44 protein-coding genes (2 of these 44 running past the window's edge) are annotated in these 57,671 nt (G+C 43.2%); 28 read left to right on the forward strand and 16 right to left on the reverse strand.

Annotated features, from left to right (window positions below):
• Together QV280_RS16150 and QV280_RS16155 are read right to left on the reverse strand one after the other, a co-directional pair.
• Positions 1–959: the 5' portion of a CobW family GTP-binding protein gene (locus QV280_RS16150; RefSeq protein ID WP_152820058.1), read on the reverse strand. Its footprint begins 34 nt before the window's first position; only the first 959 of its 993 coding nucleotides appear in the window; the start codon lies at positions 957–959; the stop codon falls past the left edge of the window.
• A gap of 183 nt (positions 960–1,142) precedes the next feature.
• Positions 1,143–1,265 carry a hypothetical protein gene (locus QV280_RS16155; RefSeq protein WP_255209301.1) on the reverse strand — a complete coding sequence of 41 codons (123 nt, stop codon included), beginning with the start codon at positions 1,263–1,265 and terminating at the stop codon, positions 1,143–1,145.
• 613 nt (positions 1,266–1,878) lie between these two features.
• Here QV280_RS16155 and clcA point away from each other — a divergent pair.
• Positions 1,879–3,270 carry a H(+)/Cl(-) exchange transporter ClcA gene (clcA, locus tag QV280_RS16160; RefSeq protein ID WP_023403004.1) on the forward strand — a complete coding sequence of 464 codons (1,392 nt, stop codon included), beginning with the start codon at positions 1,879–1,881 and terminating at the stop codon, positions 3,268–3,270.
• A gap of 111 nt (positions 3,271–3,381) precedes the next feature.
• Positions 3,382–4,356: a TDT family transporter gene (locus QV280_RS16165; RefSeq protein ID WP_023403003.1), complete on the forward strand. Its 975-nt coding sequence runs from the start codon at positions 3,382–3,384 to the stop codon at positions 4,354–4,356.
• Positions 4,357–4,369: 13 nt separating this feature from the next.
• Here the strand turns inward: QV280_RS16165 and folE are convergent, their stop codons facing one another.
• Entirely contained in the window at positions 4,370–5,023 is a 654-nt protein-coding gene (gene folE / locus QV280_RS16170; RefSeq protein WP_023403002.1) for a GTP cyclohydrolase I FolE, read from the reverse strand.
• Positions 5,024–5,192: 169 nt separating this feature from the next.
• Here folE and moeA point away from each other — a divergent pair, with 169 nt between their 5' ends.
• Entirely contained in the window at positions 5,193–6,431 is a 1,239-nt protein-coding gene (moeA, locus tag QV280_RS16175; RefSeq protein WP_023403001.1) for a molybdopterin molybdotransferase MoeA, read from the forward strand.
• A 10-nt stretch (positions 6,432–6,441) separates the two neighbouring features.
• Positions 6,442–7,197 carry a molybdopterin-synthase adenylyltransferase MoeB gene (gene moeB / locus QV280_RS16180; RefSeq protein WP_023403000.1) on the forward strand — a complete coding sequence of 252 codons (756 nt, stop codon included), beginning with the start codon at positions 6,442–6,444 and terminating at the stop codon, positions 7,195–7,197.
• Positions 7,198–7,280: 83 nt separating this feature from the next.
• On the opposite strand, the gene QV280_RS16185 is transcribed toward moeB, so the two are convergent.
• Entirely contained in the window at positions 7,281–7,643 is a 363-nt protein-coding gene (locus tag QV280_RS16185) for a DUF4019 domain-containing protein (RefSeq protein WP_152820059.1), read from the reverse strand.
• Between the two features lie 289 nt (positions 7,644–7,932).
• Between QV280_RS16185 and QV280_RS16190 the strand changes: the two genes are divergently transcribed.
• Complete coding sequence (locus QV280_RS16190; protein ID WP_023402998.1) at positions 7,933–8,139, forward strand: dodecin; 207 nt, start codon at positions 7,933–7,935, stop codon at positions 8,137–8,139.
• A gap of 114 nt (positions 8,140–8,253) precedes the next feature.
• Here QV280_RS16190 and QV280_RS16195 read toward each other — a convergent pair whose 3' ends face one another.
• Positions 8,254–8,859 (reverse strand): response regulator, encoded by a 606-nt coding sequence (locus tag QV280_RS16195; protein ID WP_152820834.1) that lies wholly within the window; start codon positions 8,857–8,859, stop codon positions 8,254–8,256.
• A 13-nt stretch (positions 8,860–8,872) separates the two neighbouring features.
• Positions 8,873–10,627, reverse strand: a complete 1,755-nt coding sequence (gene narQ / locus QV280_RS16200) for a nitrate/nitrite two-component system sensor histidine kinase NarQ (protein ID WP_253912530.1) — start codon at positions 10,625–10,627, stop codon at positions 8,873–8,875.
• Between the two features lie 142 nt (positions 10,628–10,769).
• Between narQ and napF the strand changes: the two genes are divergently transcribed.
• From napF to QV280_RS16230, 6 genes are all read left to right on the forward strand, one after another.
• A complete protein-coding gene (gene napF, locus QV280_RS16205) occupies positions 10,770–11,288 on the forward strand; it encodes a ferredoxin-type protein NapF (RefSeq protein ID WP_152820060.1) in 519 nt (172 codons plus the stop codon).
• On the forward strand, positions 11,275–11,604 hold the full coding sequence (locus tag QV280_RS16210; RefSeq protein ID WP_023402994.1) for a chaperone NapD: 330 nt from the start codon (positions 11,275–11,277) through the stop codon (positions 11,602–11,604). The genes napF and QV280_RS16210 overlap by 14 nt, the downstream gene beginning before the upstream one ends.
• Positions 11,601–14,090, forward strand: coding sequence for a periplasmic nitrate reductase subunit alpha (napA, locus tag QV280_RS16215; RefSeq protein ID WP_023402993.1), 2,490 nt, complete (start codon positions 11,601–11,603; stop codon positions 14,088–14,090). Before QV280_RS16210 ends, napA begins: the two co-directional genes overlap by 4 nt.
• A gap of 177 nt (positions 14,091–14,267) precedes the next feature.
• Positions 14,268–14,714: a nitrate reductase cytochrome c-type subunit gene (locus QV280_RS16220; RefSeq protein ID WP_253912557.1), complete on the forward strand. Its 447-nt coding sequence runs from the start codon at positions 14,268–14,270 to the stop codon at positions 14,712–14,714.
• A 32-nt stretch (positions 14,715–14,746) separates the two neighbouring features.
• Positions 14,747–15,319: a NapC/NirT family cytochrome c gene (locus QV280_RS16225; RefSeq protein WP_023402991.1), complete on the forward strand. Its 573-nt coding sequence runs from the start codon at positions 14,747–14,749 to the stop codon at positions 15,317–15,319.
• 9 nt (positions 15,320–15,328) lie between these two features.
• On the forward strand, positions 15,329–15,469 hold the full coding sequence (locus tag QV280_RS16230; protein ID WP_023402990.1) for a TIGR02808 family protein: 141 nt from the start codon (positions 15,329–15,331) through the stop codon (positions 15,467–15,469).
• A gap of 119 nt (positions 15,470–15,588) precedes the next feature.
• Here the strand turns inward: QV280_RS16230 and QV280_RS16235 are convergent, their stop codons facing one another.
• Positions 15,589–16,881 carry a DEAD/DEAH box helicase gene (locus QV280_RS16235; protein ID WP_023402989.1) on the reverse strand — a complete coding sequence of 431 codons (1,293 nt, stop codon included), beginning with the start codon at positions 16,879–16,881 and terminating at the stop codon, positions 15,589–15,591.
• A gap of 770 nt (positions 16,882–17,651) precedes the next feature.
• Here QV280_RS16235 and QV280_RS16240 point away from each other — a divergent pair.
• A complete protein-coding gene (locus tag QV280_RS16240; protein ID WP_152820062.1) occupies positions 17,652–18,197 on the forward strand; it encodes a DUF4136 domain-containing protein in 546 nt (181 codons plus the stop codon).
• A gap of 63 nt (positions 18,198–18,260) precedes the next feature.
• Here QV280_RS16240 and QV280_RS16245 read toward each other — a convergent pair whose 3' ends face one another.
• The 5 genes from QV280_RS16245 to hutW form a co-directional block, all read right to left on the reverse strand.
• Entirely contained in the window at positions 18,261–19,988 is a 1,728-nt protein-coding gene (locus QV280_RS16245; RefSeq protein WP_152820839.1) for an ABC transporter ATP-binding protein, read from the reverse strand.
• Positions 19,989–20,461: 473 nt separating this feature from the next.
• The gene (locus QV280_RS16250) at positions 20,462–22,624 is read right to left on the reverse strand and encodes a TonB-dependent hemoglobin/transferrin/lactoferrin family receptor (protein ID WP_023402986.1); all 2,163 of its coding nucleotides are present in this window, start codon (positions 22,622–22,624) and stop codon (positions 20,462–20,464) included.
• A gap of 114 nt (positions 22,625–22,738) precedes the next feature.
• On the reverse strand, positions 22,739–23,326 hold the full coding sequence (gene hutZ / locus QV280_RS16255; protein WP_023402985.1) for a heme utilization protein HutZ: 588 nt from the start codon (positions 23,324–23,326) through the stop codon (positions 22,739–22,741).
• Positions 23,323–23,844: a heme utilization cystosolic carrier protein HutX gene (gene hutX, locus QV280_RS16260; protein ID WP_023402984.1), complete on the reverse strand. Its 522-nt coding sequence runs from the start codon at positions 23,842–23,844 to the stop codon at positions 23,323–23,325. The genes hutZ and hutX overlap by 4 nt, the downstream gene beginning before the upstream one ends.
• 19 nt (positions 23,845–23,863) lie before the next feature.
• Complete coding sequence (gene hutW, locus QV280_RS16265; RefSeq protein ID WP_152820063.1) at positions 23,864–25,219, reverse strand: heme anaerobic degradation radical SAM methyltransferase ChuW/HutW; 1,356 nt, start codon at positions 25,217–25,219, stop codon at positions 23,864–23,866.
• Positions 25,220–25,400: 181 nt separating this feature from the next.
• Between hutW and QV280_RS16270 the strand changes: the two genes are divergently transcribed.
• The 6 genes from QV280_RS16270 to QV280_RS16295 are packed head-to-tail and all read left to right on the forward strand — an operon-like array spanning position 25,401 to position 30,064.
• Positions 25,401–26,264, forward strand: a complete 864-nt coding sequence (locus tag QV280_RS16270) for an energy transducer TonB (protein ID WP_152820064.1) — start codon at positions 25,401–25,403, stop codon at positions 26,262–26,264.
• A gap of 18 nt (positions 26,265–26,282) precedes the next feature.
• Positions 26,283–26,954: a MotA/TolQ/ExbB proton channel family protein gene (locus QV280_RS16275; RefSeq protein WP_023402981.1), complete on the forward strand. Its 672-nt coding sequence runs from the start codon at positions 26,283–26,285 to the stop codon at positions 26,952–26,954.
• On the forward strand, positions 26,951–27,373 hold the full coding sequence (locus tag QV280_RS16280) for an ExbD/TolR family protein (RefSeq protein WP_152820065.1): 423 nt from the start codon (positions 26,951–26,953) through the stop codon (positions 27,371–27,373). The genes QV280_RS16275 and QV280_RS16280 overlap by 4 nt, the downstream gene beginning before the upstream one ends.
• Positions 27,370–28,218 (forward strand): heme/hemin ABC transporter substrate-binding protein, encoded by an 849-nt coding sequence (locus QV280_RS16285; RefSeq protein WP_152820066.1) that lies wholly within the window; start codon positions 27,370–27,372, stop codon positions 28,216–28,218. The genes QV280_RS16280 and QV280_RS16285 overlap by 4 nt, the downstream gene beginning before the upstream one ends.
• Before the next feature lie 2 nt (positions 28,219–28,220).
• Entirely contained in the window at positions 28,221–29,285 is a 1,065-nt protein-coding gene (locus tag QV280_RS16290) for a FecCD family ABC transporter permease (protein ID WP_152820067.1), read from the forward strand.
• On the forward strand, positions 29,285–30,064 hold the full coding sequence (locus QV280_RS16295; RefSeq protein WP_152820068.1) for a heme ABC transporter ATP-binding protein: 780 nt from the start codon (positions 29,285–29,287) through the stop codon (positions 30,062–30,064). Before QV280_RS16290 ends, QV280_RS16295 begins: the two co-directional genes overlap by 1 nt.
• 163 nt (positions 30,065–30,227) lie before the next feature.
• Here the strand turns inward: QV280_RS16295 and ppsR are convergent, their stop codons facing one another.
• Entirely contained in the window at positions 30,228–31,061 is an 834-nt protein-coding gene (gene ppsR / locus QV280_RS16300) for a posphoenolpyruvate synthetase regulatory kinase/phosphorylase PpsR (RefSeq protein WP_023402976.1), read from the reverse strand.
• A 178-nt stretch (positions 31,062–31,239) separates the two neighbouring features.
• On the opposite strand from ppsR, the gene ppsA reads away from it, so the two are divergent.
• Positions 31,240–33,612 (forward strand): phosphoenolpyruvate synthase, encoded by a 2,373-nt coding sequence (ppsA, locus tag QV280_RS16305; RefSeq protein ID WP_152820069.1) that lies wholly within the window; start codon positions 31,240–31,242, stop codon positions 33,610–33,612.
• A gap of 120 nt (positions 33,613–33,732) precedes the next feature.
• Here the strand turns inward: ppsA and QV280_RS16310 are convergent, their stop codons facing one another.
• Entirely contained in the window at positions 33,733–34,674 is a 942-nt protein-coding gene (locus tag QV280_RS16310; protein WP_152820070.1) for a DUF1254 domain-containing protein, read from the reverse strand.
• Positions 34,675–35,026: 352 nt separating this feature from the next.
• Between QV280_RS16310 and cysD the strand changes: the two genes are divergently transcribed.
• The 6 genes from cysD (at position 35,027) to QV280_RS16340 (ending at position 41,971) form a co-directional block, all read left to right on the forward strand.
• Entirely contained in the window at positions 35,027–35,935 is a 909-nt protein-coding gene (gene cysD / locus QV280_RS16315; RefSeq protein ID WP_021713596.1) for a sulfate adenylyltransferase subunit CysD, read from the forward strand.
• A gap of 90 nt (positions 35,936–36,025) precedes the next feature.
• Positions 36,026–37,441, forward strand: coding sequence for a sulfate adenylyltransferase subunit CysN (gene cysN, locus QV280_RS16320; RefSeq protein ID WP_152820071.1), 1,416 nt, complete (start codon positions 36,026–36,028; stop codon positions 37,439–37,441).
• Positions 37,442–37,444: 3 nt separating this feature from the next.
• Complete coding sequence (locus tag QV280_RS16325; RefSeq protein ID WP_023402972.1) at positions 37,445–39,178, forward strand: SLC13 family permease; 1,734 nt, start codon at positions 37,445–37,447, stop codon at positions 39,176–39,178.
• 63 nt (positions 39,179–39,241) lie between these two features.
• Entirely contained in the window at positions 39,242–39,838 is a 597-nt protein-coding gene (gene cysC, locus QV280_RS16330) for an adenylyl-sulfate kinase (protein WP_023402971.1), read from the forward strand.
• Entirely contained in the window at positions 39,831–40,811 is a 981-nt protein-coding gene (locus QV280_RS16335; protein WP_152820072.1) for a DHHA1 domain-containing protein, read from the forward strand. The genes cysC and QV280_RS16335 overlap by 8 nt, the downstream gene beginning before the upstream one ends.
• A 275-nt stretch (positions 40,812–41,086) precedes the next feature.
• On the forward strand, positions 41,087–41,971 hold the full coding sequence (locus QV280_RS16340) for a VirK/YbjX family protein (protein WP_253912531.1): 885 nt from the start codon (positions 41,087–41,089) through the stop codon (positions 41,969–41,971).
• Positions 41,972–42,073: 102 nt separating this feature from the next.
• Here QV280_RS16340 and QV280_RS16345 read toward each other — a convergent pair whose 3' ends face one another.
• A complete protein-coding gene (locus QV280_RS16345) occupies positions 42,074–42,667 on the reverse strand; it encodes a nucleoside triphosphate pyrophosphohydrolase family protein (RefSeq protein WP_367869549.1) in 594 nt (197 codons plus the stop codon).
• 379 nt (positions 42,668–43,046) lie between these two features.
• On the opposite strand from QV280_RS16345, the gene QV280_RS16350 reads away from it, so the two are divergent.
• From QV280_RS16350 to QV280_RS16360, 3 genes are read left to right on the forward strand one after another with little or no spacing between them, the layout of a single operon-like run.
• Entirely contained in the window at positions 43,047–44,666 is a 1,620-nt protein-coding gene (locus tag QV280_RS16350) for an ABC transporter transmembrane domain-containing protein (RefSeq protein ID WP_152820075.1), read from the forward strand.
• Positions 44,663–46,732: an ABC transporter transmembrane domain-containing protein gene (locus tag QV280_RS16355; protein WP_152820076.1), complete on the forward strand. Its 2,070-nt coding sequence runs from the start codon at positions 44,663–44,665 to the stop codon at positions 46,730–46,732. The genes QV280_RS16350 and QV280_RS16355 overlap by 4 nt, the downstream gene beginning before the upstream one ends.
• A gap of 2 nt (positions 46,733–46,734) precedes the next feature.
• Positions 46,735–48,027, forward strand: coding sequence for an HlyD family type I secretion periplasmic adaptor subunit (locus QV280_RS16360; RefSeq protein ID WP_023402965.1), 1,293 nt, complete (start codon positions 46,735–46,737; stop codon positions 48,025–48,027).
• A gap of 353 nt (positions 48,028–48,380) precedes the next feature.
• Here the strand turns inward: QV280_RS16360 and QV280_RS16365 are convergent, their stop codons facing one another.
• Positions 48,381–57,671, reverse strand: the 3' portion of a protein-coding gene (locus QV280_RS16365) for a VCBS domain-containing protein (RefSeq protein ID WP_152820077.1). The gene runs 6,654 nt beyond the window's last position; 9,291 of the gene's 15,945 nt are visible here — the last part of the coding sequence; its start codon lies off the right edge, out of view; it ends in the stop codon at positions 48,381–48,383.

The raw sequence follows: 57,671 nt of genomic DNA on the forward strand, positions 1-57,671 counted from the left end.
GAGAGTAGAATACCTTCCAACTGATCCCATGGAATAAGCTGACTGTCGATCACTTCAAGACGTGATTCAAAACCATCTAAAGACATTTCATTCACCGACACAACGCCATTGGCCACATTAAATGCAAAGCAGCCCTTATCGGTATTGATCACCGCTTTCACGCGCTCGGCAGTAATATCTGAAAATAGCGAGAATACATCATCAAAAGGAAACTCAACTTCTGGGCCAAATAGCCAACCACAGCTGAAATAACCCTGCCCTTTGTTCTCTTTTCTTACAAAAGCTTTATTGGGCGGAATAGCAAACTGTGGCTCCATAGCCGCATGATGATGGTGATGTTGTTCAATATCTACCGCAACACTTGGCTTAAGCACTTCATCTAGCAACGCAATATCAAACTCACCATTTGAAGTGGCTTCGACACGATAGGTGAACCCTTGTTCTGCCAGCCATACTTGCATCGTTTCATTTTGAACTTTATTGGCTAGCTCAGTCTTATTTGCCACGATCACATCGGCCACAGCAAGTTGCTGTTTAAAGTTTTCGTTTGAAGTGTACTTCTCGTCTTCAAAATAACGCGCATCTGTCATTGTGATAGTGGTATGTAGCGCGATATAAGGTTGATATTGTTCAGAGGTTAACGTCGCCATTACCTGTTTAGGGTGGCCTAAACCTGTAGGTTCAATGAGTAGTCGATCCGGTTTTTGACGAAGTAATAAATTGATCCCAACACTCATAGGTACGCCAGCCGCACAGCACATGCATCCGCCCGGAACTTCTTTGATCAAAGCACCTTGTTCAGACATTAATGCGCCATCAATACCAATCTCCCCAAACTCATTAACAAGCACAGCCCAGTTTTCATTTTCTGGTTTGTTCTTTAATAAATTTAAAATCGCAGTGGTTTTTCCGGTGCCTAAGAAGCCAGTGATAATATTAGTGGGAGTTTTAATCGACATAATGCAAAGCCTGAACGAACGAATAGTACAGGAAGTTTACAAGATTCATTTACACCTAGAAAGGTAAAATAGAGGCGCAGAACATAGAGGTGAGAACAATCAACGCAACAAAGGTTGTCCTTAACCTAATTGAGTCGCTCATTTGTGAAGTGATACATTTGCTAAGTGATACATTGAAGACCTCTATTTTATCGCTAGCACTGTTCCCCAAATGTCACCTGCATGAGCGGTAAAAGTACCAAACAAAGCGCATAAAATGCCAATTAACAAGCCCGACATCAAAACATACTCGACTACTTTCATCACAAACCTCACCCACAACCAAAACATACCACTAAAAAGGCGATCAAATTACTCAACAGAACGCCTTAATTTGACTGAGAATTATACATTTATCGCATGAAAAACAAACGATTTACAGATGTGATTTATCGAAAAGCAAGTTTACGTTTTTGGAATAAATAATCGGAAAATTAATGAGGCAGACGGTGATATTATGACTACACTAAATAACACAAAGGCGCACTTTGCATGCGCCTTATGGTCTCGTTACTCAATCGTGAGTTCGCGAATCTCGCGGATAATAAACCGGAGAACATTTAACGAGCTTTAAAGTATTTTAAGCTCTTCAGCTTTGTTGCGATTACACTATGTATTATCTATACGTTATTACTAATGTGTTAATCAAAGTGAGGCAATCCTGTTCTCCCTGTAAGATTTAATCCTTACCTCACCCTTTAACTATGGCTAAGTTTATAAAAACTGCAAGTTTACAATGACAAAATAGATAGATTTTTTGTCATATAAACCATGTACACTAAATGAAAATATACGCTCTATTCTTCAAACGTTATTCATTTATAGACGTACTATTTTACTAGATATTTCACTTAACAATTGGCGCGAAAGGCTCACAACAATGACAAAAAGAGAAAAAATTACACGGTCCCTATTAGCTAAAGTGCCAAAGGATACCATTAGTCAATTTCTCTCTCGCGACAATACTTCCATCTCGATACTATTTATGTCTGTTATCGTTGGCGTTCTCGCAGGCTTAGTTTCGACCTCATTTGAATTCGCAGTCCATTTTGTGTCGGATACCCGTACCGAGTGGCTCAAAGATTCTATCGGCGGATTACCGCTATGGTTAGCTGCGTTTCTTATCAGTGCGGCGTTAGCCTTTGTCGGTTATTACCTAGTGCATAGATTTGCTCCAGAAGCGTCCGGCTCTGGTATTCCTGAAATCGAAGGGGCAATGGACGGAGTGCGACCTGTTCGCTGGTGGCGCGTATTACCGGTTAAATTCTTCGGCGGTACAGGTACGCTTGGTTCAGGTATGGTACTTGGTCAAGAAGGGCCAACCGTGCAAATGGGTGGTGCAATTGGCCGCATGATCAGCGATATCTTCCGTGTTAAAGATGATGATACTCGTCACTCTTTACTGGCATCAGGTTCAGCGGCAGGTTTAGCCGCCGCATTTAACGCTCCGCTAGCTGCTATTATGTTTGTTGTTGAGGAGATGCGCCCTCAATTTCGTTACTCCCTAATTTCTATTAGAGCCGTTATTATTGCGTCTATTTCAGCCACGATCGTTTTCCGCGCTCTGAATGGACAATATGCCGTTATTCAAACGCCACAATACGCTTCTCCAGAGCTATCAACATTATGGCTATTTTTATTACTTGGGGTCATGTTTGGTATATTCGGCGTCGTATTCAACCGTCTAGTGACATTTTCTCAAGACTCATTTGTTAAGCTTCACCAAAATAAACGTGGCCGTTACCTGTTAACCGGTAGTTTAATTGGCGGTACCTTCGGATTAATACTTTTATATCTTCCTGAAGTCACCGGCGGCGGTATTGAATTAATACCAACAATCACTACCGGTGGTTTTAGTGTGAATCTACTGCTGTTTTTATTTGCAGCAAGAATTATCACCACCATGCTTTGTTTTGGTTCTGGTGCACCAGGGGGTATTTTTGCGCCAATGCTCGCGCTAGGTACTCTATTTGGTTACGCTTTTGGTCTTATTGCACAAGCGGCATTCCCAGACTTACCTATTACTCCAGGCATGTTTGCTATTGCCGGAATGGGTGCACTTTTTGCCGCAACCGTTCGTGCCCCGATCACCGGTATCTTATTGGTTATCGAAATGACCAATAACTATTACTTGATTCTTCCGTTAATCATCACCAGCTTAGGTGCGGTTATTTTTGCTCAGTTACTCGGTGGTCAACCTATCTATAGCCAACTGCTCAACAGAACTCTAAAGAAAACCAAGTTGCGCCAAGACGATCTTCCGACCGAATAGCAAACATATTTGCAATACAAGCTGTGATCTTGCTATGATCTTTCACTTTTTCCTGTATAAATGCAGGAAAAAGTGAAGTAGCGAAGTATCATCTTTAAATAGGAAAGCTTGTTGGACTGGAAACGTTTTACACAATATCAAAATGTACCACCTTCTCAGGCCGCTCTGGCACTGGGCGTTATTGGCTTAGGACAAGCATGGGCTTTATATATCCCATCAATTGGCGAAGCTATTCGACCTTTTCTTGCATGCTTTGGCGCCCTACTATTAACTCCCGTATTAATGAAATACTTGACCAGTATTTCAACCTTCAAAGCTGATATCAAACACCCGCTTAGAGGTAGCCTAATGGCGCCTATGAGCATGGCGCTGTTGATCCTCTGTGACTATCTTGCAGTCATATCACCCTATATTGCCTACCCTTTGTGGGTCATGTCAGTACTACTGCATGTCACTATGATGGTTTTATTTTTTGGCTATCAAATTGCCAATTTCAAGATGTCTAATATAGTACCAAGTTGGTTTTTATACCCAGTGGGAGTGATCAGTAGCTCGCTCGCCGCGACTCAATTTGGGCACACGGTTTTTTCAGAAACTATCGTGATGACCTGTGTGGGGATTTACTTCTTTATGTTGCCACTGGTGCTGTATCGCTTGGTATTCTTTGGTAAATTACCGCGAAATGCTCGTCCGACACTGGCAATTATGGCCGCCCCCATCAACTTAACGCTGGCGGCTTATTTGGTGAACTTTCCAGACCCAGATCCTATCTTAACAGGCGCACTGGCTGGCATTGCCATTACCATGACCTTGCTCATCTATCTTTGCTACATTAATTTGCTCAGGCTTAAATTTCAGCCCTCAATCGCGGCGGTGACTTTTCCATCGGTGATCAGTGCGATTGCCATGTCAAAGCTCACTACATGGTTTGAATATCATCATGACAACTGGTATTGGCTGCATACGTTTGGTTTCTTTGAGCTAACGATTGCGACGCTATTGGTGGTGTGGGTATCGGCAGGATATGTAGTGATGTATTGGCCAGAGCGGTTTAAGCCTCAAAATAAGAAGATTAAACCGCAATAAGCCATTGTTGCAATTAGCTTAGGCCGTGCAGAAATTCGTGGCGTGTGGCTGGGTTTGATTTGAAAATGCCACCCAATGCTGTAGTAGTGGTTTCACTAGTCGCATCCATAACACCGCGAGATTTAACGCAGTAATGAGTCGCATCAATTTTTACCGCTACGTCGTCACTTTCTAGTAGCGTTTGTAGCGCGACTAAAATTTGCTGAGTCATGCGCTCTTGCACCTGCGGACGCTGGGCAAAGAAGCGTACAATGCGGTTTATTTTCGATAAACCAATGATTTTAGTACGTGGAATGTACGCCACTGCTACTCGACCATCGATTGTCACTAGATGATGCTCACAAGTGCTGGTCAAAGTAATGTCTTTAACGCGCACCATTTCACTGACGTCCATTTTATTCTCAATGACCGTAATCTTAGGAAAGCGAGCATAATCTAGACCAGAGAACACCTCATCAACATACATCTTGGCAATACGCTTAGGGGTATCTTGCAAAGAATCATCGGTTAAATCCAACTGCAATATTTCCAACACTTCACGCATATGATGTTCAATCTTGCGCTTTTTATCTTCTGCGGTAAGCTCGTTTGCCACCATAGGGGTTTCTAAACCTCTATCGGCAAGTGCTTGTTTGACTAGCAGTGCTGATTCGCTTAATGCTGACATATGTCTCTCCATTTCTACATCTTCTCATCGCACGATCAAAATTTATGCGATGGCGAAAGAGAATACTTGGATTTGCTCAAAATTACACTATCTAATTTAATCACTTAAGTGTCTCTATGCAGGCATCGTGTTACAGTGCTTTTTTTCAGTGCACAAACAAGGAACTACGATGGATTGTTGCGACGCCCCAGGTCTAATGCCAATCGAACAAGCAATGGCCAAAATTCTCGAAAGTACATTCACAGTCAACGAAACTGAAACTTTACCTTTGGATAAAGCCATTGGTCGTGTTCTTTGTAGTGATATCACCTCCCCTATTCATGTGCCGCCTTTTGACAATTCGGCAATGGACGGATATGCCGTGCGTATTGCCGATTTTGAGCAGCAATCTACGCTGCCATTAGCAGGGCAATCTTTTGCCGGCGCACCACTGCAAGATGAATGGCCACCGCTCACTTGTATCCGCATTATGACGGGCGCCAAAATCCCAACCGGTTGTGATGCTGTGATCATGCAAGAAGTGGCTACGGTGACTGATGCTGGAATTAAGTTTGATAGCGCAACACCTAAGCACAATCAAAACATTCGCCCTGTTGGCGACGACATTCAAGTTGGGCAACTGGTGCTCAGCAAAGGCAAGCGACTGACGGCGCGCGATCTCCCTATGTTGGCTTCACTTGGGGTGGCGCAAGTCTCTGTATATCGCAAACCGATTGTTGCCACCTTCTCGACTGGTGACGAGCTAAAACCAGTTGGCGCGGCCTTAGGTGAAGGCGAAATTTATGACAGTAACCGCTATGGCACCATTCCTCTGTTTAAAAAATTTGGTTGTGAGGTTATCGACCTTGGCGTGATCCCTGACGACGTTGAATTGCTCGCCAAAGCCTTTGATGAAGCAAAACAACAAGCCGATGTTGTTGTCACCTCCGGCGGCGTAAGTGTTGGTGAAGCCGATTACACCAAAGACATCTTAGAGCAAAAAGGACAAATCGGATTTTGGAAACTGGCCATCAAACCGGGTAAACCTTTTGCTTTTGGCAACATAGGGGATGCACTGTTCTGTGGTCTGCCGGGTAACCCAGTATCTGCCTTTATGACCACTTATATATTGGTTCAGCCTCTGCTGGCAAAACTCAGCGGTGAAAGTGAATGGAAGTGTCCACCGACACTGCCTGCAACCACTCATTCTGCTTTTAAGAAAACACCCGGACGTGCCGATTATCAGCGTGGCATCTATACCATCAACGAACAAGGTCAATTTGAAGTGCAAAGCACTGGCAACCAAAGCTCGGGAGCATTTCGTTCAATGAGCCTTGCCAACTGCTTTGTGATTCTAGAGCGAGAGCGTGGCCGTGTTGAAGTGGGTGAAACGGTCAATATCCAATTGTTTAATTCAACATTGTACTAGAGGTTGTGTGATGGAGATTTTGAGTGACCAAGAGATGCTTCGCTACAATCGACAGATCATCCTACGTTCGTTCGATTTTGAAGGCCAAGAGGCGCTAAAACAAGCCTCAATACTGGTGATTGGCGCAGGTGGTCTAGGCTGCGCGGCAACGCCGTATTTGGTGTCAGCGGGCGTTGGCGCACTGACTATTGTTGATGATGATGTGGTGGAACTGTCAAATTTGCAGCGTCAGATCTTACACACGGAATCCGACATAAACGCTTTTAAGGTGGACTCAGCAAAAGCAAGTTTGGCTCAGTTAAACTCCCATTGTCAGCTCACCTCCATTGCTCGTCGTTTGGACGAGCAAGAGCTTACTGAGGCAATACGCACCCACTCATTAGTCATTGATGCCAGCGACAACCTCACCACCCGCAATCAGCTCAACCGCCTTTGTCATCAATATAAAACCCCACTCGTCTCAGGCGCCGCAATCCGCCTTGAGGGGCAAGTCATCAGCTTTACCTACCAAGATGATGAGCCATGCTACCAGTGCCTAAGCACCTTGTTTGGTGCTAATGAGCTAAGCTGCGTTGAAGCTGGAATACTAGCACCTGTGGTCGGCGTGATCGGCAGTATGCAGGCGTTAGAAGCCGTGCGCTTATTGTCGAATTTAGGTGAGCATAAACTGGGTAAATTAATGATGTTTGATGCGCTAAGCATGAAATGGCAAGAGTTTACTTTGCCTAAGCAGGCGCAGTGTATGGTTTGTGGAGATAATAAGTAGTCTACTTTGGTGGTGCCTAATGTTTAGCATCACCTTACTCTAATTGCGTGCTCTATTTTTAATACATAAGCGTTTTGCCACTTCTACTTCACAAAGTAACCCACCACTTTCCAATCACCATTCTCTTTGAGCAAAGTGACTATTTCTATAAATTCACCTTGGCTAAAAGTAGATTTATATTGGCACTGGCTGTATTCGCCTTCTGGAGCATCAGATAAAGGTGTTACTGGTTTTGACATAGTAATGTCACGTGATACTAGCTCACCTATTGAAGATCGCACCGCCGACACCGCATCCACCCAGTCGCTTTGAGAGATTTGTGATTGAAAATAATCGCTCGCCTTTTCCCAACTCTGCTGATAGTGCTGTAAATCAACAATCTTTAACCATTGCAGTGATTCATTCTGTTGCACATCAAGTCGAGTAGCAGTTTGTTCATTTAGCATTTTAAAATCTCTTGATTGTGGAAAGTGTGTGGTTTTAATAGCACTTTTTAGCGGTACATGTTTTTGGGATATGCAAAAACATTACTATCCTCAATGTAACAAAAACACTAAGAATAAAACACTCTCAGACATTAATTTCTTGTTAAATTTCAATAACAAAGACAAGTAACTCCGTGCCGTTAGATAACCACTATCCCTGTCGAGAAAACAATCGCTAACGCCTTGCTATAGCCGAGTACGCAGTCTAGTTTTTAAACAGTAATGACGGTGTAATCCAAGGAGCTAGCAAATGCCAAATCATACTTACAAGAAAATGGAAATTGTCGGTACATCTTCTATTGGAATTGATGATGCGATTAATAATGCGGTGGCGCGAGCCAGTGAAAGTGTGCATAACATGCGTTGGTTTGAAATGCAGGAAGTCAGAGGTCATATTGACGATGGTAAAGTGGCTCACTGGCAGGTGACGGTGAAGATTGGTTTTACTTTAGATTAGCTGAGCATTTACCTTAGAATAAGTTCAAGCGTCGATATGAAGTATCTGGGATGATGAAGTACCTAAAGATCGCACTTCATATCGCAACTTGAATAAATACCGTTAAATACGGCGTTAGCTATAGTGCTCTAAGTACAAAATAGTGGCTGCTGTTCGGGATTTTACCTGCAGTTTTCTCAATAAACTTTTCATGTGCACTTTCACGGTGGATTCTGAGATAAATAACACATCGGCAATCTGTTTGTTGCGGTGCCCTAGTGCCACTTTCGACAAAATCTCTAGCTCTCTTTCCGTTAAACTGTCTAATAAGCTTGGGTTTTCTGCGCGGTCGCGTATTTGTTGAGCGACAACTTCACTATAAACTTTGTCGCCGTTGAGCGCTTGACGCAAATGGTCAATCAGCTCGTCAGGCTCACTGTCTTTTAAGAGATAACCATCGGCGCCAGCTTTTACAATAGCATCAATATCTGCCGGAGAATCCGATACGGTAAGTATGACCACTTTGGTTAAAATATCTTCATCACGCAATGCTTGTAAGGTATTAAGCCCCGATAGCCCTTTCATATTAAGGTCGAGCAAAATCAAATCTAAATCATGTTGATGGGCGAGCGCGAGCGCCTCTGTGCCACTGGTTGCCTCACAAACAATGTCGAAGTCATCTTCGAATGAAAGCAATTGTGTGATGCCTCGTCTAATTAATGGATGGTCATCCACAATCATAATGCGATGGGTATTACTCACTGTCCGATTCATCCTTACAGTTAAAGGTAATTCTTATTGTGCTCCCCTGATTGGGCTCACTATCTATCGTTAATTTTCCATTAAGGTACTGACTTCGCTCATTTAAAATAGATAAGCCGTAGTGACCTGTTTTCTCAATATCAGTATCGAATCCGCATCCATTATCTGTAATAGAAACAGTTATCTGTTCTTTATTCTGCAGGCACTGTACACGAATTAATGTGGAATTCGCATGTTTAATCGCATTATTAGTGGCTTCACGAATAATTTGCAATAAATGCACTTGCTGATGCGCTTCTAGTAAAATCGAAGATAGCTTGTTTTCAACTTCAATCTCTGCGTCTGTGGTGGTCTGAAGCTTCTCTAACAATACATTTAACGCATCACTAAAGTTTGCTTCATCAATGCTAAACCTAAAGGTACTAAGCAGGATTCTAAGTTGAGTATAGGCCTCACGTAAACCATCATCGATCTCTTGCACAATAATCGAAGATTTTGGCATGTTATCCGCAGGCCCTTCTTGCTTCATAGAGCGTTTAAGCAAGCTAGTTTGAATTTTTAAAAATGATAGCGATTGCGCCAGTGAGTCATGCAACTCACGCGCAATTGCACTGCGCTCTCCGTAAATCAATAACTGCTCAAATTTCTTTTGTGCCTGATTATAGTAAATCCCACGCGCTAAAATATAAGACATATTATCGATCAGTTCTTGTTCTGAAAATTGTGAGGTAATTTGTAAACGAAGGCTCCCTAGCCTTACCTCATCCAAGATTAGCGCTTTATCTACCCAAGCTCCCTTGGATATCTCGCCAGATACTAACTCTGTCGGTTGCCCTGCACTGTCATCAATAATCAGCTTCACCGCCTCAATATTGTCAATCGAAGACATGTTGTCGATGATCTGCTGGAAATGCGCCGGACTCAATCGTGATGCAGACAATTGCTGGGTACTTTTATACAGCACAGTCAAAGAACTGTTGGCGTGTCGGAGCTCTTCCGTTTTGTGTTCAACCATAGCTTCTAGACGCTCATAATGATCTTTTAGCTTTCGAGTCATACCATTAAATGTCGATGCTACTGCACCTAATTCATTATCAACGGAATCGTTGAGCACCACGTCAAAGTTTTGTGATTCTACTTTGCGACTGGCACGTACTAAGGCTTGCAATGGATGCAGTACTTTCAATCGAACAAAACGCATTATTACTAATGAAATCAGTATTATACAAGTTAAACCAAAACCACAAAAAACCACCATATCTAATAGTTTTTTCTCAGTATTTAGCTGTAGTTTCAGAACAAACTTATCAATTCGAGAAACAAAAATTGGTACGTGTTGTTGATACTCGACATATTGCTTTGTCAGCAACAAATTCTTCATGATCTGCCAGCGCTCAATGATAGCTTGGTAATCTTGTTGAATATCAGATGGTACATTCCATTGCATTAAATTTTGCATAGAAGAGGAGTACAAAGAAACTTCAAATCGTTGAATATGTTTGTTTATATTGCTGGCATGAGTTTCTGTATCGTAAGCGAGTCTGTAACTTTGCATCCTCATCGAACCGGACACATTTACCGCTTCAGCATCATCATAAGTTGAATAGACGGTGGCTACTGCAACCATAATGGTTAACGCAGATAGGATCACCATCAAAAACACCGCCCCGCCTATGGTAAAGGATACGGATTGCGCCGATTTATTTTTCACTTCTCTTCCCATTAATGAATCTGTGAACTTGGTCATAATAACTAATTGATCTAAAACAAGTTAAGCACAAGTTTAACCCTTTCGAGTTATATCGAATACATTTTATTCACCTAGACTTAGTGCGTGTATAGATGTGTATGCATCATATGGCTCAGCATTTTTTGACTCAAGGACGAAATTGGTAGACTTATCAAAGCGCAGGTTATTCACCAGACGCACTCCCGAAACACGCTTGGTTTATGAAACAGGGCAACGCCTACCTTGGGCCAAAACTGATGCAACCTTTATTGATGGTTGTACCCAATGTGGTCAATGTATGCAAGCTTGTGAAACAAACATCATCATTAATGGTAGTGGCGGATTTCCAACAATAGACTTTAATAAAGGGGAATGTACCTTTTGTCAAAAGTGTGTTGAAGCATGCCCAGAAGATATTTTTCGCTCGACTAAAGAGGTGGCTTGGGAGATTACGGCTAGAATTAATGATACGTGTCTTGCCACGCAAAATGTTGAGTGTCGTACTTGCTCAGATGAATGCGAGCTGACAGCAATACAATTTACATTTTCGGTGGGGCATGTTGCCCAGCCAAAATTAGACTCTCAGTTGTGTAACGGATGTGGAGCTTGTTTGAGTGTTTGCCCCGTCACAGCTATATCGATGACTGACTGCAACGAGGATCGCAATGCCAGCCAGTGAAGTTCATATTTCAAGTTTTATTATCTACTGTTCTCCAAATGCTATGGATAGTGTTCGAGACAAGATAAACAGCTTTTCTACTACAGAAATCTATGCCGAGTCAGACGGCAAGTTTGTTGTGGTTATGGAAACGCAAGACCAAGGTTTTATCACCTCTACCATTGACGAGATAAACGAACACCCCGAAGTCATTAATACGGCTTTAGTTTATCACCAAATCGAAACTGATATTGACACCCTTGACACCGACATACATGCAACGGCTACGACCGATGCCAGCATCGGTACACCGACCCCGCAAGAGGACACATTATGAAAATGACACGACGCGAGTTTGTGAAAGCAAATGCGGCTGCTTCAGCTGCTGCTGTAGCCGGAATTTCACTTCCCGCTTCTGCGACCAATCTCATCGCAAGTTCAGACCAAACAAAAATCAAATGGGATAAAGCCCCTTGTCGTTTTTGTGGTACTGGTTGTTCTGTGCTGGTCGGTACGCAAAACGGCAAAGTAGTCGCTACACAAGGTGACCCTGAAGCGCCAGTAAATAAAGGCCTTAACTGTATTAAGGGTTATTTCCTATCCAAGATCATGTACGGTCAAGACCGTCTTACGCAGCCATTACTCAGAATGACCAATGGTAAGTACGACAAAAATGGTGATTTTGCACCAGTTTCTTGGGATGTTGCATTTGATACCATGGCCGAAAAATTTAAAGCGGCTTTGAAAAAAAGTGGTCCTACTAGCGTAGGCATGTTCGGTTCAGGCCAATGGACCGTAATGGAAGGTTACGCCGCTTCTAAGTTAATGAAAGCCGGTTTCCGTTCTAATAACATCGATCCTAACGCTCGTCACTGTATGGCATCTGCGGTAGGTGGTTTTATGCGTAGCTTCGGCATTGACGAGCCTATGGGCTGTTATGACGATTTCGAAAATGCCGATGTATTTGTCCTTTGGGGATCAAATATGGCAGAGATGCACCCGGTATTATGGACACGTATCGCTGACCGCCGATTAAGCCACCCACACGTTAAAGTGAATGTTCTGTCGACCTATTATCACCGTTCTTTTGAATTGGCAGACCATGGCTATATCTTCCATCCGCAAAGTGATTTAGCGATTGCCAACTTTATTGCTAACTACATCATTCAAAATGACAAAGTAAACACTGAGTTTGTGAATAAGCACACTCACTTTAAACAAGCTGAAACTGATATCGGTTACGGTCTGCGTGACGATGATCCGATACAAAAAGCCGCAGCTCATCCAAACTCAGGCAAAATGTCTGGCATTAGCTTTGAAGAATATGCGAAATCTGTTGCGCCTTATACTGCCGCTAAAGCCAGTGAAATCTCTGGTGTTTCTGAAGAACATTTGATTCAGTTAGCTGAACAATATGTTGATCCAAACACCAAAGTGATGTCCCTATGGACTATGGGTGTTAACCAGCATACTCGTGGTGTATGGATGAACAGCCTGATTTACAACATTCACTTGTTGTTAGGTAAAATCTCGACTCCAGGTAACTCGCCGTTCTCGCTTACAGGTCAACCATCGGCCTGTGGTACGGCGCGTGAAGTGGGTACATTCTCACACCGCCTTCCTGCTGACATGGTCGTAGCGAACCCTAAACACCGTGCTAAAGCTGAAAAAATCTGGAAACTTCCAGAAGGCACTATTCCTGCAAAACCGGGCTACCACGCGGTTGTTCAAGACCGTATGCTTCACGACGGCAAGCTTAATGCTTATTGGGTAATGTGTAACAACAACCTGCAAGCCGGTCCAAATATTAATACTGAACGTCTACCGGGATACCGTAACCCTGAAAACTTCATTGTCTGTTCAGACCCGTACCCTACCGCAACAGCTCAAGCATCCGACCTTATTCTCCCTACCGCGATGTGGGTAGAAAAAGAAGGTGCTTACGGTAACGCTGAACGTCGAACTCAAGCTTGGTATCAACAAGTTGAAGCTATCGGTGACGCTAAATCGGATCTTTGGCAAATCATGGAATTTTCTAAACGCTTTAAGATTGAAGATGTATGGTCTGAAGATTTGCTTGCCAAAGCACCTGAGTTTCGTGGCAAAACCATGTACGACATCCTATTTAAGAACGGACACGTCGATAAATACCCTATCACTGAAGCGCAAGAGCTTAACGACGATGCGCATGCACAAGGCTTCTATGTGCAAAAAGGTCTCTTTGAAGAGTACGCCTCGTTCGGTCGTGGACACGGGCACGATTTAGCCCCTTACGATACTTATCATACTGTTCGCGGCTTACGCTGGCCGGTTGTCGATGGCAAAGAAACCCTATGGCGCTTTAAAGAAGGCTCAGATCCTTACGCGAAAAAAGGCACTGACTGGGACTTTTACGGTAAACCTGATGGTAAAGCGTGGATTATATCCGCTCCGTATGAAGCGCCACCAGAGGTGCCAGATCAAGAGTTTGATATGTGGCTTTGTACGGGTCGCGTACTCGAACATTGGCACACAGGTACTATGACTCGTCGTGTACCTGAGCTTTATAAAGCGGTGCCAGATGCCGTGTGTTACATGCACCCTGCTGATGCTAAAGCGAAAGATCTACGTCGCGGTGAAGAAGTGCTGGTTTCTAACAAACGTGGCGAAATTCGTGTCCGCGTAGAAACTCGCGGTCGTAACCGTCCACCTAAAGGCTTGGTGTTTATCCCGTTCTTTGATGCGAAGATACTCATCAATAAACTGATTTTGGACGCAACAGATCCACTGTCGAAGCAGACCGACTTTAAGAAGTGTCCAGTTAAAATCACTAAAGTGGCCTAAGGCCTTTGACCGTTATTTGGGGCTAGCTCCATAGCCCCTACTAATTAGCCAATAGGCGGAGAAATAATAATGAAAAAGCTATTGATTGCTCTGTTATCAATTAGTGCCATAGGTGTAGCAATTGCACAAACTGAGGTTGAAGGTGTCAGCCATCAATCTCACGAAATTGACGATGGCATGCTTGAACAAACAGATTTAGAAAAAGCTGAAAACGCAGGTGTAGCGCAAGCTGAACAGCATAACCCTGGTGGCATTGGGGGCGTTCACTCTTTACGTGGCGTAAGTGAGCTTGAAGCAACACGCGCTGCTGATGATTTTAAGAAATACCCAAGAGAACAAGCACTAAGCAGTGATTATGTTTATCAACCACCGCTTATTCCTCACAACATCCGTGGTTATGAAGTGTCACTCAATGCCAACAAATGTCTGGCGTGTCATAGCTGGAAAAATGCTAAAGAGATGGGCGCAACAAAAGTCAGTGTGACTCACTATGTGAGTCGTGAAGATGCGGTGCTTGCGGATGTATCGCCAAGACGTTATTTCTGTTTGCAGTGTCACGTCCCTCAAGCCAATGCTAAACCACTGGTAGAGAACGAATTCAAACGTGTTGATTCACTTCAATAAGCTTTGCTAGTTGTTACCATAAGAGGCTATTTATGAAATTTTTAAAAGCGTTTTGGAAAAGACTCTCAACACCTAGTAAGGCGGCCGCAGGGATCGTTCTTTTTATGGGGTTTGCTGGGGGTCTTCTCTTCTGGGGCGCATTCAATACAGGAATGGAGTACACCAACAGCGAAGAGTTTTGTGCTGGATGTCATGAGCCAATTGTCAGAGAGATCCGCGAAACAATACACTACTCTAACCGCTCTGGTGTAAGAGCCATCTGTTCTGATTGCCACGTTCCACATAAATGGACAGATAAAATTGTCCGCAAGGTTCAGGCATCTAAAGAGGTATTTGGACATATCATAGGTACCATTGATACTGATGAAAAGTTCCAAGCTCGTCGTGGTCATCTTGCTGAACGTGAGTGGGCGCGCTTAAAAGCTAATGATTCTCTTGAGTGCCGTAACTGTCACGAGTTCGATTATATGGACTTTTCTGAGCAAGGCGAACGCAGTGTCAAACAACACTCGACAGCACTGGCTTCAGGTGATAAAACCTGCGTAGATTGCCACAAAGGTATTGCACACAAATTACCCGACATGCATGGCGTAGAAGGTTGGTAAGGGAGAATTATGAGTCAATTAGAATCCATCATTTGGCACGTTCTGGGCTACAGTGCGATGCCAGTGATTATCTTAGGGGGTTTTGCTGCCGTGGCGGTAATTTGTATCTGGCTATTGTCTATCACAGCTGATAAAGAAGAAACCAACTAAACGAATAATCAAAAGTAACATCTGGAACAGAACCGGAACTAAAACAAACCCAACGTAATGCGTTGGGTTTGTTATTTTTATGTTTATTGTTTTATTTAGGTCATACCAACCTAGTGTCGTTATTTTTTGGTTCTGCGCTTTAATGCGCGCATTAGACGAACTCGACCTTCGGCGCTACTTTGGCTTTCAGCGCTACTTTCATTGGCGTTGTTAGTGCGACCTTGACGGTTTTTGTAAGCAGGCTTGCTGTGCATCTTCACTAGCAGCGCATCACGACTCTCTGGCTCATAACCTTCTAATACCACGCGGCGTATGCGATGCTGAATCAGTTTTTCAACTTGCACCAGTGTCAGCTCTTCTTTGCGACTGACAAACGAAACCGCATGGCCTTGTTGCCCTGCACGCCCTGTACGACCAATTCGGTGTACATAGTCTTCAGCTAAGAATGGCATATCGTAGTTAACAACGTGTGGCAGGCCTTGAATATCTAAGCCTCGCGCTGCAACGTCTGTTGCCACTAACACTCTCGCTTTACCGGTTTTAAATTCATCAAGGGCGCGACGACGAGCACTTTGCGCCTTATCACCGTGACACAACACCGCTTTAATACCGTCTAATTTAAGCTCTTTAACCACTTCATTCGCAGTTTCTTTATAGTTCACAAAGACCAGCACTTGTTTCCAGTTCTTTTTACCGATCAGTTCAGAAAGCAATTCACGCTTGCGCTCTTCTTCAATTGGGTAAACAACGTGTGCAACCGTAGAAGCGGTCGAGTTTTCTGCATTGACGATAACACGCTTAGGTTTACGCAAATATTCTTGAGTCAGCGTATTCATTTGTGCTGATGATGTTGCCGAGAACAACATAGTTTGCGGGTGCGACGATAGAGCGTTCATAATAGTGCGTATAGCGCCGATAAAGCCCATATCTAGCATACGGTCAGCTTCATCAAAGACTAGCACTTCTAAATTCGCTAGGCTTACATTACCTAACTCTAGATGTTCAATTAGGCGCCCTGGTGTTGCTACTAAAATGTCCACACCACCTTGCAATTTACGCTCTTGAGATGACATCTTTGCCCCACCATAAACAGCGGCAACAGACACCTCGGTATACTTAGCAAAGCTCTGGATGTTATTAGCAATTTGGTCAGCCAGTTCACGGGCAGGCGCTAAAATTAATGCGCGTATGTTCGCTCGGCTATGTGGCTTAGGATTGTCTACAAACTTCTGAATGATCGGTAAAGAAAACGCAGCGGTTTTACCTGTACCTGTTTGTGCATGCGCAAGGATATCATCACCACGACGAATGTGCGGAATAGCTTGTTGTTGGATCGGAGTGAGTTTTTCGTAACTACACTCAGTGAGTGCGCGCACAATATCAGATGAAAAACCTTGTGACGAAAATGACATTCTTTGTTCCTAATAGCAGTTGGCTATTGTGCACACTTTCCCAAATGAAAGAACACAAACAGCGGCTGACCAAAAATATGGTGGATGATTATAGATGAATATTAGTCGCTATGGTGACAAATTTACGTTCAATTAGGTATTTAGCCGCTCTAAGTTAACCGTTTAAGCCACAACTACAGTATTTGCCAGTAATGTCATCCACCTCACATTCAATTTTTGTACACCGAAATAGCCATAAAATAACAGCAAAAATATGAAACTTAACCCATAATGTATTATCGCGCATGTTTTTACATTGTGTGGTTGGCATCATAAAACCATACATCGCCGTAGACCTAGCTCATACTTTTACTCTACTGCTCTTTTTATGATCAAAATAGAGAGTAAATTGTACACATATTCATTAACTCCTGAGGTGTTATTATGATCTATAGCCAACATGCAGAAGAGATCAACAAAGCTGCCACCCATAACATTTGGCGATTTGTAGGAATCATCATAGCCGTAAAATTAGGCTTGGTTGCATTACCGAGCATCATATCTTCACTACATGGTTTGGGACATTTCTTTTAATTCCATTTTTTCTCAAACCTAAACAAGCAATGGTTCATGCTACTGGCATGAGCCATTTTTTTATGCGCAAACCACGCTCTTTTAACTGCACAAAATATCATCTTATCTGGACTTTTTGTTACTGGCTCGTTTATGCTGTTTCCATGCAGTGCACCCTTGTGCATATAGAATGTTTTTTAAAACGCTTAGAGGTGTTCATGAAGTGGTTTTTTGCAATTGTTTTTGTCCTGTTTTTATCTGCCTGTACCACTACCCCACAGCATAATAATAACTTTGCCATTGGCATGGTGAGCAGTGGTGACTTTCAATTTATTCAGTCTGGTGCAAAAACCTATGCATGGCATCCTAAATCTGGACAAGCGTATGTGGACGAGGATGCGGATAAAACCTCAGTGCAAACTATGTTTAACGAGGCTATAGGTAAAAGCCTTGCCGAGAAAGGCTATATTCGAGTACCAATGTCGCAACAACCAAACTTCCTGGTAGGATACGGCGTTGCCATTGAGTCCGAGCTGAGTGACGATGAGATTTTTAATAAAACTCACCTTGCAACGGGCATTCCTGCGCAAGATTTCGGTAATAGTGAGCAAAAAGGAACAATTGTCATCGCTATGTACAGTTACCCATTAATGGAACTGCGTTGGCGCTCTCTTGCTCAAGCAGGCGCTGGCCAAGAAAGAGGTACTCAGCAAATAAAAGGCTACGTAGATTCAATGCTTAAAGAGATGCCACAAGCTCAATAATTTGCAGACAAGCAAGGCTAATTTCTTTTAGCCTTGCGTTTTCACTGTGACTTAATTAACTCTTTATCCCGCTTGTAAACTGCCATATAAAGTTTGATATAAACCATCCGTTTCAATCAAATCTAAATGCGTACCTGACTGAATGACTTTGCCATCTTCTAGTACATAGATAAGATCGGCCTGTTTCACAGCTGACAAACGATGTGCCACAATCAAGGTAGTGCGGTTTTTTAAAAAACGATTTAATGCCGTATGCAATTGCGCTTCTGTTGACGTATCCAGCGCCGAAGTGGCTTCATCTAAAATAACCAGTTCAGGATTACTCAATACCATCCTTGCAATGGCCAGCCTTTGTCGCTGACCGCCGGATAAACGCACCCCTTGTCGACCAATATGCGAATCTAAACCATTAGGTAACGTATGTCGTAAATCGTTAAGTTGTGCCACCTCTAGTGCGCTCCATAGCTCATCTTCATGGTAGTCCCTACCTAAGGTTAAATTTTGGCGTAAAGTATCATTGAAAATCATCGGTTGCTGCAGCACTACCGCTAACTCTTGGCGCAATGCTTCATAACTGACCGCTTCAATGCTATGTCCATTGACTAATATTTGGCCACTGTCTTTCTGGTAAATCCCTAATAAAAGTTGAATTAAGGTCGATTTCCCTCCGCCAGAAGCACCGACTAATGCGACACGCTTCCCTTTTGGAATAGTCAGTGAAAAATCATTGAGGATATTTCGCTCTGAGTCATACGCAAAGCTAACGTTTTTAAATTCAATCTCTATCGGTTCGCCTTTAGTAAACGGATTGACGCTGGCTTGTGGTCGATGTTCTTCGGGCATTTCCAGTATGCCATTTAAGCGTTTCATTGCCGCTGATGCGCTATACCAAGAATATTGAATACTGAGCAGTTCTTGCACTGGCGATAACATAAACCATAAATAACCAAACACCGCAAAAATTTGTCCTATGCTCAAATCGCTAAACAACACCATTAACATGGCCGCCGCTCGGAAAATCTCAAAACCAATCAGAAACATTAAAAACGACAAACGATTGGCCGCATCGGATTGCCATGCGTATTTATCCGCATCCACTCGAATCGATTCTGCGTCTTGTTTTAATCGCCCTAAATATTCTTGCTCTCGATTCGCCGCTCGCAACTGATAGATGCCATCTAAAGTTTCCACTAGTCGCTGCTGGAAGCGTTCAAATGCTTGGTTTTCTTTCTTTTTAAGGTGTTTAACTCGTTGTCCAAGGTGGCGAGACAAATAAATAACCACCGGGTTCATCAAAATAATGAACAAGCCTAACTGCCAATTGAGCCACAATAAAATCCCACCAGTCCCGATAACCGTTAATACACTGATGACAAATCGGCTCAGTGTTGAACCAATGAATTTGTCTATAGTTTCAATGTCGGTGACTAAGTGAGATGTGAGCCCGCCACTGCCTTTTTCTTCATATTGCTGCATCGATACGCGACCCAACTTGTCCAAAATCCATTGTCGAAGCTGACAAGTGAGACGCTTTGAAACCAAAGTAAATTGACGAGTTTGCAAGATATTCAGTGCTTGGCTAACGATTCTCATCGCAATGATCATCAGCAGTACAGTGACTATATATCCTGAGGCGGTTTGTACGCTTTGCGGCAAGAAACTATTAAGAAACGCTAACCCTTGTGCGGGTTTATTCAGTAACACTTCATCCACCATAAGCGGTAGCAGTAACGGTATAGGTACACTGATTAACGTAGCTAGAAAAGCCACCACATTGGCGTAGATAAGCATTTTTTTATGTTTTAATGCTTGTTGATATAGCCACTGCTTATTGAGTGTTGGCGCAGTGCCAACGTCTTGTTTTATCACACAAGATCCTTCTTATTTTGGAGAGTGAATTGATGACAAATTGCATTAATTGTATCCGTTGTTGTACGCATTGCTGCATGTATTGAAATGAAGTTTAGTCATAGAAAGGATAGTTCAATCTAGATGGGGGCATTAAGATTAGTATGAGAGGCGCAGATAAAGATCATCAATATAAACAGCAAACACTCTACTATTACCAATCGTACTAAATTACGGGTCATTCTAGCTTGTTAAAATGCTCGATAACGGCGTTACAATTTTTGATTGTAGAATAACTACTTATCGAAAATTTCTGCCTTGTTCTCGAGCATTTTTCCTGCGCTAGTTCTGATCACTTACTTAATGTGATTGGTATAGGCTAAACGCCCAGTAGAGTGTTAATAGGTTAAGTCAAGTTAGAAGAAATATTCTAAGCTCACACCCCAGTTGCGACCGGCTTGTGTTTCAAAGTCCGTTTTCTCAGTGTTGCCTCGCAAATCTTCATACAACCAGTACTTTTCGTCCATTACGTTAAATAGACCAGCACGCAGTGTCAGATCGTTAATTGGACGGTAGTAAGCGGTGATATCAAGTAGGTTATAAGCTGGCGCTTCAACGTTATCTTCTTCTGTCCACTCATCTTTACTTGCCACCATAGTGAAGTTAATTAAACCACCGAACATGTTGTTTTCGCTGTCATAACCTAAACCAATCACACCCGTTAGCGGTGCAACAGAATCCAGTTCACGACCAGTATTCACATCTTCACCATAGGCGTAAGCCACACTTAACTTAGTGTAAGTCCCCATTGGTCCAAGCACTGTACCGGAGGCTTCTGCACCATAGATTCGCGCTTCATCAATGTTAACCGAAGTGAAAATATCACGTCCGGTTGCAGGATCGGTACCCACTTTTTCGGTAGTGATGAAATCGTCGTATTCATTGTAGAAACCACTGACTTCATACTGATAAATATTGCCTTTACCACGGAAACCTAGCTCATAAGAAAGACTCTTTTCCGCTTTCAGATCTGGGTTACCATAGAAGATAGCGCCTTGGTTGTAGAAGTAATAAAGATCGTAAACCGTTGGCGCTTTAAAGCCTTGGCTCACTTGAACATAAGGACTGAATGCATCCGCAACGTGGTACACCGCACCTACACGCCCAGTAAAGGCATCATCGGAGTTACTTGCATGAGTATCCGCGTAACCATCGTTTGCTTCTGGATCGGTTTTAAACGAGTCGTAACGAACGCCTGCTGTTAACACCAATTTTTCATCCATCAAGAAGGCTTGATCTTGGAAGAATACCCCCCATTGCTGAACCGTTGCATCCGGCAAACCTGTGCTACCCGGAGCTGAGCTTGGCGGAGCACCTGTACCACTTTGAATAAAGTGATCGGTATTCTCTAAACTAAAGTCGTTGTGTAAGAAACTCGCACCATAGGTCAACTCATGATAATGCGTATCTGCAACAATCACTTTATTAAACTGCATATCAAACTGGATAGAATCATCGCTTGCCACTCTTTGACGGTTGCGAATGCGATCTTGGTAAATTGGAAAACCATTCGCCGTGTAATTTGTTGTATCGTAGTTGTCTGAGTTCGATTCAGAGAGTTGGTATGACACTGTCCATTTCAGATCATCAGCGATCACGCTATTCAGTGCCCATTCATGATCTAAACCAATACGAGTTCGAGTAGTGTTATCTTTAGCACTGACGTCCGAATACTGGAAGCCAGGGAAAATTTCCCAACCCTCTTGAGAAAGCACGGTCTCATCGTAAGTTCGGTCAAAATACTCAAACGTCAAACCTACTCGATGCGCATCGTTCACTTGATAAAATGCTTTTACCAAACCGTTGTATAGCTCGGTATCAGCCGGATCCGCTGCCCCGCGATCTTCGCCATTAATATCAGCACCATCACCGTGCGTTTGATGCTCATTACCATCGGCATAAGTAAACATGGTTAATGTTTCCCACTTACCTTGACGCATTGCCCAGGTGGCGGTGTTTTTAAACTCATTATTAACCGATGAATAGCCAGATTTAATACCGAAACGATTTTCATCACCATCAGTGATTAATACATCATCCGGATTTTTGGTACGCATCAATACCACACCACCAATGGCATCTGAACCATACAGGCTAGACGACGAACCTTTACTTACTTCAATACCTGCTAAAGTGTCGGTTTCAATGGTGTTTGGGTATTTACGTTGTTGAGTCGAACCTGGATTGTATGAGAAAGGTTGCTGTACCGAATCCACCATCACTTTTACGCGGCTATTATCCATACCACGAATGTTGAAGTCTGAAACACCAAAGCGACCACTGCCTTGGGCTTGAACGCCTGGGGTATATTTCAGAGTATCTTTTAAATTATTGTTCATCTGCGAATCTAAGTCGTCGCGACTTACGGTTGCGACAGATGAAGAGACATCACTTTTATTTTGCTCTGTTTTTGTGGCTGAAACGACCACTTCATCAAAGGTAAAGGTTTCCTCAGCAAATACAGCTGAAGAGGCAACAATTGCACTGATGGCAACGGCTAAAGTTGTTTTTTTATACATGATTAGACCAAAAATCCATTTATAAAGTTGTAAAAGCCCTGCCGACTAAGAAGGCTCAAAGTCAGCATCAAGATTGGTTATAATTTTTTGCTCTCTATATGTGAGAGCTAGAGATTAGTTTTGTTCAGGTGTTAGCTCAGCCATGCTTTCTTTCTCATGCTGCACATGCCCTTCAGATAAGTGCAGAAAATCTACTAAATCATTACCTGATACATTGAATGCCTGCCCAAATCCTTTCACATAACGCCCATTACTTGGGGTGAGTTTATAGAGGTTAAAGTCGCCTAATTTGGCTAAATTTTGCGCCATTTCACCAAAACGTTGTTGCAATGCTTGCACCCCTTCAATCCCTTGTTGAGAACTTTTATCTAGATGCTCAGCAGTAGTATCAAATGTAAGGCGCTTTCTGGCGTGCACATTGTTGGCACAGGCTTCATCTTCTACCATCATGATCGACACATTCTTGTTCGATTTTAGATTCTTACCATGGGTGGCAAGATCGCTGACCAAAATGTAATAACCGGCATTGTTAAACGCAAAAGGCGCGTAGCTTACGTGCGGTAAGCCATCTTTGGTGATAGTGGCTAGCTGTAAACTCTTGCAAGTATCACGAAATTCTTGAACTTCAGGTCCTAAACGACCCTGTAGGCGCTCCTGCTTTATTTCTGCGCGACTCTTTTCACCTTGATCATGGGCACTCATTGTGCAAATTCCTTTTTAAGTTGAGCTAGTTTTTCTAATTGTTCAGGGAATAACTGACGTTTTTGGTCACGGCCCAAATAGACCTTGAACACGCACTCGCCAATCTTGTCAAAAAAGCCAATGTAGTGGCTTTCCATCTTATGAAATGGTTTTGAAACGACCGCAATATGTTTAACCAATTCCAGTTTCAAATGCCCATGTAATTCACCTTCACGACCCATTAGGTTGTAATAGCCGTGCGCCACCTTGCCTTTAGGGAAAGGCGCTTTGTATTCAAATATCGAACCACATGAATGCACGATAGTCGTTACTTTGCCCCATGCAGGCAAAGCTTCTAAAATAGCTTGTGCATGCTCACCGGAAATAGCGGTCATCATGCTAGAAGGCAGTACAAAAGAGATCTCACCTTCGGTTAAATCTAGCTGCGCCGACATTTCAGAGACAGGCACAGAGTCATCCTTCTCCATCAAAGTGGCAACAGCTTCTAAAACTTGTTGTTTGCTTAATTTGCTATACATTTCTATCCCCTAAAATCAATTATGCTGCTTGTGTTATTTTCTTGTTATGTGGTTGTGCTTGGTTGCTTGAGACAACCTGAATTAGATTTTGCGCTAGCGTGACAGACCAAAACTGCCCCGCTAAGGTCAACGATAAATAGCCACTACTAAGTTCAACTAAACCGTTCTTTTTCCACGCTTGGAAAAGGGGTTGTAGACGTTCGAACATTCCTTTTGGCAAGGCATTTGCGCTCAAGACACCACGATCAAATGCCGCTTTGATGATGCTTTCAATATGCGCGTTCGGTGAACGATGAAACGCCATTGCCGCGGCAAATTCATTCGCTTCGCCAGCGGCTATATATTTATCCATATCACGATATTGCATTGAGCTAATACCATTTACTGTGCCACCAGCGCCTGCGCCTAATGGCATCACTTGTGCAGACGTTTTTGCTAGGCTGTTATAAATTGAACGCTCGCGGTTGCCTGAACTCCAGTGATTGACACTCAAGCGTGTTTGATGGTGCTTCGCCATAAACTCAACACCCATTTGGAACATGCTCGCTTTGGTTTGTGTATTGGCGGGTTCTGGCAGTTTCCCTTGTGCGACTAAACGCCCCATCGGCAAGTTCTGCATCTCGATCAACTGATAAAGATCGACCCCATTAGCACCACTTTCTAGGTAAAGTTCTAGATCATTGGCCCATGTATCTAAGGTTTGATGTGGTAATCCATACAGCAGGTCAATCACAATCGGGGCACTGTTGTAACTCACAAAATGCTGTAAACGTTCTAACACCTCATCGCCGTCATTAAGGCGTTTAGCACTACGACGCACCTTAGTATCAAAACTTTGCACGCCAAAAGAGAAACGATTGATGCCACCTGCTAATGCCGATTCAAATTTCTGGTCGTCAAAACGATTAATGCGTCCTTCTAGGGTGAACTCGCAATCTGGAGTCAACGGGAAGTGACGACGAACCAACTGAGCCAACTCTTTAATTTGCTCTGCACTTAGATCAGTAGGCGTGCCACCGCCAATGTAAACCGCTTGGAATGGGTAATCTTGACTCCAAGGCATACTCGCCTTCCACAACAACTCTTTTTTAAGTGCGGCAAAATAGCGATCGATTAATTGGCTGCTAGAAGCGTATTGGAAAAAGTTGCAGTAGGTGCAGCGCACCCGACAAAAAGGAATATGGATATACAGACAGCGTGGCGTCTTTTCTCCTGAACCTGAGAAAGCGCTAGTTAATGTAGACTGCACCAAGTCTGGGGATACCGGCTTAGCCACTCCTCCTGCGTGCGCACCTTTTTTCTTCTCAAAGGCAAATCGCAACGGATCAGGTGTATGCCTGCCTATGATATCTAAATTGTCCAATTCAAGATTCATATCTACTTCTTACTTTCCATATTCTAAATAACGATTTGGCGGATTATTGTCATACTTCTTAATGATAATAAATCTCATTCAAACTGAATCGTGACCAAGATCACGATCTTAAATCGAAATATAAATGATTATTGTTCTTATTACGGCCTTATGTATACTCGCATTAATTCAGGATTAATTTATGACAATTTTGACGACAGTGAAGAAGTATAGATATTTAATAGCAGGTGCTATTTCCCTTTTAATTCATGGTGTTGCACTTTCTTTTTCTTCACCAAAACCAGAGATCACCCTTGCCAATGATCTGCAAGGTCAAGCACTTAACATTCAATTTATCTCTGTAGCACAAGTTAAAAAAGAAGCCACTCGTCAAGAGACTGAAAACAAACCTGCGCCTATGGAAGAGGCTCCACAGGCAATAGAAAAACCACTGCTGCAAGAAGTAAACAAAGAAGTTCAACCGCCAAAACCTAAACCAGTAACTAAACCTAAGCCCGTAGAAAAGCCACAGAAAGTTGTACAGAAGAAACCTGAACAGAAAAAGATAACCCCAAAACCAGTTGTGCCTAAACCTGTTCAAAAGCCAGTTACTACAGCTAAAAAACCCATTGAGCCAGTTAAGCCTGAGCCAAAAGAAGTGGCCAAAGTTGCCCCAGCAAAAACAACACAAGTGGTGAAAGAAAACTTAGATGAAAAAGTAAAAATAGATGACGTCACTGTTACTGAAGCGACTGAAACTACAACGGCCAGTGAAAGCGCTAAACCAAAAATGATCCGCAAGCCAACTTTCTCTGCCAAACCAACAGCAGTGAATTATCCCAAACTGGCCCAGCGACGTGGCTGGCAAGGTAACACCTTGGTAGAGATTTGGATAAATGAAGAGGGCCAGCAAATGAAACAGCTGATTGTGCACTCTTCAGGTCATGAAATTTTAGATATTGCGGCGGTTAAAGCCGTCACCAAATGGAAATTCCAACGTCGAAATGAACAAGGACAACGCATGGCGTATCGCGTGCAAGTGCCAATTAATTTTAAACTTAACTAGATTTAACACGAGCTCACTATGAACACCTTGATTACGCTTCACAGCCAATTAGGAATGATGACCATACCACTGACCGTTTTGTCAGCTCTCACGCTTATGCTCATCATCGAACGCACTTTTTATATGCTGCTTAATGGCAGAACTCACACCACACAAATATTATCCAAAGTGCACCGCATTGATTTTTCAAATTCTGAGCAAGTTGAAAAGTTCATTGAACGCGATCTGCAAGGTAAAACTATTATGTTTCAAGCCATGCGCATGTTGCTTGGTCATCGCTCTTTTACTAAAGATCTCCGAGAAGAAGCCGTTAGCATCTGGTTGTTTAAAAAACGTCAGCAATATAAATCAGGCATACGTACCCTTTCTATCATAGGAGTCATCAGCCCTTTGATTGGTTTGCTTGGCACGGTATTGGGCCTAATTGAAATGTTTAAAGGCTTAGCACTGACCTCAGGATCGATTTCTCCATCAGTTTTGGCTGATGGCTTAGGCTTGGCAATGTCTACCACTGCGGTCGGGCTATTAATTGCTTTGCCTGCCATTACTGGCGCGCAACTGCTTAGCATGTGGATTGAAAAAACCTTAGCGACTATCGAATACACCTTAAATCACAGTAACTTACACATTGAAGGTATCTCTATTGAGTGTCCTGATAATGCAAAGTCATGTGAAGAGGTCGTTGCATGATCAAATCTCAGTCTTCTCTGTTTGATGAAGAATTTAAACCCGATTTGACTCCCCTACTCGATATTATTTTTATCGTGATGGTGTTTCTTCTATTAACGGCCAATATCACCATTAAAACAATGGAGGTGGCCATTCCTCAAACAGAAGATGCGCAGGTGCTCAGTGATCAGGATAAAACGGTGATTACCGTGAATATTTTAACCTCTGATCCTAAGTGGGCCATTGATGGGGAGAGCTTTGCCAATTGGAATGCTTTTACCCGTACCTTATTAGAAAAAGTGACAATGTCACCAGAAAGAGATTTGATTATCTCGCCCGATAAATCTGCCGATGTGGAGTCGATGCTAAAACTGCTCGCTTGGCTACAAACCAACAATATTGATGCGACAAACATTGTCATGGAAGAGAGTACCCAATGAAACAAACACTTTTATTCATCACCCTAGCGTTTTTCTCCTCGTTTACTTTGGCTAACACGCAAAGCGAACCTAACAGAATCATCAGCGTCGGTTCTAGCGTTACCGAACTTCTATACGCGTTAGATGCTAAAGATCAATTGGTCGCGATTGATATCACCAGTAAACATTTTGATCCTGCCGGCGAGTTGCCGCAGGTGGGTTATCATCGCCAACTGTCAGCGGAAGGATTAATGGCGCAAAATCCTACTCATATTATCGGCTCTAACGAGATGGGCCCTGACACTGCTCTTGCCTTACTAAAATCTGCGGGCATAAAGGTAATTACTGTCCCTGCGGGCAACAGTGAAGCTGATTTAGATGCACGTATTGATACGGTAGCCAATGTCACAGGCAAAGAAGTGCAAGCCATTGAGCTAAAAGATAAACTTCACCAACAAATGGAAAACCTAGCCAAGCTTGATCCTAAGCATCACCCTAAAGCTATTTTTGCTATGTTAAGTGAAGGTCGCCCTGCCACTATTGCTGGCTCTGAAACGACTGTAGACAAAGTCATTCAACTTGCCGGTGGTAAAAACCCGGCAAATCAAGACTTTAACTCTTATAAATCCATGTCTTTTGAAGCTATTATCAATATCCAACCCGACTACATTTTAGTGCCACAACGCACTTGGGATGCGATGGGCGGACAGCAAGGTATTCTGCAAAAATTCCCTCTGCTAGCAGCCACTTCAGCCGCTTCCAACAACCAAATTATTCCAGTACCGGGTAGCGCTCTTATTGGCGGATTTGGTATTGAAAGCATTGAGTTGAGCCGAACTCTTTATCAAACCTTCCAGCGCGACTAATTATGAACTTTGCACCCTCAATTAAACTATCAACGCCAACCTTACTCAGTATTGCGCTGATTTGTGTTTGCTTCACTAGCGTGCTTTCCATCAGTGTTGGACCTATGGAGATCAGCTTTAGTCAAAGCATGAGAGCCTTAGCCTCCAATGTTGAGTTTTTGGATCTGCATGATGGGGCACTGCCTGCACATATTCATATGATAGTGCAGCAAGTGCGCTTGCCTCGAACCCTACTGGCCATCGCCATAGGTGGCATATTGGCGATTTGTGGCGCGGTAATGCAAGGGCTATTTAGAAACCCTCTTGCCGATCCTGGCATTATTGGCGTTTCTGCAGGCGCTGCACTTGGGGCGGCGCTGGCAATTGTGGTATTTGGCTCATTGGCGCAAAGCTATCCGCAACTGTTGATGTTTGGCACTGTGCCTATGTTCTCGTTTTTAGGTGGCGCGATCACCACTTTATTGGTCTATCAACTTGGCACCTCACCCACAGGAACCTCAGTCACTATGATGCTACTTGCCGGGGTAGCAATTGGCGCACTTTCAGGGGCTATGTTGGGGCTGTTAAACTACTTTGCCGATGACCAAGCCCTTAGAGACTTGTCTCTTTGGACCATGGGCTCGCTCGCCGGTGCCAATTTCTCGGGCGTAATATTTGCCTTTAGCGTGCTCGTTATTCTTGGCCTTTTATTTTACCGAGACGCAGAGAATTTAAATGCCTTATTGTTAGGCGAAGCTGAGGCGAATCATCTGGGCATTAACGTGCAAAAACTAAAAGGTCGATTGATTCTACTTACCGCCGCCGGCGTTGGGGTAACCGTTTCTCTAGCGGGAATGATAGGTTTTATCGGCCTAATAGTTCCGCACATTGGGCGCATGATTTCAGGCCCAAATCATAAAACTTTGTTGCCTCTGGCTATGGTATTGGGCGCTCTGCTGCTACTTATCTCAGATATGTTATCGCGCATTTTAATTGCTCCCTTAGAAATCCCAGTAGGGATCATTACCGCGGTATTAGGCGCCCCTTTCTTTATTTGGTTACTTATCTCGCAAAAGGGACGAATTTAATGCGTATTCCAGTGGTAAAATGCAGCGATATTTCAGTCAATATCGGCAAAAAGTCCATTTTAGATAAGGTCAATATCGAGTTTCACTCTCATGAATTCACCGTATTGCTAGGCCCGAATGGCACAGGCAAAAGCACTTTATTAAAAACACTCAGCAATGAAATGCCCTACTCAGGCGAGCACCTGATCATGGGTAAACCTTTGCGAGATTGGGACAAAAAAGTGCTGGCTAAGCGGTTCGGAATTCTGCCTCAATCAAGCTCACTAACCTTTAATTTTACCGCGCAAGAAGTGGTTGAATTAGGCGGGTTAACTTTATCGGGAGGGCAGAAGAACATTACTCGCGTAGCAAAAAGGAAAATGGAAGAAACAGGGGTATTACACCTAGCCGAGCGCCTGTATCCTAGCTTATCTGGCGGTGAAAAACAGCGCGTGCATTTGGCGCGTGTGCTGACCCAACTAGACTCCATAGAACACAGCAAAATACTGTTTTTGGATGAACCAACCTCGGCGCTGGATTTAAGCCACCAGCACAACACTTTGCAACTTACTCAGCAACAGGCTAAACAAGGCGCTTGTGTGGTCGCCGTACTGCACGACCTAAACCTTGCCGCGCAATACGCCGATAGAATTGTCGTCCTCAACCAAGGCAACATAGTTGCCGACGGCACGCCGTGGGAAGTGCTGACCTCTGAAACCATTAAAGAGGTGTATAGTTGGCAAACACAAGTTATGCCGCACCCTACTCAGCAGCATCCAGTCATATTATCGGCTCACTAGACATTCATTTCTCTACATCTAGAGAGCGTTCAGTCCATAAAACCAGTGATCCATTTCGTTAACCGTTCCTTAAGCAATAGGTAGAAATAAAGGACAAGATCACCTTGTTGCTCCTTATAGCAGGAGCAACAAAACAAAAGCATAGCTTTTATCAACCCGCCACTTAAAGCAAGCGGCGTCGTAAACCCGTTCGCTCCAAGATGCGTGTCGAAATTTCTTCAACCGATAGTGAAGAGGTATTGATATAAGGTATCGCTTCTCGGCGGAACATCGCCTCTACCGTTTGTAATTCATACAAACATTGTGAGTCACTGGCGTATTCACTGCCTGCTAAGCGGTTCTCTCGAATCTCCATCAACCTTTCGGCTTCAATCGTTAACCCAAACAGTTTGTGTCGGTAGATTTCAAATTCTGGCAACAGCTTTAAGCGCGCTAGGTCATCATGGATAAATGGGTAGTTTGCTACGCGTAAACCAAATTGCATCGCCATATACAAACTAGTTGGTGTTTTGCCACTTCGAGAAACACCCAATAAGATGATGTCGGCTTCTTCCAACCCTTTTAGCGTGATGCCATCATCGTGTGCGAGCGTATACTCTATCGCAGCAATACGATCGAAATACTTAACTGAATCCTTATTTACACTGTGTGAGCGCTGCAATTTAGGAACAGGAGCCATCTGAATGTCATCTTGTACTTTCTGCACTATGCTCTCTAACACGTCATAACAGTGCGCGGGCGCTCCGAGCAGCTTGGCCTTGATATCCGGTATCACAATCGAAAAGAACACCAGCGGTTTTAACCCGGTATCACGATACGAAACTTCAATCTCTTTTAATAAATCAGAAAGTTTGTCTTCACTTTCCACAAACGGAAAGGTTTTTGCATTGGCTTTGAATGGAAATTGACCTAGAACAACACGCCCTAAAGTCTCACATGTTATAGCCGTTCCATCAGAAACATAGAATACGTCACGATTTTGAATATCAATTTGCATTTTTTATTTAATGTTTAAAATTATTTTGAGTAGGATGGTCTCCATAATATAGATAATAAAACCCTGCTGACTATTACCTCCCCCACAGCTTTAAAAAATAATTTACATTTTTTTAAACTGATACGTAATCGTTTGCTTTTAAATCCCTACAATGCTTGCTATGTTTCTGGAGAAATAAATGCAAAATAATACTCTATGGTTCAATGGACTATCCATGGAAGATGTCGACAAAGTCGGCGGTAAGAACGCTTCACTGGGCGAGATGGTTTCTAACCTGTCCAATGCTGGTGTTTCTGTTCCTAATGGTTTTGCTACCACTTCGTATGCGTTTAACGACTTTCTTGACTACAAAGGTCTCGATGAGCGCATTCATCAACTACTTGATGAACTTGATGTTGAAGACGTCGACGCACTGCGTAAGACAGGTGCAACGATTCGACAATGGGTTCTAGACGCACCTTTCCCAGAATCACTAGAGCAAGATATCCGTGATAACTACCGCGAACTAATTGAAGACAACGAAGAATTGTCTGTAGCGGTGCGCTCATCGGCAACCGCAGAAGATCTTCCAGATGCTTCATTCGCAGGTCAGCAAGAGACCTTCCTTAACGTGAAAGGTATCGATGCGGTACTCGAAGCAACCAAGCACGTTTACGCATCACTGTTTAACGACCGCGCTATCTCTTACCGCGTACACCAAGGCTTTGACCACCGTGGCATTTCACTGTCTGCGGGTATTCAACGCATGGTTCGTTCAGACAAAGCCTCTTCAGGCGTGATGTTTACGCTGGATACTGAGTCTGGCTTCGACCAAGTGGTATTCATCACCTCTTCTTGGGGTCTCGGCGAAATGGTTGTACAGGGCGCGGTGAACCCAGATGAATTTTACGTTCATAAACCAATGTTAGAAGCGGGTCACTACCCAATCGTTAAGAAGACGTTTGGTTCTAAGCTGATCAAGATGATCTACTCAACCAACCAAGAGATTGGCAAGCAAGTTGATATCATCGATACCGACACGCAAGAGCGTAACGAGTTTTCACTGAACGATGAAGAGATCAAAGAACTGGCAAAACAAGCGATGATCATCGAGAAGCACTACCAACGTCCGATGGACATTGAGTGGGCTAAAGACGGCATCGACGGTAAGTTATACATTGTTCAAGCACGTCCTGAAACTGTATGTTCTCAAAGCGATCAAAACGTTATTGAGCGTTACGAGCTAAACAACAAGGCCGATGTCTTAGTTGAAGGCCGTGCTATCGGTCAACGTATCGGCTCAGGCCCTGTTCGTTTGGTTGACTCTCTAGAGCAAATGTCACTGGTCCAAGAAGGTGACGTACTGGTCACAGACATGACAGACCCAGACTGGGAACCTGTGATGAAGAAAGCGTCTGCGATTGTCACTAACCGTGGCGGCCGTACTTGTCACGCTGCAATCATTGCTCGTGAGCTTGGTATCCCTGCGATTGTTGGTTGTGGTACCGCAACAAGCAGCCTAAACATTGGCGATACCGTAACAGTGTCATGCTCAGAAGGTGAAACAGGCTACGTTTACAACGGTGAACTCAACTTTGAAATCAAACGTTCTGAGGTTGATGAGCTACCAATGCTACCCGCTAAGGTAATGATGAACGTAGGTAACCCAGATCGTGCTTTCGATTTCGCACAAATCCCCAACGAAGGTGTTGGCCTAGCTCGCCTTGAATTCATCATCAACAAGATGATCGGTATTCACCCGAAAGCCCTATTGAACTTCGATGCACAAACTGACGAGCTAAAAGCAGAAATCAGCGAACGTATTCGCGGCTACAAAGATCCAATCGATTTCTACGTAAGCAAACTGACAGAAGGCATCGCGACTATCGCATCTGCGTTCTGGCCTAAGCGTGTAATCGTACGTATGTCTGACTTTAAGTCAAACGAGTACAGCAACCTAGTCGGCGGTAAAACGTTTGAACCGCATGAAGAGAACCCAATGCTGGGCTTTCGTGGCGCATCTCGTTACATCTCACCGGTATTCGAAGACTGCTTCGAGCTAGAAACTCAAGCGATCAAACGCGTTCGCAACGAAATGGGTCTTAAGAACGTTGAAATCATGATTCCATTCGTTCGTACTCCAAGCGAAGCGGCATCGGTTATTGACATTCTGGCTAAGTTTGATCTTCGCCGTGGCGAGCAAGGTCTAAAAGTTATCATGATGTGTGAGCTACCATCGAATGCAATCTTGGCTGACGAGTTCTTGAAGTACTTCGATGGCTTCTCTATCGGTTCAAACGACATGACACAACTGACTCTTGGCCTAGACCGAGATTCAGGTGATGTGGCACACCTATTCGATGAGCGTGACCCTGCTGTAAAAGCGATGCTGAAAATGGCTATCGATGCAGCAACCAAAGCAGGTAAATACGTGGGCATTTGTGGCCAAGGCCCATCTGATCATGACGACCTAGCAGAGTGGTTAATGGAACAAGGCATCAGCTCTGTTTCACTAAACCCGGATACGGTTATCGATACATGGTTGAAGCTTGGTAACGTCATAAATAAGTAGATAAATAAGAACGCTTCATGCAATACCTAACAAAGCCCTGCTTCAACAAGAAGCAGGGCTTTGCATTCACAAACACTCCGATTTATAGACTAATTATGCAAAACTGATGCTGTTTTCTATTTAGTTAACCGCCTTCACTAAAGGCAGCACTCGGAAACCATCGCGCATCTTTTGGCTTGGCATATAATGACGGAACGCTAGGTTAAATACGCCAGAGTCGTTCTTAGTCGCAATATTGTTTGGCGCATCATCACCACAACCAAAGCTCACGGTATAAGTACCATCGGCATTTTTAGTCGCCGTATTCGAGCTGACATTTGCCACATCGTTAAACATAAAGCCCTGTTTGTTATATACAGTTACTGACCAAAAAGCCTGATTTTCTGGGTCTTCAAAAGTCGCTTGGTGACAAGTATCTGCAGGGAAGTTACCTGATACCTCATAAATATTGTCTTGCAGTTGCGCCCCGCCCCAACCGATTGCCGCACCTACCGCATACTTCTCTTCTGTAAATAGCTCTTTGGATTCATCTTGCGGATCAGTAAACATACCTGCGGTTGCCTGAGCACCATCTCGTTTCAATATGATTGGCATCTCCGCTTTCAGCTCTTTTTCTACCTTTTCAAAAGGGCCTTTTTGTACTTGTGGCGCTTTAAATTCTGCGCTCGCTTTTGCGTCAATGGTCATTTTATCTTGAATCGCATGCACTTCATCTTCGGTAAATGTCGCATCGGTACGAACAATCACATACACATGGTCGCCAGCATGAGTAGAAAGATCAAAAGTACCCGAACCGTATTGCATTGCCTGAATGCGGTGATCTTCTGTAATCACTTCCATAGACATGTATTTGCCTTCTGGAATTTCTGGAAGCGTAATCGTTGCCCCCTGTGAAACGTTAACAACAGCCATCGAATAGAATGTATCTCGGTTCATGCGTACGGGCTGTTGATCGGTCGGAGTGAGAACGCGCTTATGTTCAAAGTTATTCACGCCCACCTTTTCTTGAACTTTCAGATACTGTCGCGCCGTTTCGTAGATTGCATACAATCCAAACCTCATAGTGACGCTTTTAATTGGCAGATTAAACACAAAATAACCGAGCACCTACGAGCTCGGTTATTTTTTACAACCAAGACTCTGCAGAGCGAATGTTATCAAAACTTCCATATATTCACTTTAGTTATAAGTATGTTCTTTTTATGCTTTAAGAGGGTGGGTATTTAATAGATTATTCCTACGACGATAAATTAACTCTAAGGTATTGATAAATATAAATATTACCAACAAAATCACATCAGTGAATTTTCCCTTAGTCCTTCTCTGCCTATCTTAGATAGCTTAGTTATGAGCCAAAGCTATCGATTGTTGTTAGCTTGCTATCACATCTTAATAACAGGGATAGACATCTATTATGGATACCGCTCGACTTACCCACTTAAAAGCCCTTGAAGCTGAATCAATTCAGATCATCCGCGAGGTGACTGCTGAGTTTGAAAACCCAGTAATGCTTTACTCTATTGGTAAAGATTCTTCTGTATTACTTCATCTTGCACGAAAAGCCTTTTATCCAGCTCGAGTGCCATTCCCGCTTTTACATGTCGATACCAACTGGAAATTCAAGCAGATGATTGAATTTCGTGATGAGCTCGCAGAAAAGTATGAGCTTGATCTGATTGTGCATAAAAACCAACGTGGTTTGGATATGGACATTAGCCCTTTCACTCATGGCAGTGCTAAGCACACTGACATCATGAAAACAGAAGGTTTAAAGCAAGCACTTAATGAGCATGGCTTTGACGCCGCTTTTGGTGGTGCCCGTCGTGATGAAGAGAAATCTCGCGCTAAAGAGCGCGTCTATTCTTTCCGAGATCAAAATCATCGTTGGGACCCTAAAAACCAACGTCCTGAACTTTGGCAAATCTATAACGCTCGCGTAGATAAAGGCGAAAGCATCCGTGTATTCCCACTATCAAACTGGACTGAACTGGATATCTGGCAATACATCTACTTAGAAAACATCGACATGGTTCCGCTGTATTTTGCTAAAGAGCGTCCTGTAGTGGAACGTGACGGCACACTGATCATGGTTGATGACGAACGTATGCCTTTAGAGCCGGGCGAAACTCCGCAAATGAAAAAAGTCCGTTTCCGTACCTTAGGCTGTTACCCGCTTACTGGTGCTATCGAATCAAAAGCTGAAACACTTCCTGAAATTATCCAAGAAATGTTGCTCACAGCGACTTCCGAACGACAAGGGCGCGTGATTGATAACGACTCCTCCGGTTCGATGGAGAAGAAGAAGATGGAAGGCTATTTCTAAGCCCCATTCGATAACTCGTTACCCAGATATATAGGGTAAGCCAACGACATAGCGTAAGCCAAAAACGGAAATATTTGACAAGGATTACCGATGAACACAATTTCAAATCTACTTTCATACGATGTGGAAGAGTACCTAAAACAACACGAAAACAAAGATCTGTTGCGCTTTATCACCTGTGGCAGTGTCGATGATGGTAAATCAACCTTGATCGGTCGCTTGCTATACGACAATCAGCTGATTTTTGAAGACCAGTTATCTGCGATTCAAAAAGACTCAAAAAAATACAACACCACTGACCAAGAATTCGATTTGGCCTTACTGGTTGATGGTTTGCAGTCTGAACGTGAGCAAGGCATCACCATTGATGTGGCGTACCGTTACTTCACTACAGATCAGCGTAAATTCATCATTGCGGATACTCCCGGACACGAGCAGTACACGCGCAACATGGCCACCGGGGCTTCAACCTCTGATTTGGCGATTATCCTAATTGATGCGCGTCACGGCGTACAAACTCAAACTCGCCGTCACTCCTTCATTTGTTCACTGCTGGGCATTAAACACGCCATTATTGCAGTAAACAAAATGGATACCGTTGAATACAGCCAGCAACGTTATCAAGAGATCAAAAAGGAATATCGTGAGTTTGCCAAGGCGCTGAATTTTGACAGCATCCAGTTTGTGCCGGTCTCTGCACTGCATGGCGATAACGTGGTATTCCCAAGTAAAAATATGGGTTGGTACCCAGGTTCTACCTTGATGCGTCTACTCAACTCTGCGCAAACCAACAAAGGCAAAATAGAAGGCGAATTCCGCTTCCCTGTGCAATACGTTAACCGCCCTAACCTCGATTTCCGTGGTTTTTGTGGCACGGTAGTGTCCGGTGAGATTCGTGTAGGCGATCGCATTCAAGTATTGCCATCGGGCAAAGAAAGCAAAGTGAAGTCGATTGTTACCTTTGATGGCGACCTGACATCTTCATTTGCAGGGCAAGCCATTACCCTAACCCTAGAAGATGAAGTAGATATCAGCCGCGGCGACGTACTAGTGCGCCCTGATCAACAGCCTCATCACAGTAATGCTCTGGATTGTAATATCGTTTGGATGAACGAAGATGCGTTGCAGTTAAATCGCGAATATCTGATCAAGATCGGTACTAAAACCGTGACGGGGCAAGTATCAAAAATTGCTCACCGTGTTGACGTAAACAGCATGCAAAAACTGCCGGCGACTCAGCTAAATCTGAATGAGATTGGTCAGTGTCACTTAGACTTTAACGAAAAAGTAATTTTTGATTCTTACGACAATAACCGTATTACGGGCGCGTTCATCATCATTGACCGCTTTACCAACGCAACGGTTGGTGCGGGTATGGTGCAAGGCGCATTAGAGAATCAACAAAAAGCCACTCATGCCTATTCTGAGTTTGAGCTTGAGCTAAACCAGCTAGTTCGTAAGCACTTCCCGCATTGGGATGCAAAAGACCTACTCGGTAAGGCATAACCAATGAGCACGAGCCTTCAAAGCGGCGTTGTATTGCTGGTTTTTGTAACCACAATTGTTGCTTTAATTCGTTTTCAGAAACACCCGGCACGGGTGTTTGGTCTGGCATTATTGACCTTATTTTCATTGAATCTTGTCACCAATGAACAAGTCATTAATGCTGGCTCCAATGAAGGGTTATTAACCCTGATTCTGCTAATGCTGTGCTCTATTGCTCTGGAAAAAACGCGCGTATTACGAATTATGGCACAGTTCGTAATACGCCCAAGCTATGGCGAGACATTCGCTCGCCTATTTGGCTTTACTGTTGTTTTCTCTGCATTTCTCAATAACACAGCCGTAGTTTCAAGCCTATTATCGCCAATACGCAACAACCCCCATCACAGCGCGACTAAGCTGTTATTACCTCTTTCTTATGCCGCCATATTAGGCGGAACATTGACCTTAATTGGCACCTCCACCAATTTGATCGTCAATAGTTTATTACTCGATACCGATTTACCCCCGCTCTCTTTCTTTGACTTCACTGCGGTCGGGTTATGTGTGGTGGTCGCTTGTGGCTTAATGCTCACGCTATTACTGCGCTTTTTACCCAACAATGAAACCGATACCCCAGTTAGCGACAGCTATTTTATTGAAGCGAGCGTCTCTAATGGTTCAAGCTTAATTGGCAAAGACATCAATCAAAATGGTCTGCGTCATATGGAGTCTTTGTTTTTAATTGAGATGGAGCGACAAGGCAGCATTATCAGCCCAGTCTCCCCTACCGAAGTACTAGAAGCGAACGATCGTCTGTTTTTTAACGGCGATGTATCCAAAGTCTCGCAATTGACTCATTACAATGGGCTGGAAATTTTTGCCGAAAAAGAAGGATTGGCTTCAAAAAGCTTCGTTGAGGCTATCTTATTACCACAAAGTAACCTGGTGAACCGCTCTCTTAAAGAGTGCAATTTCCGCCAACAATTTAACGCAGGCGTGGTCGCAATTAAGCGCAACGGCGTGCGATTATCCGGCAAGTTAGGTGAAGTCAAACTAAAAGCCGGAGACTATCTGGTGCTTACCGCCGGTGAGCCACCTTCGCTTGCCCCCGCTTTTGAAAAACACTTTATTTTGCTTAGCGATATTGAAGTGGAAAATAAGCTCAAAGGGCTGGGCGAAAAAGCCACCCTATGTAGCTTTGCGATTGCACTGCTGTGCGCATCAATCGGCATTGTCTCTTTATTCAAAGCCATGTTGCTACTGTTTGGCGCTCTATTATGCTTTGGCGTGCTCACTTTAAATGATGTCACTCAGCGCTTTCCCTATCATATTTGGCTTATCATCACCTCAGCGATTGTGATGTCATTTGCGATACAAAACAGTGGCTTATTTCAGTATTTAGACACCATATTGGTCAGTAATAACCTGACATTAAGCCCGCATGTGGCGTTAATTATTGTGTTTATTTCAACGCTGCTACTAACTGAATTAGTGACTAACAATGCCGCGGCGGCGGTGACTTTCCCCATCGCTTATTCGCTGGCGCTGAGCTTAAATGCCAACCCGATTGCGTTTGTCATGGCGGTGGCCTTTGGCGCCAGTGCTAGCTTTATTAGCCCGTATGGATACCAAACCAACTTAATGGTGTTTAATGCAGGTCAATATAAGCTCTCAGATTTTGTAAAAATAGGCGCGCCAATCAGCATTATTTACAGCTTTACCGCTATTTTCGCTATCGAACATTTTTTTGGCTTGTAAGATGGTTCTTGCGAACCACTGCACACTACATCACTGCACCACGACAAGGAGTAACGTTTTACTATGACAACGGAAAATATTGTGTGGCATCAAGCCTCAGTATCGGCAAGTCAGCGACAAGCACTAAAAAAGCATAAATCAGCAGTGCTTTGGTTTACCGGGTTAAGTGGCTCGGGTAAATCCACCATTGCCAATGCCGTGGAAGTGAAACTCAATCAACTGGCAATGCACAGCTATCTTCTTGATGGTGATAATGTTCGACACGGTTTAAACCGCGATCTGGGCTTTTCCGATCACGATAGAGTTGAAAATATCCGACGCATTGGTGAAGTAGCAAAGCTGTTTGTCGATTCGGGCACTCTGGTACTGACCGCATTTATTTCTCCGTTTATTCAAGATAGAGAACAGGTTCGTGCACTATTGCCAGAAGGTGATTTTATTGAGGTGTTCGTGGATACACCCTTAGCCGTGTGTGAAGCGCGCGATCCAAAAGGCTTGTACAAAAAAGCGCGCAGTGGCGAAATAAAACACTTTACAGGGATCACATCAGATTACGAAGCGCCTATCGCGCCAGAAGTGCACCTTAAAACTGACCAATTATCTATCGAGCAAACAGCTGAGCAAGTCGTTCAATATTTACGAGATCACGGTTATGTCTAGCTCATTAACGCATTTTGACGTTTTTAATGGCGATGCCGATGGTATTTGCGCCCTGCTACAATTGCGTAAAACAACGCCAATAGATGGGCAACTGATCACTGGCGTAAAGCGCAATATTCAATTATTGCAAAGCATCATCCACTCGGAAAACATCGATTCTGTGTGTGTATTGGATATCTCGATGGAGAAAAACCAAGCCGCCCTACAAGCGCTACTCGAGCGCGATATTGCAACCTTTTACTGCGATCACCACAGGACGGGTGCTATACCAGAGTCGACGTATTTGACTACGCAAATAGACACCTCTCCTGAGACTTGTACTAGCCTTCTGATCAATCAATACCTGAGCGGCGCTCAATATTTATGGGCCTGTACCGGCGCTTTTGGTGACAATTTGATGACTCAAGCAACCGCGCTAGGCCAGCAGAATGGGCTGACCAATAATGAGATTGAGTTTTTAAAACAGCTTGGCACTTTGATTAATTACAATGGTTACGGTCACAGCATCCAAGATTTGCACTTTCATCCGCAAGCCTTATATCAAAAGCTCTATTCGTATCCCTCTCCTTTAGCCCTGCAAAGCGATAAAAGCAGCGTCTTCTATCAACTAAAAGAAGGCTTTGATTCAGATTGGGCGCAAGTACAAAGCATCGAGCATTACCATAGCAGCTCGCACATTGCGGTGTATCTATTGCCAAACCAAGCATGGGCAAGACGCATCAGCGGCACCTTTGGCAACTGGCTTGCCAATCAATACCCAGACCAAGCCATCGCGGTAATTACAGCAAACCCAGAGCAAGAAACTTATACAGTAAGCGTACGAAGCCCATTGAATCGTCGTGAAGGGGCGGATGAGCTTTGCAGTCAATTTCCAAGCGGTGGTGGCAGAAAGGCTGCCGCAGGCATTAATGCACTGCAGCAAAGCCAGCTAGATGAATTTATCGAAAAGATGCAGCAGCAGTTTGCTATCTAATACATTGAAATAATTAAGGTTCCTACTTATTTTCTACTCATGTAGGAGCCTTAGCTAAACCATTTACCACGAAACCACTCAGCAATTACACTCAAAAACGAATAATTACTTCTCAGCAAGTTTCCTATAAATCATACCATTGTGTTGTTACATTTAATGCCACTGATTGCAGGCTATTGTGATACACACCCATCGCAACGACTGCTCACGCAAAAATCTTTATCTCTTACGCTAAGACATAAATTCGCATCACAGTTAACATGGAGCTGGCATCCTTGCATTCTTCTTCAGATAAAAAACTCAAACACATTTGGCTTCAAGCTCGATTTTACGTACTAAGTAAGATGTATCACGCTACATACACTCGTATCGAATCACTTTCAAATAACAATGATGTGTTCCGTAGTGCGATTGAACAAAAGCCGCGATTAATTGAAAAGGCATTAAAGCCGTATCTGTTTGTTGATTTACCGGTTAATGAACGAATGAAGTTGATTGAGCAGCACTTTGATTTGCTTAACTCCACGTTCAATACTGAGATTAATCAAGTCTTCGGTAAAGGTTTACCTCTGGTCGACCTAACCGATTCTAAAGGCAATCAATTTACTCTGATTTTGTTTGATGGTGAGATGCGTGAAGGTTCATTGGGCTTGCGCTTAATCAACGATTTAAACCAAACCATTTACTCTATTACGTTCAATCTATCAACTGATCCTGAACCAACTTTACATGTTGGCGCGCTAAAAGGACCAAGTGAGAAAATTGAAGATAGAAACCAAGTCATCAAAACCTTAACTCGCTCATTCCACGGTCTACGACCAAAAGCGTTAATGGTTGAAGTGGCGTTAATGTTTGGTAAGTCTTTGGGCATCAACAAATTTGTGGGCGTATCAAATCGCGGCCACATTTACCAAGCCTTACGTTATAAAGGCTCTAAAAGTAAATCTGTGACATTTGATTATGATGAGTTGTGGGCAGAATATGGCGCAGAAAAAGCCGATAAATATCGCTACCTGATCCCAGCTAATCCAGAGCGTAAAGACCCGTCTGAGCTGAAGAAAACCAAACGTCGTTTATACACAAAACGCTATGCTTGGTTGGACGAGCTAGAGACGAATCTAAGCGAGAAAATCAAAAGCTTATCTGTTAATCACGACTAGCTAGATCGTGATTAACAACGCCTCATTTAAAACGAACATTCAATATTCGATTTAAATGAGGCGAATAATACCAATCACACTAAGTAAGTGAAGTGATCAGAACTAGCCTACAAAGCTCAAATCTACGGCTTGATAGTATTTGTTTTTCAATATCTTACCTTCTTTAATAACGATTCCGTCATTGGCAACAGAGTCTTTATTACAAAACACGATATATTTACCATTTTTTAACTGATAATCCGCACTTACGCCCTTATCCACATATACCGCTACCGTCTCTTTCGCTTGTTGCTCATTTAACGCCGCTTTACTCATATTGCTGGCATGCACAGCATCCCAACATTGCTCAAAAGGAATTTGTAACGTTTTTGCCACGTTTAGCAATACATCAACTTGGCGAGCAATCGTAGTATCGCGCAACGCTTGATGTCCGGCATGCACCGCACGACCCACCGCAACGTACACGGTATCGGTGATGGCATCCGCTTGATCTTCTTTATTCGTGGCTCGCGCTAATTCCGTTAGCTCTTCAATCATCAAGTTTGAATGCAGATGACACAGTTTTTCACTTTCTATACCAGTATTGATTGGCAAATTGAATAACTGACGAAATTCACTGATATCGTTATACAGCTTGGCCCAAAGCTCAGGGGTGAGTTGTGAAAAGCTTGCAAAAAATTCTTTATGTACTGTCACAGAAATATCCAATATAATTAATGTGTTTCAAAATATTACAGCAAAAGTCTTGCTGCACCTTGAAACAGTAATAGGCTATGAACAGAAGAATACCATAGAGCAATGCACGTGACCCTTCTACCTGCACCACTGATTAAGAAAATCAAATTATGTGATCCTTTTATTAGATATTCGCCTCTCATATTCCAATGTCATAACTTCATAGCCATTTTGATTGTTTATAGACGCTAAAACTCGACATATAAAATACATCAAATGTGCAATCTAAATGACCATAAAAACAATTGGTTATGGAAAATTATAGGATCACCTATTACATTTATTAAATGTACTTCATATAGGTTTCGTTAAAATTGCCTAAACAGGACAAAAACTCGTAATGAACAATGTATTAAATAGTCAGACGTCCAAGCGGACTACTATACTTCGTGTTCTTCCCTCTTCGTTACTCATTAATCTCTTATCACTGGTTATCCCTCTTGTGATTCTGCAGATCTATGACCGAATTTTGCCCAACCAAAGTTACGGTACGGCTTTCCTTTTACTAGGGGGCTCTGCCATTGCTATCGGTTTAGACGCCTTTTTACGTTATGTCCGAACTTGGATGTTAGGGGCTGCGGCAGTAAACACCGAACATTCAACCTATCGAGTAATCATTCAGCACCTAAATAGGGCGACTACATCGCAATTAAAACACCTTAAACCTGGCATTCTGCAAGAGAGTTTAAAAGGGATTAGCTTAATTAAAGACTTTTACTCTGGTGGTTTCATCAGCGGACTTATCGATGTCCCATTTGCCATTATTTTCTTAGCACTTATTTATTATGTTGGTGGGGACTTGGTATTTATCCCCATCGTCGTTTGGGCGATTACCTTTGCTTTTGTTTGGTTATTTACTCAAAAATCCAGCTCCTATTCAAAAGAAGCGTCTTTGTTTGAGCAGAGCCGAATGAACTTCCTCATACTGGTGTTCTCCTTCTTTTGTGAAGTGAAAAAGCATGCCTTTGAATCTAAAGCGTATCGTTACTTTCGTCATCTCAATGAAAAACGTTACCTCTCTATGGCCGAATCTGAACGCAAGGTTGCTATTGCTCAAGAGCTAATTCAAATTGCCGCTATGGGTACATCTGTAGCGGTTGTATTGATCGGAAGTCTTAGTGTTTTGGCCGGCGATTTGACCTCTGGTGGCTTAGCCGCGTGTTCTATATTGTCTGGTCGAGCTGTAGCCCCTTTAAGCGCATTAATGGGGCTGCGTCTTCGTTATAGCTCTTTTTTAATCGCCAATGAATCAGTCACTGACTTATTAAAAGAGTTAGACAACCCAACCGATGAACATATTGGATTTAGTGCGTTCGAACGTCTGGATGTGAATGATGTGGTTTTTACACGTTTTAAAGAGAGATTTGGCTACTCATTGCAACTGCATAAAGGCGAAGCAATAACATTGCATAATGAAGACTATGATCTTAGTAGCAACGCAGTTTCTGTATTCGCAGGTTTAGAACCCACAGTCTCAGGCAACTTTACATGGAATGATACTCCATTTCATAGCGACCAATTTACTTGGCGTCATCAGGTGAGCTTTGTGCCGATTAATCCGCAGCTTATCTCAGGATCTCTCATTGATAACGTTTGTGGTTTTAATAATGAAAGATTAGAAGAAGCAAACTTACTTGTTGGAGCCCTAGGACTTAATCGCGTTATTTCAGATTTAGCCGACGGTATGGAAACAAAGGTTGGCTATAACATTGGCTCAAGCCTTAGCCGAGGCGCCATAAAACTTGTCGCCCTTGTCGCTCAACTGGCTAAAGAAACACCGATAGTCGTATTGGATCAACCCGAAAGAGATCTCGATATTGAATCGCTGAACAGACTGAGCGATGTCATCAAGTATTATTTATCCCAAGGTCGTGCTTTTGTGATAAACACGGAAAGCGAAGTACTGGTAAATCTGACTTCACAACAAATTAAAATTCAGGCAATTGGGGACGAACAATGAATCAAAGCTATTCAGATTCCGTATTAAATGTTCTCACTATTATCAAAGTCGAATCAGGCGTACAAAACTTTGCTAACCAGTGGCTACAAAGCAATCCAATGTACGACGCAGAGGATATTTTTACCCTGCTCGACCGTTTAATGATTCCATACAGTGTTCATCCGGCAAACCGTAAACTTAAATCGATTGATCACTTAGTTGCTATTCGAGTTAACGCAGACTCTGGCACAGTGTGCCACTATGGCTTGACTGGATATACTGAATATGACGATGGAGAGCTTGTTGCCGCCACTGTAGATCACTCCATAAACGATGTAGTTATTCTTATTCATGGCCAACCGCAAGAGCGAAATGAGGTGGATTGGCTAGCCAGCAAATTAAGCAACTTTAAACCTCTGATTCCTAAACTGCTGCTAGTCAGCTTTATTGCAAACCTGTTTGCTTTGTCCATCCCATTTATCACTATGTCTGTTTATGACCATGTTATTGGTGGCGATGCCGGTCACGAAGTGGTCGGGATTTCAGTGGGCGCCATTTTACTCTTTTCCATGATGTTGTTGCTGAAAGTGATTCGTAGCCAATTGTTGACTACCATTTCCAACCGTATCAGCCGAGAAGTGTCTGAATCAGTATTGCGTAAAATTCTATTTAGCCAATTAAACCTGACTCGAATGGCAGGCTCTTCAACCTTAATGAGCCGAATCACTACCGCAGAAAGCCTTAAAAGCGTTGCACAAGGGCCATTAGGCGGCGCATTGTTTGACCTGCCGTTTGTCATTATTTTTATTGTGGCTATTGGCGTGCTTGGTGGGTGGCTAGTGATTGTGCCAATCGTGACACTAGCACTGTACTGGTTACTGGCAAAACGCAGTCAAAAACAACAACGATTACTGAGCAATCAAGTGACTATATCGGGCACATCACGCTTTTCTCTTTTGTACGAGTTAAATGGTAAGCTGAACTATCTGCGCTCTAGCGATATTTTGCCACATTGGATGTCTCGCTTTGAAAAAGCAAACACTCTAGCCTCTAAAAATAGCTTTAGTCACCTTAATCATCAGGCTAAATACACCTCTATCTATTACGCCATTAGTCTACTGAGTACATTGGCAGTCATTGGTTTAGGCATTGGATTGATATTTGGTCACGTATTAACAGCCGGTGGCCTAATTGCCACTATGATGTTGATTTCTCGAGTCACTAGCCCGGCACAAATGCTGGCCAATAGTTACTCACGCTTGCATCACGTGGAGCAAGCCAAGCAACAAATTAACCAATCGATTAATCATAAAGCAGAAGGTGACTTTTCTTATCAACATCATCACCTTACTGACCAAGCACCTAGCGTTGAGCTAGAGTTGGTCACGCTACGTTTTGCTAATCAGTTAAAACCGGCTTTATCTAGCGTTAGCTTCAAAGCTGAGCCAGGACAAGTGATTGCGATTACAGGCCCTATGGCTTCAGGAAAGACCTCGTTATTAGAGGTTATTGCTGGATTAATTCCTGCTCAAAATGGCGTAATCAAGCTCAACGGCATTAATTTATCGCAATACGACCCACAATTGCTTAGACAATGGTTTGGTTATTATTCCGATCTGCCGGAGATGGTGCCGATTACGATTCAAGAGTTTATCTCTGATGGGCACGAAGTTCCGGTAGAAACCATTGAAGCAGTGCTTAAACAAAAAGGCGCATTAAGCTGGGTGAACAGTTTGCCTGACGGGTTACAAACTCACTTAAATCAAATTGAGTCTATGTCACATCCGTTTTCTGACTATGAAGCCACCTTGCTCACGCAAACAAAATTGCTGTGTAACCAATATCCGTTAGTTCTATTGGATAATCCGGTAACCAGCAACAAAGCGAAACAACAGTTCATTCAATGGCTCACAGCAAACAGAGGTAAAAGCACCATTATATTTACTTCTCATGATACAGAGCTGATTAAACTATCGGATCAGGTTGTCGTGCTAAATGCAGGGAATGTCAGCTATGCAGGGCCTATTCCAGATGAAACTGAACAACAAATTGAACCCGATCAACCAACTCAAGTCATCGAGGGATAAGCATGAATAATTCATCAGTGGAAGTGATTGAGTCTCGTATTACCCGCCGCCTACTCACTACCAGTAGTTTATTGATTGGTGCATGTATCATCCTTTTTATTGGCTGGACGGTGTTTACTAAAGTCGATGAAATTGCAAAAGCCAAAGGTGCGGTCATTCCAGAAGGTGAGCGTCAGGTAATACAAAGTGAATTAGGCGGTAAACTAAAAAATATTTTCGTTAAACGTGGACAGTTAGTTAACGTTGGCGACCCTATCGTTGAATTTGACGCCACCTTTCAGACCACGGCTCTAGAAGAGTTACATTCTAAAGAAGCGACTTTGCGTTTGAGAATTGAAAGAATGACGGCTCTAATTGAAGAACGAGAACCAGACTTCTCTCAATACGAGAAAGATTACCCTGATGTTGTTGCAGAACAGCGCGCACAATTAGAAGCCACTAAGTCATTATTTTTGAAAAAACGTATCGTATTGCAAAAAGAAAGCGAACGTATCAACGAAGAATTAAATGGCGTTATTCGTCAACTACCAGCAGAAGAAAGACAACTTGAATCTTCAAAAAAAGAGTTGAACATTCTTCTAAAAGGACAAAAAACCGGCAATATATCTCAAGTTAGAGTATTGGAAATGCGTCAAAAAATTGCCGCATTAGAAAGCGAACTAGAGCAATCAAAATCTAAGAAAGCGGTACTGATCAAACAAGCAGAATCAAACAAAAGTAAAGAAGAACAACTCAAAGCGGTAGGTCAACTCGAAGTCAGCAAAGATCGTTCGAAAGCTGTATCTGAATTATCCGCACTTTACGCTCGTTTACGCTCAGGACAAGCTAAAGTGAAAAACACTCTAGTGACCTCGCCAGTAAAAGGGTTAGTTCAAAGCTTACCTACAACTCGTAATGGTGGCGTAATCAAACCCGGTGGCACTGTAGTTGAAATTGTTCCAATAGACGGCACATCGTCTTTTAAAGCCAAGCTATCGCCTCGTGACGTAGGTTTTGTCTCTATAGGACAAGCCGCTCGCGTTAAAGTAGATGCATTTGACTACAGCCGGTTTGGTGCACTAAAAGGTAAAGTTACTGAAATATCCCCTACCACCAGCCAAACTCAACGTGGTGAAATTTATTACGACGTCATTGTGGAACTGGATAAAGGCTACTTTGGCGACGACCCTGCTCGCTTTAGAATCATCCCAGGTATGACAGGTGAAGTGGATATCACAACCGGTGAAAAAACAGTATTCCAATATTTATGGAAACCAATTTATACCAATGTGAGTCATGCGTTTGGTGAGCGATAGCATTTTATCGCTCTCATTTACTTTTTAGTTTCTGATAAGCAGTAGGCTTAACTTGTATGTCAATAACAATACATAAAAGATCGTAGATAATGCCTTTAACACTCAGATGACTAGATCTCATTACTCAATAAATCGTGATGTACTGAGATTAACCAAAGAAATAAAAACGCCAAAGCAACTATGCTTTGGCGTTTTTATTGCTCAGCCTATAAATACTAATCGTACTGAGGAAGTTGCACGAATTAGCTGTCCATTGCTTATAACTGCATAAATCAACTTTCGAGATATCAACATCCTAGATTGAAAGATCTACGATGTTGATATCTAACATTGTAATTTGTTACGAGCTGATATTAACCATGATGATCATCCCATTGATGATGTAGATCTTGATGATGCAATTCATCATGATGTTTGTGGTCATCATCATTAAGATTATCTGGTTCTGTATTGATAGTCTCAACGACATGTCCTTGCGCATCCAATACTACATCAGAGGATTGAGCTAGTACTAAATCCAAATCTCCTACCGGTTGATGAGTCGCAAAAGACGGTTCAGACAGACTATCATCGCTAACCCCCAACTGATTTAAGTAAGCTTGTGCGCCATCAATATGGCCACTATCGCTGTGTGATGCCAGAGATTCTAAAGAAACCGTTTCAACCGGTTCATCGGACATAGCTTCATGAGACATAGCTTCATGTGACATAGCTTCATCCGACGAATCGGCTGGAGGCGCTGGATTAAAGCCACCCAAGTTTGCAGTATGTCCTGTATGCGGATGAGAAACTGATATCGTCATACTTGCAGCTACTGAGTCGCTCTTACCATCATTAGCGGTAAAATCAAACGTAACAGAACCACTGTAATGGTTATCCGCTGTAAACAACAACTTATCAATATCACTTGCGGTAACAGTTTGATTAGCCTGAACATGATGTCCGTTTAATGTTAACTCTCCATGAGTCGGCAACTGAGTAATTGTAATATGATCCAGTGAATCGCCATCTGTATCACTAAACAAAAAGTCCGTAGAAGAGAACTGATGATGCTCATTGGTTTGTAAAACAATCGGCGTATGTTGACTCACCGTAGGGGCATGATTAGTGTGCCCTCCGATATGAATTTGCACATCATATGCTGTGCCATCAACAGAGTGTACAGTTACAGTATCTGTTTTGGTGTCCCCATCCATCATTTGTTGGATTATTGGCAAATGTGAATTCAGAACGTATTTGAACTGTCCGTCTGCCGAGATTTCTAGCTCGCCGTACTGTCCTTTTAAACCTGTTTCAGGCTTAAAGCGTTCTTCAGAAGATCCATCAACATCAGTGATTGATAACTTGTCAGCCACAAAAGAGTTGTGTCCATTATCCACATACATAACTGCTGGCGCATCAATATGCGCTGCATCATTTTCAGGAGTGACTGTCATCAATGCCTGCTGCTGAACATGTTCTCCATGCCCATCACGCACTTGATAATTAAGTGTCACTTTCCCGTTGTAATCTTGGTCCGGCGTATAGCTCCAAGTGCCATTGCGATGATGAACCAGCTTGCCATGGTTTACTTGTAGGTCACTTATACTTAGTGAATCACCATCATCATCTTGAGCATGTGTAAGCAGTTGCGCCGAGGTGATGGTCACTGTGCTGTCTTCTGCATGATCAGGTAAAGAGACCGGCGCTGTGACTGTTGGTGCGTCGTTCACACTGGCAACATCTATTGTTGCTGTTTGCGCAACCTGCCCTCCGTGTCCATCTGACACTTTGTAATGCAGCGTATCTTGACCATTAAAATTATGATCGGGATAGTATAAGTACGTATGGCTATGCGAATCATATCGTATCTGTCCATGTTCAGCGGTGACCGAATTACCCAAGATAGAAAGGCGATCACGGTCAACATCACTTGCACCTGCCAATAACGCCGAAGCATCAATACTGCTATGAGTGTCTTCGTTAATGCCTGTCAAAGTCACGCTATGAGCCACAGTTGGCGCATCGTTTACCGAATTAACTTGCATGCTAGCTTGGGTATGCACTGTGGCACCTTGGCTATCTTGCACATCATAAGTAAAGGTCTCTGGGCCATGATAGTTTGCGTTTGGCGTGTAATGTATTTTCCCTTGTTGGTCTACTTTTATCGTGCCATGCAATGCCTGTACATTCACCACCGTTAAATGATCAGCATTATCAACATCGACAGCATGTGACAATAGCTGGCTTTGGTCTAACGTCATTGTTTTATCTTCGGTGCCATATTGCTGCATCGCCACAGCGCCTGAGACCGTTGGCGCATCATTGCGACCAATCAAAGTAATTACAATATTATGATGAGTGCCATCTTTTGCTGCTATGGAAAAGGTTTCGATTACCTTTTGCCCATCAGCAATTGAATTGAACGCCGCAGTATCGTCAATGTAATACGCCCAATGCCCACGAGTATCGACAGTAAGGTGGCCATAAGCATGAGTTGAAAGCCCAGTATGGTGCTGAATATCGGTGTTCGATGGTGCCAAATGATTCTGCGCTTTGGTAAGCCCCGCTTGGCCGTAATCGACATCGGCTACGTGCACTGTACCTGTAACAGATGCGCTTTGTCCGTCAGTAACTTCACCTGAGAAATCACCTTTAAACGTTGCCGCTTCATTTTTACCATCTAAGGTCACGGTCACCGTATGTGGGGTTCCATCAGCCGAATGGACCGTAAATGTTTCTGTCACATGTTGACCTTTTGGAATGGCTTTTACTCTATCCGCATGATCAACATGATATTGCCACTGCCCATTGTCGGTAATTGACAAATGACCGTAAGCACTTGTCGGTAAACCAGTGTGTGAAGGATGGCTACTGTCTGGAAGTATGGAGTTTTCCGCTTGGAAGTGACTCTCACCATGATCAACATCGGCGACATGCAATTGTCTATGCGCGGAAGCGGCATTATCGTGCAGACTTGGTGAATCTTGTACATGCACTGCACTTTGACCGCTGAATGTCGCGGTATCATTAGTACCTGTAATGACAAATTCAATATCTTTAGCCTCACTCACACCATTGTGTGAATCTGTTGCGACCACATGCGCAACGACCGTTTTTGTTTCTCCCGCTGATAACGCATTATAAGCTTTATTTGTTGGATCAAAGCTGTAGTGACCATTGGCCTGCAGTGCAAATCCATCTGGAGCACTTGTACCCGGCTGCAGACTGTAAGTCACCGTTGTATGATCATTATCGATATCACTACTGTGTAGCTGACCTGTGAGCGTTGCTCCGGCTTCTGTGGCCGGTTGACTGGCCACGTGCGCAATTACAGGAGCATTATTTTTACCAACTAGTGTAACCGTAATATCCTGTGTCGCAGTGCCGTCGAGAGAGGTCACAGTAAAGTGCTCTTGTATCTGTTCACCTTCATGAAGTGCTTGAACGTCTCGATTATTATTATCAACCACATAAGTCCATTCACCTGACTGCTGAATAGTCAGGGTGCCATAATGGTGCCCAGAGTTTGTTGGTTGTAATGTTTGAGCTTTAAAAAATGCTTCGCCATGATCAACATCGTGTACAGTTAATGTCCCTGTAGTAGTAATCTCGTTCTGCACCGCCGTAGCGCTGACCGAACTACCGAGTTGTTCGGTCACACTTTGAGTAACTTCCGTTTGCATTGTACTAGCATGAGTACCAGAAATAGTTGCACCATCGTTAGTACCAATAATCTCTACCACTAACTCATGCGTAGTACCTGCACCATCATCAGTATGTAATATAAAGTGCTCTTCAAGCCTTTCACCTGCTGCTAAACCTTGAATGTGAGAATCAAAGTTTTTCATCAAGTGGTATTTCCAATGACCTTGTTTGTCTAGTTCCAAATAACCATAGTTACCACCACTGTGCGGAGTCATATGACTATTTGCGACAAAACTACCCTCTCCACTATCAGCATCAGTGATATCAAGCTTACCCTCTGCCACATATGTTTGTGCCTTATCCTCGGTTGAGGAACCATGGATTGAGTCAGTAATAACCGGCTTATCATTAATTGGATTGACATGAATTGTAGCTGTACCTGTGTCAGATTGTTGACCGCCCTGAACACCACGGTGAGAACCTAAATGGTCATGCACTTTGTACTGCAGACGTATATCACCATTCACATCTTTTGCTGGAGTAAATGTATAGCCACCCTTGCCATCAGCAACCAATGTTCCCTGAGATTTGTCAACAAGAGAAACATCTGTTAATTCAATCCTCTCATTGGAATCCGTTGCAAAATCAGGATCATCTACATGTCCATGATTTCTTGCGCTTCCTTGGCCAATAATATCGCGAGTAGTAAAATGGATAGCCCGGTCTTCATCGGTTGTTTTAAGCGTAAAATCATGTGCTATCGGTTTATCGTTAATCGAATCAACTTTTAACGTCGCATGCACTTGGACTGACTCTAGACCATCGGTAATCTCATAAGTAAAACCGACACTCCCATGATAATTATCTTCAGGCACAAACTCATAAACTCCATTACCTTTGTCGGTAAAAGTACCATGTCCGCCATCAACTTTTATATTCACTACGTGTAAGTCATCATTATCAATGTCTTTAGCATGCGCAAGTGCCACCAAATCGACTGTACCAGCATGAGCTACCAGTTGCCCAGAACCGATAGACGTACCATCTATTTGAACCGTTAGGTCTTCATCACTATGACCTAAATCCACATCCTTATCTGCGGTAGGAGCTGTATTTTGCCCATGAACAGTCATCACAATAGGTACGGTTACATGGCCGCCATGTCCGTCAGAAACCAGCACTTGTGCTGTAACGTCCCGAGTATCACCCGGTTTTAAACCTTGCAATACAGGATCGCCATGGCTTGGTGTATAGCGATAATGCCCATGCTGATCAATAGTAAAACCTTGAACTTTTTTTGAAGGATCAACAGCGTAAATAACATGATCTTGACTATCAGGGTCTTGAGCTTTTAAATCACCCTCAAGGTGCATTTTATCAACTTCAATAATCGCTTTGGGTTGAGTTAAAGCATGGCCGTTACCACCTTGTTTAAACACCTGCACATTCTCTACACCCATGATAATTGGTGCATCGTTAGTACCGTGAATAGTAATCGTAATATCTTGATGGCCTGAGTGAGCACTTTCGATACTGATCGAATCCTTTAACGTCTCCCCTTCACTTAACTGATTCACAGGATCTGTTAATCCGGTATGTGAATAAAGGTGGTACGTCCACTTACCTTCAGGAGTCACACTTAAGTACCCATATTTACCTGGAGTGTGATTCGCACCAAATACGCCATGGCTATGACCTTCAGTGGGTGATTTAGCGGTAACATGTCCATCAGCGTCTATTTGATGAACATGCCCTGATGCATCTTTATAGCTTGCACCGCCATCTTCACCAACATCCCCAGTTAAGTCACCAGAGATTATATCTGTATCAGTAACAACCGGTGGAGGAACATTCCCATTCGTCTGGGTATTACCTGTAGTAGTTGATGAACCGGTTCCTGACTGGCCAGTACTCGGCGGAAGAGGATCCACATGAATAACCGTTGTACCTATGACAACTTCTCGACCATCTGTCACTTTATACGAAATAGTGACATCTTTGCCACGTGCATTCGCTGTGGGATGATAGATATATCCACCAGCACCATCTTCATCAATGCGTCCAAGTGTAGAGTCCAACACTTGTACATCAGCATTCTGGGATGTGCCTACTTTGAAGATACTCAACAAATCGCCATCAACATCAGTAGCTGACCCAAGCAGAGTTGATTCTTCGAATTTTAAGAAATTAGTCGTAGAATCTAATGTACCTAAGCTTGCTATTGGCTGACTTATTGTCGGCGCATCATTGGTACCAATAATCACAACAGGCACTACTCGAGTATCAATACCACCATGGTTATCAGATGCTTGTATGGTGATATCAAAAGAAAGTGTTTCGCCTTCTTGAAGATAATCGTACGCTGGATCTGTTCTATCAAAACGGTAACTTCCGTCTGAATTGAGAGTTAATCCTGGTACAGTATTACCATGAAAATGAGCACCAGCAGGATTGCTATGACCAATTAACGTAAACGTCACCGTGTCGTGAGCATCTGGATCTGTAGCTGCAAAATGCCCCGTAACCAGCTTAGGGTCAGTAGTAAAATCATCATTAGCATTTGCTTCAGTTGCCGTAATTTGACGAGCTAGAGCTATTTTTGGTTTATCGTTGGTTCCATGAATCTCAATAACTAAACTAGCTTCAGTACCATCCATTGAATGAACTTTTATCGTATCGGTTATTGTTTCACCTTCACCTAAAGCTTGCACAGCAGGATCTTGCGTAGCTAATTGGTATTGCCATTCCCCTTGAGTGTTAATTTTGGCGAAACCATGTGCGCCTTGAATACTACTTTCTGCCTTAAAATGATCCTCATTAAGATCTGGATCAGTTACCGTTAGCTTTCCAGTAATATCCGCCCCTCCAGCGGTGATAACACTTGCAGGTAAAGGGACATGTATAGTCGCAGGGTCTTGGACTGGGTCAATTTTGATTGCAGCACTACCAGAATATTCTACTGGTACTCCCGATGCTTGACCAAAAGCCGAACCCGTTTCGATATATTTGAAAGAAAACTCTGCATCACCGCCACCTTTATGACTGTTCCAATCAGCATCTGGAGTAAAGGTCCAAGTACCATCACTATTATGAACAAGTGTTCCTTCTCCATGCTGCAACGCAACCGAACCCGCTACCAACTCAATACCAGCGTTAGAAGAGCCAACGTTATCGATATCATGGATGTGTTTGAGCAAATCCTGTGAGGTAAAGGTAATAGCACCCGAATCTTCTGCGACATGAGCTAACTGTGTTGCACTTTCTGTTGGGGAGTCATTTTGTGGTGTTACTATGATGATGCCATTTTTGACCATGGTATTTCCGCGGCCATCGTCAACTTTATACTGAAGATGCACCTCACCATGGTAATTGGCATCTGGCTTAAATTGATAATTCCCCATCCCTAGATCAACAATTGAACCGTGAACTTGACCATCCGAACCGTTGACCACCTTCACATCAGAAATTGCCATCGCATCACCTTCAGGATCGACAATATACTGATTCTTGTCACCGACAAGATCATCAACAGAGAACTTCAATGTCGCATCTTCTAACACCTGTAATGGGTGTAACAACACAACTTGCGGCGCATCATTTCGGCCATGAACGATAAAATGAAGTGTTTTTGTACTAGTTAAACCATGGTTATCAACAACCTCTACATTAAAATCAACCCGTTCTGTCTCTCCAATTTGCAAATGTTGATATTTAGCAATGTTCGTATTAAATAAGAAGGCACCAGTATTCTTGTCTAAGATAAATCCTGGCTCATTGATTTGGTGACCTTTATCGTCAACCAAATAAAATTGGTGTATATCGCCGGTTGGATGGTTTGGATCTAGTTTGTCATCCACATCAGAAAACTGAACAATGCCGCTAACAGTGTGATCTTCAATAACATCCACCCGAGCCAATGCATTAGCTCCAACGCCAGAAGTAGATTTTGTTCCGTGTTCATCATAATTTGATGTGATTTTCGCTGAAGTGATTTTAGGCGCATCATTAGTACCCGCAATTGTGAGGTGCAGGGTTTGCTGGGTGGTACCACCTTGAGCATCTGTTACTGTCACTACAACATCTTCAGTATGTGTGGCGCCCACCGACAAGTGCTGTAAATCTTTTGCATCAGTGTGAACCGAAATTACCCCTGTATGGCGGTCTATCGTAATCCATTGGTGATTATGATTACCATGATCAAGGTGTGAATCAATGCTATAGGTAAAGGTTGAATCATCCACATCAATCACTTTAGGTAAGGTAACTGTCTGAATATGGTTAGGCGATGAATCTTCAGCAAACGTTGTTGGAGTATATGCCGATAACACGGGGTTATCGTTACTACCGTGCACGGTAATGTCTACATCTTGTTTAATCGATTGGCCTGAGGAATCCGTCACTAAGAAAGTGAAGTGTTCTATCGGGCTCTGCTTACCGGTTAGCGCTTGAGTCGCATCTTTACTATCATCAATCGTATAAACCCAATGCCCATGCTGATCAATACTAATTGAGCCATAAGTGCCTTCTTTTACAGTTGTGCCAGAGGTTGCCCCCTGCACAGACCAAGCTAATGTTCCGTCGTTATTATCTGGGTCAGTAGCGGTTAGTGTGCCATCAATAGTTACCACTCCAGCAAGAGAATTTAATGTTCCCCCAGCTTCGGTTACCGCTCCGGCACGACTTCCAGTGATCACAGGAACATCATTACTACCTGTGATAGTAATGACTATTTCCGTAGATACAGGGCTATTTGAGGAATCTGTATCTGTAATAGCAAAAGTCTCTGTTACTGTTTCTTTGGCATGTAAACCGTCTGCTTTAGCATTATCTAGCGTATAAACCCAGTGCCCTGTTTGAGCATTTAGGGATAAATGACCATAGGTGCCATCAGGGTGTGCTACTTGCCAGTGAGCAGGATCACCTGCATCACGGTCGGTGGCTGAGAGAGTACCGCTAGTCGAACTCTGACCGTCATCAACAGCCTTATTATGATGACTATCGGCATGAGAACCTGCTTCAGTGACAGTGCCACTATCACCCGTTCCTTTGGCTATCTCAGGCAAATCATTGGTACCATTAATCGTTACTGTGATGATGTGTTCTGTGCCATCAGCACCTAAAACCGTAAACACATCATCGATATGGTCTGACTCTTTTAACTGTTGAACTGCTAGTAACGAATTATCTACTACATAATCCCAGTGACCTGTTTCATCAATACTTAAGCTGCCAAGATGCCCATCCTGTCCTGCAACCATAGTACTGGCTTGGAAATGAGCCTCACCACTATCTACATCTGAGATGGTTAATTGACCATCGGTATGTAATTGATGTTTGCTACCGCCTGCATTGCTATCTTCTTTCACAGATCTTGCATCAGTGCCCCCTATTTGGGCTTGGTCATTACTACCAGTAACATTGATTACCACTTTCTGATCAGCGGTTAAACCTGTGCTATCCGTGACTCTGACGGTAAAACTTTCCGTCACGTGTTGATCTTGCGTTAGGCCTTGAGTGGCGGCGCGAGCGTTATCTAGTGTATAAGTCCATTCGCCATTGGCATCCACACTAATATGTCCATAGCTACCATCGGACGAACCCACAATAGTCCACGCTTGAGTATCCGCAGTATCTACATCATGAGCCACTAAGTGACCTGTGGCCGTTTGTTGCCCTGCAATAGCGTGTCCACTGCTAGTGGAGCCTTGCTCTACCACAGCACCATGATCAGCGCCGGCTTTCACCTCTATGGTTGGGGCATCTTTAGTACCTGTAATAGTGACCGATATTGTATGAGCTGTGCCATCAATAGAGTGCACGATAAACTGATCCACATGCGTATCTTGCTCTTGCAGAGCTTGAACATGTTGATTGTCATTGCGCACTTGATAATGCCAGTGACCGTCTTTATCAATGCTCAAGCTGCCTAAGTTATGCGCATTTGCAGCTGGCGTGACTTTGGATACGAACTGCTCTTCACCACCAGCGGTAAGTGTATTGGTATCAATATCATCGAT

It is taken from the genome of Vibrio sp. B1Z05 (assembly GCF_052955985.1).

What these genes read in the sequence shown, in the direction of transcription:
- QV280_RS16295 (WP_152820068.1), top strand. Translation starts at nt 29,285, where the DNA reads ATGCGTATTCCAGTGGTAAAATGCAGCGATATTTCAGTCAATATCGGC.
- QV280_RS16360 (WP_023402965.1), top strand. Translation starts at nt 46,735, where the DNA reads ATGAATAATTCATCAGTGGAAGTGATTGAGTCTCGTATTACCCGCCGC.
- QV280_RS16290 (WP_152820067.1), top strand. Translation starts at nt 28,221, where the DNA reads ATGAACTTTGCACCCTCAATTAAACTATCAACGCCAACCTTACTCAGT.
- QV280_RS16225 (WP_023402991.1), top strand. Translation starts at nt 14,747, where the DNA reads ATGAAATTTTTAAAAGCGTTTTGGAAAAGACTCTCAACACCTAGTAAG.
- QV280_RS16235 (WP_023402989.1), bottom strand. Translation starts at nt 16,881, where the DNA reads ATGTCATTTTCGTCACAAGGTTTTTCATCTGATATTGTGCGCGCACTC.
- moeB (WP_023403000.1), top strand. Translation starts at nt 6,442, where the DNA reads ATGGAGATTTTGAGTGACCAAGAGATGCTTCGCTACAATCGACAGATC.
- QV280_RS16355 (WP_152820076.1), top strand. Translation starts at nt 44,663, where the DNA reads ATGAATCAAAGCTATTCAGATTCCGTATTAAATGTTCTCACTATTATC.
- hutW (WP_152820063.1), bottom strand. Translation starts at nt 25,219, where the DNA reads ATGAATCTTGAATTGGACAATTTAGATATCATAGGCAGGCATACACCT.
- QV280_RS16350 (WP_152820075.1), top strand. Translation starts at nt 43,047, where the DNA reads ATGAACAATGTATTAAATAGTCAGACGTCCAAGCGGACTACTATACTT.
- hutZ (WP_023402985.1), bottom strand. Translation starts at nt 23,326, where the DNA reads ATGAGTGCCCATGATCAAGGTGAAAAGAGTCGCGCAGAAATAAAGCAG.
- ppsR (WP_023402976.1), bottom strand. Translation starts at nt 31,061, where the DNA reads ATGCAAATTGATATTCAAAATCGTGACGTATTCTATGTTTCTGATGGA.
- hutX (WP_023402984.1), bottom strand. Translation starts at nt 23,844, where the DNA reads ATGTATAGCAAATTAAGCAAACAACAAGTTTTAGAAGCTGTTGCCACT.
- QV280_RS16275 (WP_023402981.1), top strand. Translation starts at nt 26,283, where the DNA reads ATGAACACCTTGATTACGCTTCACAGCCAATTAGGAATGATGACCATA.
- QV280_RS16270 (WP_152820064.1), top strand. Translation starts at nt 25,401, where the DNA reads ATGACAATTTTGACGACAGTGAAGAAGTATAGATATTTAATAGCAGGT.
- QV280_RS16325 (WP_023402972.1), top strand. Translation starts at nt 37,445, where the DNA reads ATGAGCACGAGCCTTCAAAGCGGCGTTGTATTGCTGGTTTTTGTAACC.
- moeA (WP_023403001.1), top strand. Translation starts at nt 5,193, where the DNA reads ATGGATTGTTGCGACGCCCCAGGTCTAATGCCAATCGAACAAGCAATG.
- QV280_RS16230 (WP_023402990.1), top strand. Translation starts at nt 15,329, where the DNA reads ATGAGTCAATTAGAATCCATCATTTGGCACGTTCTGGGCTACAGTGCG.
- QV280_RS16285 (WP_152820066.1), top strand. Translation starts at nt 27,370, where the DNA reads ATGAAACAAACACTTTTATTCATCACCCTAGCGTTTTTCTCCTCGTTT.
- QV280_RS16210 (WP_023402994.1), top strand. Translation starts at nt 11,275, where the DNA reads ATGCCAGCCAGTGAAGTTCATATTTCAAGTTTTATTATCTACTGTTCT.
- QV280_RS16240 (WP_152820062.1), top strand. Translation starts at nt 17,652, where the DNA reads ATGAAGTGGTTTTTTGCAATTGTTTTTGTCCTGTTTTTATCTGCCTGT.
- napA (WP_023402993.1), top strand. Translation starts at nt 11,601, where the DNA reads ATGAAAATGACACGACGCGAGTTTGTGAAAGCAAATGCGGCTGCTTCA.
- QV280_RS16190 (WP_023402998.1), top strand. Translation starts at nt 7,933, where the DNA reads ATGCCAAATCATACTTACAAGAAAATGGAAATTGTCGGTACATCTTCT.
- QV280_RS16195 (WP_152820834.1), bottom strand. Translation starts at nt 8,859, where the DNA reads ATGATTGTGGATGACCATCCATTAATTAGACGAGGCATCACACAATTG.
- QV280_RS16250 (WP_023402986.1), bottom strand. Translation starts at nt 22,624, where the DNA reads ATGTATAAAAAAACAACTTTAGCCGTTGCCATCAGTGCAATTGTTGCC.
- clcA (WP_023403004.1), top strand. Translation starts at nt 1,879, where the DNA reads ATGACAAAAAGAGAAAAAATTACACGGTCCCTATTAGCTAAAGTGCCA.
- cysN (WP_152820071.1), top strand. Translation starts at nt 36,026, where the DNA reads ATGAACACAATTTCAAATCTACTTTCATACGATGTGGAAGAGTACCTA.
- QV280_RS16220 (WP_253912557.1), top strand. Translation starts at nt 14,268, where the DNA reads ATGCTTGAACAAACAGATTTAGAAAAAGCTGAAAACGCAGGTGTAGCG.
- QV280_RS16245 (WP_152820839.1), bottom strand. Translation starts at nt 19,988, where the DNA reads ATGCTTATCTACGCCAATGTGGTGGCTTTTCTAGCTACGTTAATCAGT.
- ppsA (WP_152820069.1), top strand. Translation starts at nt 31,240, where the DNA reads ATGCAAAATAATACTCTATGGTTCAATGGACTATCCATGGAAGATGTC.
- cysC (WP_023402971.1), top strand. Translation starts at nt 39,242, where the DNA reads ATGACAACGGAAAATATTGTGTGGCATCAAGCCTCAGTATCGGCAAGT.
- cysD (WP_021713596.1), top strand. Translation starts at nt 35,027, where the DNA reads ATGGATACCGCTCGACTTACCCACTTAAAAGCCCTTGAAGCTGAATCA.
- QV280_RS16335 (WP_152820072.1), top strand. Translation starts at nt 39,831, where the DNA reads ATGTCTAGCTCATTAACGCATTTTGACGTTTTTAATGGCGATGCCGAT.
- QV280_RS16185 (WP_152820059.1), bottom strand. Translation starts at nt 7,643, where the DNA reads ATGCTAAATGAACAAACTGCTACTCGACTTGATGTGCAACAGAATGAA.
- QV280_RS16280 (WP_152820065.1), top strand. Translation starts at nt 26,951, where the DNA reads ATGATCAAATCTCAGTCTTCTCTGTTTGATGAAGAATTTAAACCCGAT.
- narQ (WP_253912530.1), bottom strand. Translation starts at nt 10,627, where the DNA reads ATGACCAAGTTCACAGATTCATTAATGGGAAGAGAAGTGAAAAATAAA.
- QV280_RS16310 (WP_152820070.1), bottom strand. Translation starts at nt 34,674, where the DNA reads ATGAGGTTTGGATTGTATGCAATCTACGAAACGGCGCGACAGTATCTG.
- folE (WP_023403002.1), bottom strand. Translation starts at nt 5,023, where the DNA reads ATGTCAGCATTAAGCGAATCAGCACTGCTAGTCAAACAAGCACTTGCC.